Annotated in this window: 52 protein-coding genes, 1 tRNA gene and 1 other RNA gene (1 of these 54 running past the window's edge); 39 read left to right on the forward strand and 15 right to left on the reverse strand. The window is 55.9% G+C overall.

Features of this window, described 5'->3' with window-relative positions; all coding sequences use genetic code 11:
- Positions 1 to 2: 2 nt before the first annotated feature.
- Positions 3 to 79: transfer RNA gene (locus GQF03_RS09270), tRNA-Met, on the forward strand.
- Positions 80 to 104: 25 nt separating this feature from the next.
- Here the strand turns inward: GQF03_RS09270 and GQF03_RS09275 are convergent.
- Positions 105 to 3,185: an efflux RND transporter permease subunit gene (locus GQF03_RS09275; RefSeq protein WP_161338991.1), complete on the reverse strand. Its 3,081-nt coding sequence runs from the start codon at positions 3,183 to 3,185 to the stop codon at positions 105 to 107.
- A gap of 1 nt (position 3,186) precedes the next feature.
- On the reverse strand, positions 3,187 to 4,278 hold the full coding sequence (locus tag GQF03_RS09280) for an efflux RND transporter periplasmic adaptor subunit (RefSeq protein ID WP_161338992.1): 1,092 nt from the start codon (positions 4,276 to 4,278) through the stop codon (positions 3,187 to 3,189).
- A gap of 82 nt (positions 4,279 to 4,360) precedes the next feature.
- Here GQF03_RS09280 and GQF03_RS09285 point away from each other — a divergent pair, with 82 nt between their 5' ends.
- Entirely contained in the window at positions 4,361 to 5,020 is a 660-nt protein-coding gene (locus tag GQF03_RS09285) for a TetR/AcrR family transcriptional regulator C-terminal domain-containing protein (protein WP_170078511.1), read from the forward strand.
- Between the two features lie 7 nt (positions 5,021 to 5,027).
- Here the strand turns inward: GQF03_RS09285 and GQF03_RS09290 are convergent, their stop codons facing one another.
- The 5 genes from GQF03_RS09290 to GQF03_RS09310 form a co-directional block, all read right to left on the reverse strand.
- Positions 5,028 to 5,762, reverse strand: coding sequence for a DUF1194 domain-containing protein (locus GQF03_RS09290; RefSeq protein WP_161338994.1), 735 nt, complete (start codon positions 5,760 to 5,762; stop codon positions 5,028 to 5,030).
- Positions 5,763 to 5,844: 82 nt separating this feature from the next.
- The gene (locus tag GQF03_RS18760) at positions 5,845 to 6,189 is read right to left on the reverse strand and encodes a hypothetical protein (protein ID WP_206376199.1); all 345 of its coding nucleotides are present in this window, start codon (positions 6,187 to 6,189) and stop codon (positions 5,845 to 5,847) included.
- Positions 6,140 to 6,928 carry a DUF899 domain-containing protein gene (locus GQF03_RS09300; RefSeq protein ID WP_161338995.1) on the reverse strand — a complete coding sequence of 263 codons (789 nt, stop codon included), beginning with the start codon at positions 6,926 to 6,928 and terminating at the stop codon, positions 6,140 to 6,142. The genes GQF03_RS18760 and GQF03_RS09300 overlap by 50 nt, the downstream gene beginning before the upstream one ends.
- A gap of 45 nt (positions 6,929 to 6,973) precedes the next feature.
- A complete protein-coding gene (locus GQF03_RS09305; protein ID WP_161338996.1) occupies positions 6,974 to 7,504 on the reverse strand; it encodes an SRPBCC family protein in 531 nt (176 codons plus the stop codon).
- Entirely contained in the window at positions 7,501 to 7,866 is a 366-nt protein-coding gene (locus GQF03_RS09310; RefSeq protein ID WP_161338997.1) for an ArsR/SmtB family transcription factor, read from the reverse strand. The genes GQF03_RS09305 and GQF03_RS09310 overlap by 4 nt, the downstream gene beginning before the upstream one ends.
- A 290-nt stretch (positions 7,867 to 8,156) precedes the next feature.
- On the opposite strand from GQF03_RS09310, the gene GQF03_RS09315 reads away from it, so the two are divergent.
- Positions 8,157 to 9,626, forward strand: coding sequence for a catalase (locus tag GQF03_RS09315; RefSeq protein ID WP_161338998.1), 1,470 nt, complete (start codon positions 8,157 to 8,159; stop codon positions 9,624 to 9,626).
- Positions 9,627 to 9,694: 68 nt separating this feature from the next.
- Here GQF03_RS09315 and GQF03_RS09320 read toward each other — a convergent pair whose 3' ends face one another.
- Positions 9,695 to 10,837, reverse strand: a complete 1,143-nt coding sequence (locus GQF03_RS09320) for an FAD-dependent oxidoreductase (RefSeq protein WP_161338999.1) — start codon at positions 10,835 to 10,837, stop codon at positions 9,695 to 9,697.
- A 184-nt stretch (positions 10,838 to 11,021) separates the two neighbouring features.
- On the opposite strand from GQF03_RS09320, the gene GQF03_RS09325 reads away from it, so the two are divergent.
- From GQF03_RS09325 to GQF03_RS09350, 6 genes are all read left to right on the forward strand, one after another.
- Positions 11,022 to 11,420 carry an MAPEG family protein gene (locus GQF03_RS09325; protein WP_161339000.1) on the forward strand — a complete coding sequence of 133 codons (399 nt, stop codon included), beginning with the start codon at positions 11,022 to 11,024 and terminating at the stop codon, positions 11,418 to 11,420.
- A 209-nt stretch (positions 11,421 to 11,629) separates the two neighbouring features.
- Positions 11,630 to 13,552: a PAS domain-containing sensor histidine kinase gene (locus GQF03_RS09330; RefSeq protein WP_161339001.1), complete on the forward strand. Its 1,923-nt coding sequence runs from the start codon at positions 11,630 to 11,632 to the stop codon at positions 13,550 to 13,552.
- Positions 13,553 to 13,672: 120 nt separating this feature from the next.
- The gene (locus GQF03_RS09335) at positions 13,673 to 14,869 is read left to right on the forward strand and encodes a type III PLP-dependent enzyme (RefSeq protein WP_161339002.1); all 1,197 of its coding nucleotides are present in this window, start codon (positions 13,673 to 13,675) and stop codon (positions 14,867 to 14,869) included.
- Between the two features lie 31 nt (positions 14,870 to 14,900).
- Positions 14,901 to 15,938 carry a 1,9-bis(guanidino)-5-aza-nonane synthase gene (locus GQF03_RS09340; protein WP_161339417.1) on the forward strand — a complete coding sequence of 346 codons (1,038 nt, stop codon included), beginning with the start codon at positions 14,901 to 14,903 and terminating at the stop codon, positions 15,936 to 15,938.
- Positions 15,939 to 15,959: 21 nt separating this feature from the next.
- Positions 15,960 to 16,859 carry an agmatinase gene (gene speB / locus GQF03_RS09345; RefSeq protein ID WP_161339003.1) on the forward strand — a complete coding sequence of 300 codons (900 nt, stop codon included), beginning with the start codon at positions 15,960 to 15,962 and terminating at the stop codon, positions 16,857 to 16,859.
- 98 nt (positions 16,860 to 16,957) lie between these two features.
- Entirely contained in the window at positions 16,958 to 17,185 is a 228-nt protein-coding gene (locus GQF03_RS09350; RefSeq protein WP_161339004.1) for a hypothetical protein, read from the forward strand.
- 18 nt (positions 17,186 to 17,203) lie between these two features.
- On the opposite strand, the gene GQF03_RS09355 is transcribed toward GQF03_RS09350, so the two are convergent.
- Positions 17,204 to 17,863: a 2-hydroxychromene-2-carboxylate isomerase gene (locus GQF03_RS09355; protein WP_161339005.1), complete on the reverse strand. Its 660-nt coding sequence runs from the start codon at positions 17,861 to 17,863 to the stop codon at positions 17,204 to 17,206.
- A 166-nt stretch (positions 17,864 to 18,029) separates the two neighbouring features.
- Between GQF03_RS09355 and GQF03_RS09360 the strand changes: the two genes are divergently transcribed.
- The 3 genes from GQF03_RS09360 to GQF03_RS09370 all read left to right on the forward strand — a co-directional run bounded on the left by GQF03_RS09360 (position 18,030) and on the right by GQF03_RS09370 (position 21,307).
- Positions 18,030 to 18,830: an undecaprenyl-diphosphate phosphatase gene (locus GQF03_RS09360; RefSeq protein WP_161339006.1), complete on the forward strand. Its 801-nt coding sequence runs from the start codon at positions 18,030 to 18,032 to the stop codon at positions 18,828 to 18,830.
- A gap of 93 nt (positions 18,831 to 18,923) precedes the next feature.
- Entirely contained in the window at positions 18,924 to 19,775 is an 852-nt protein-coding gene (locus GQF03_RS09365) for a DUF3108 domain-containing protein (protein ID WP_161339007.1), read from the forward strand.
- 137 nt (positions 19,776 to 19,912) lie between these two features.
- Complete coding sequence (locus GQF03_RS09370; protein ID WP_161339008.1) at positions 19,913 to 21,307, forward strand: adenylate/guanylate cyclase domain-containing protein; 1,395 nt, start codon at positions 19,913 to 19,915, stop codon at positions 21,305 to 21,307.
- On the opposite strand, the gene GQF03_RS09375 is transcribed toward GQF03_RS09370, so the two are convergent.
- The 3 genes from GQF03_RS09375 to GQF03_RS09385 are packed head-to-tail and all read right to left on the reverse strand — an operon-like array spanning position 21,304 to position 24,243.
- On the reverse strand, positions 21,304 to 22,689 hold the full coding sequence (locus GQF03_RS09375) for a TRAP transporter large permease subunit (RefSeq protein WP_161339009.1): 1,386 nt from the start codon (positions 22,687 to 22,689) through the stop codon (positions 21,304 to 21,306). The two genes, GQF03_RS09370 and GQF03_RS09375, sit on opposite strands and share 4 nt — an antisense overlap.
- A 4-nt stretch (positions 22,690 to 22,693) precedes the next feature.
- Positions 22,694 to 23,182: a TRAP transporter small permease gene (locus tag GQF03_RS09380; protein ID WP_161339010.1), complete on the reverse strand. Its 489-nt coding sequence runs from the start codon at positions 23,180 to 23,182 to the stop codon at positions 22,694 to 22,696.
- A gap of 32 nt (positions 23,183 to 23,214) precedes the next feature.
- A complete protein-coding gene (locus GQF03_RS09385) occupies positions 23,215 to 24,243 on the reverse strand; it encodes a TRAP transporter substrate-binding protein (protein WP_161339011.1) in 1,029 nt (342 codons plus the stop codon).
- Between the two features lie 244 nt (positions 24,244 to 24,487).
- On the opposite strand from GQF03_RS09385, the gene GQF03_RS09390 reads away from it, so the two are divergent.
- Complete coding sequence (locus GQF03_RS09390; RefSeq protein ID WP_161339012.1) at positions 24,488 to 25,570, forward strand: Zn-dependent alcohol dehydrogenase; 1,083 nt, start codon at positions 24,488 to 24,490, stop codon at positions 25,568 to 25,570.
- A gap of 5 nt (positions 25,571 to 25,575) precedes the next feature.
- The gene (locus tag GQF03_RS09395; RefSeq protein ID WP_161339013.1) at positions 25,576 to 26,769 is read left to right on the forward strand and encodes a mandelate racemase/muconate lactonizing enzyme family protein; all 1,194 of its coding nucleotides are present in this window, start codon (positions 25,576 to 25,578) and stop codon (positions 26,767 to 26,769) included.
- A gap of 1 nt (position 26,770) precedes the next feature.
- Here GQF03_RS09395 and GQF03_RS09400 read toward each other — a convergent pair whose 3' ends face one another.
- The 3 genes from GQF03_RS09400 to GQF03_RS09410 form a co-directional block, all read right to left on the reverse strand.
- Positions 26,771 to 27,415, reverse strand: coding sequence for an MBL fold metallo-hydrolase (locus GQF03_RS09400; protein ID WP_161339014.1), 645 nt, complete (start codon positions 27,413 to 27,415; stop codon positions 26,771 to 26,773).
- 47 nt (positions 27,416 to 27,462) lie between these two features.
- Entirely contained in the window at positions 27,463 to 28,959 is a 1,497-nt protein-coding gene (locus GQF03_RS09405) for a helicase HerA-like domain-containing protein (protein ID WP_161339015.1), read from the reverse strand.
- 62 nt (positions 28,960 to 29,021) lie between these two features.
- Positions 29,022 to 29,909, reverse strand: coding sequence for a LysR substrate-binding domain-containing protein (locus GQF03_RS09410; RefSeq protein ID WP_161339016.1), 888 nt, complete (start codon positions 29,907 to 29,909; stop codon positions 29,022 to 29,024).
- A gap of 135 nt (positions 29,910 to 30,044) precedes the next feature.
- Between GQF03_RS09410 and GQF03_RS09415 the strand changes: the two genes are divergently transcribed.
- From GQF03_RS09415 to murD, 25 genes are all read left to right on the forward strand, one after another.
- Positions 30,045 to 31,832 carry an acyl-CoA dehydrogenase family protein gene (locus GQF03_RS09415; RefSeq protein WP_161339017.1) on the forward strand — a complete coding sequence of 596 codons (1,788 nt, stop codon included), beginning with the start codon at positions 30,045 to 30,047 and terminating at the stop codon, positions 31,830 to 31,832.
- Between the two features lie 61 nt (positions 31,833 to 31,893).
- Positions 31,894 to 33,675, forward strand: coding sequence for an acyl-CoA dehydrogenase family protein (locus GQF03_RS09420; protein ID WP_161339418.1), 1,782 nt, complete (start codon positions 31,894 to 31,896; stop codon positions 33,673 to 33,675).
- Between the two features lie 299 nt (positions 33,676 to 33,974).
- Positions 33,975 to 34,754: a Crp/Fnr family transcriptional regulator gene (locus GQF03_RS09425; RefSeq protein WP_161339018.1), complete on the forward strand. Its 780-nt coding sequence runs from the start codon at positions 33,975 to 33,977 to the stop codon at positions 34,752 to 34,754.
- On the forward strand, positions 34,751 to 36,100 hold the full coding sequence (gene hemN, locus GQF03_RS09430) for an oxygen-independent coproporphyrinogen III oxidase (RefSeq protein WP_161339019.1): 1,350 nt from the start codon (positions 34,751 to 34,753) through the stop codon (positions 36,098 to 36,100). The genes GQF03_RS09425 and hemN overlap by 4 nt, the downstream gene beginning before the upstream one ends.
- Positions 36,101 to 36,292: 192 nt before the next feature.
- Positions 36,293 to 37,921 (forward strand): cytochrome-c oxidase, cbb3-type subunit I, encoded by a 1,629-nt coding sequence (gene ccoN / locus GQF03_RS09435; RefSeq protein ID WP_161339020.1) that lies wholly within the window; start codon positions 36,293 to 36,295, stop codon positions 37,919 to 37,921.
- A 5-nt stretch (positions 37,922 to 37,926) separates the two neighbouring features.
- A complete protein-coding gene (gene ccoO, locus GQF03_RS09440; protein ID WP_161339021.1) occupies positions 37,927 to 38,652 on the forward strand; it encodes a cytochrome-c oxidase, cbb3-type subunit II in 726 nt (241 codons plus the stop codon).
- Positions 38,653 to 38,663: 11 nt separating this feature from the next.
- A complete protein-coding gene (locus GQF03_RS09445) occupies positions 38,664 to 38,813 on the forward strand; it encodes a cbb3-type cytochrome oxidase subunit 3 (RefSeq protein ID WP_161339022.1) in 150 nt (49 codons plus the stop codon).
- A 1-nt stretch (position 38,814) separates the two neighbouring features.
- Positions 38,815 to 39,684, forward strand: coding sequence for a cytochrome-c oxidase, cbb3-type subunit III (gene ccoP, locus GQF03_RS09450; RefSeq protein WP_161339023.1), 870 nt, complete (start codon positions 38,815 to 38,817; stop codon positions 39,682 to 39,684).
- 34 nt (positions 39,685 to 39,718) lie between these two features.
- Positions 39,719 to 41,179 (forward strand): cytochrome c oxidase accessory protein CcoG, encoded by a 1,461-nt coding sequence (gene ccoG / locus GQF03_RS09455; protein WP_161339024.1) that lies wholly within the window; start codon positions 39,719 to 39,721, stop codon positions 41,177 to 41,179.
- Positions 41,176 to 41,673, forward strand: a complete 498-nt coding sequence (locus GQF03_RS09460) for a FixH family protein (protein ID WP_161339025.1) — start codon at positions 41,176 to 41,178, stop codon at positions 41,671 to 41,673. Before ccoG ends, GQF03_RS09460 begins: the two co-directional genes overlap by 4 nt.
- Positions 41,661 to 43,982 carry a cation-translocating P-type ATPase gene (locus tag GQF03_RS09465; protein WP_206376183.1) on the forward strand — a complete coding sequence of 774 codons (2,322 nt, stop codon included), beginning with the start codon at positions 41,661 to 41,663 and terminating at the stop codon, positions 43,980 to 43,982. The genes GQF03_RS09460 and GQF03_RS09465 overlap by 13 nt, the downstream gene beginning before the upstream one ends.
- On the forward strand, positions 43,979 to 44,134 hold the full coding sequence (gene ccoS, locus GQF03_RS09470; RefSeq protein ID WP_161339026.1) for a cbb3-type cytochrome oxidase assembly protein CcoS: 156 nt from the start codon (positions 43,979 to 43,981) through the stop codon (positions 44,132 to 44,134). The genes GQF03_RS09465 and ccoS overlap by 4 nt, the downstream gene beginning before the upstream one ends.
- A 91-nt stretch (positions 44,135 to 44,225) precedes the next feature.
- A complete protein-coding gene (locus GQF03_RS18890) occupies positions 44,226 to 44,966 on the forward strand; it encodes a TerB family tellurite resistance protein (protein WP_161339027.1) in 741 nt (246 codons plus the stop codon).
- 15 nt (positions 44,967 to 44,981) lie between these two features.
- A complete protein-coding gene (locus tag GQF03_RS09480; RefSeq protein WP_161339028.1) occupies positions 44,982 to 45,863 on the forward strand; it encodes a DMT family transporter in 882 nt (293 codons plus the stop codon).
- Entirely contained in the window at positions 45,853 to 46,605 is a 753-nt protein-coding gene (locus GQF03_RS09485; RefSeq protein ID WP_161339029.1) for a peptidoglycan recognition protein family protein, read from the forward strand. Before GQF03_RS09480 ends, GQF03_RS09485 begins: the two co-directional genes overlap by 11 nt.
- Positions 46,606 to 46,632: 27 nt before the next feature.
- Positions 46,633 to 47,017: RNase P RNA component class A (gene rnpB, locus GQF03_RS09490), an RNA gene on the forward strand.
- 66 nt (positions 47,018 to 47,083) lie between these two features.
- On the forward strand, positions 47,084 to 48,940 hold the full coding sequence (locus GQF03_RS09495; protein WP_161339030.1) for a cation:proton antiporter: 1,857 nt from the start codon (positions 47,084 to 47,086) through the stop codon (positions 48,938 to 48,940).
- Positions 48,941 to 49,446: 506 nt separating this feature from the next.
- Positions 49,447 to 49,911 carry a division/cell wall cluster transcriptional repressor MraZ gene (locus GQF03_RS09500; protein WP_161339420.1) on the forward strand — a complete coding sequence of 155 codons (465 nt, stop codon included), beginning with the start codon at positions 49,447 to 49,449 and terminating at the stop codon, positions 49,909 to 49,911.
- The gene (gene rsmH, locus GQF03_RS09505) at positions 49,904 to 50,863 is read left to right on the forward strand and encodes a 16S rRNA (cytosine(1402)-N(4))-methyltransferase RsmH (RefSeq protein WP_161339031.1); all 960 of its coding nucleotides are present in this window, start codon (positions 49,904 to 49,906) and stop codon (positions 50,861 to 50,863) included. Before GQF03_RS09500 ends, rsmH begins: the two co-directional genes overlap by 8 nt.
- Positions 50,860 to 51,267, forward strand: coding sequence for a cell division protein FtsL (gene ftsL / locus GQF03_RS09510; RefSeq protein WP_161339032.1), 408 nt, complete (start codon positions 50,860 to 50,862; stop codon positions 51,265 to 51,267). The genes rsmH and ftsL overlap by 4 nt, the downstream gene beginning before the upstream one ends.
- The gene (locus tag GQF03_RS09515) at positions 51,264 to 53,060 is read left to right on the forward strand and encodes a peptidoglycan D,D-transpeptidase FtsI family protein (RefSeq protein WP_206376182.1); all 1,797 of its coding nucleotides are present in this window, start codon (positions 51,264 to 51,266) and stop codon (positions 53,058 to 53,060) included. Before ftsL ends, GQF03_RS09515 begins: the two co-directional genes overlap by 4 nt.
- Positions 53,047 to 54,504: a UDP-N-acetylmuramoyl-L-alanyl-D-glutamate--2,6-diaminopimelate ligase gene (locus tag GQF03_RS09520; protein WP_206376181.1), complete on the forward strand. Its 1,458-nt coding sequence runs from the start codon at positions 53,047 to 53,049 to the stop codon at positions 54,502 to 54,504. Before GQF03_RS09515 ends, GQF03_RS09520 begins: the two co-directional genes overlap by 14 nt.
- Positions 54,497 to 55,933: a UDP-N-acetylmuramoylalanyl-D-glutamyl-2,6-diaminopimelate--D-alanyl-D-alanine ligase gene (locus GQF03_RS09525; protein ID WP_161339033.1), complete on the forward strand. Its 1,437-nt coding sequence runs from the start codon at positions 54,497 to 54,499 to the stop codon at positions 55,931 to 55,933. The genes GQF03_RS09520 and GQF03_RS09525 overlap by 8 nt, the downstream gene beginning before the upstream one ends.
- Positions 55,933 to 57,021: a phospho-N-acetylmuramoyl-pentapeptide-transferase gene (mraY, locus tag GQF03_RS09530; protein ID WP_161339034.1), complete on the forward strand. Its 1,089-nt coding sequence runs from the start codon at positions 55,933 to 55,935 to the stop codon at positions 57,019 to 57,021. The genes GQF03_RS09525 and mraY overlap by 1 nt, the downstream gene beginning before the upstream one ends.
- Positions 57,022 to 57,025: 4 nt before the next feature.
- Positions 57,026 to 57,671: the 5' end (the start) of a UDP-N-acetylmuramoyl-L-alanine--D-glutamate ligase gene (gene murD / locus GQF03_RS09535; RefSeq protein ID WP_161339035.1), read on the forward strand. The gene runs 743 nt beyond the window's last position; only the first 646 of its 1,389 coding nucleotides appear in the window; the start codon lies at positions 57,026 to 57,028; its stop codon lies beyond the right edge, outside the window.

Below are 57,671 nucleotides of genomic sequence, written 5' to 3' on the forward strand. Positions count from 1 at the left end.
ACCGCGGGGTGGAGCAGCCCGGTAGCTCGTCAGGCTCATAACCTGAAGGTCGCAGGTTCAAATCCTGCCCCCGCAACCAATCATTTTCTCTGGCAATAGTTTCTTTATTCCGCCGGGCTTTGGAGAGCTCCGGTTTCGCTGTCCTCGGATGTTCTTGCTTTCGCGCGGTCCCGTGCAAGGAAGGTGTAGGCGGCGGGAACCACGAACAGGGTGAGGAGCGTCCCGAATGTCATGCCGCCGACGATCACCCAGCCGATTTCCTGCCGGCTCTGCGCGCCGGCCCCCATGGCGGTTGCCAGGGGAATCGCGCCGGCCACCATCGCACTGGTCGTCATCAGGATCGGCCGCAGGCGGAGAACGGCCGCTTCAACCACCGCGTCCCTTAGATTATATCCCTGGTCCTGAAGACTGTTGGCAAACTGCACGATGAGGATGCCGTGCTTGCTGATCAGCCCGATGAGGGTGACGAGACCGATCTGGCTATAGATGTTCAGTGTCCCTCCGGTAAGGTTGAGCGCGAGAAGTGCGCCGGTCATCGAGAGCGGAACAGTCAGCATGATGATCAGGGGATCGGCAAAACTCTCGAACTGGGCCGCCAGCACAAGGAAGATAAATGCGAGCGCCAGCAGGAAGACAAACAACAGGCTGCTTCCGGCATCCTTAAACTCTCTGGATTCGCCGGAAAAATCGTAACGCACCGTCGTCGGCAGAACTGTCCGCGCGGCGGTTTCGAGGAAATCAAGGCCCTCTCCCAGTGAATAGCCGGGCGCGATATTGCCAGTAATCGTAGCCGCCCGGAACTGGTTGAAACGGTTCAATTCCTTCGGCGCCACGGTCTCGCGAACCGTTACCAGATTGGAAAGCTGGATCATTGCGCCGTTCAGACCCCGAACGTAGATATCATTCAGGTCATTGGGAGTTCTCCGGTCGTCGGGCGCCACCTGAACAATGACGTCATATTGTTCCCCGTTCTGGTTAAACCGCGTCACCTGCCGTCCGCCGAGCAGGGTTTCAAGGGTTCGACCAACAGTCAGGACGCCCGCCCTTGTGTCGGCGACGCGTTCGCGGTCAAGGTCGACTTCGATTTGAGGCGTGTTGAGACGGAGGTCACTGTCGAGATTGATGAGTCCCGGGAATTTTTCGGCCTCGGCCAGAAGCAGGTCGACATATTCTTCCAATTGCTCATAGCTGTCAGAGGTCTGAATAACAAATTCAATTGGTTTGTTCCGGGCACTTTGGCCAAAGGATCCGGGATTGTTCCCGAAGGCGCGAACGCCCGTAACTTTCGATAGTTCCGGCTGCAGTTCGCCGAGTATTTCCATCTGCGTGCGCTCCCGATCCTCCCAGGGAATGAGCTGAGAGAAGGAAATGAGTTCGTTCACCGCGCGTGACCCGACGATAACGAAGGCATGCTGCACCTCCGGAATGGCCTCCAGAAGATTTTCGAAGTCGTCAATATACTGACTGGTAAATTCAATCGTCGCCCCTTCCGGGGCGCTGCCGGCGGTGAAAAGCACCCCCCTGTCCTCAATCGGGGCGAGTTCCGACTTGAGGCTGGTAAACAGGAAATAGCTCGAGCCCGCGACAAGAATGACAAGAAGGACGATAAGTGGACGGAGATTGAGCGTCGCGACGAGCATATTTCGATAGCCGCGGTTAAGCGATGAAAAGGCTTTCTCGAAGGCGTTGTAAACCTTGCCGTGTTTTTCATGGTCCCTCAGCAGGAGCGCACACATCATGGGACTGAGGGTGAGCGCGACAAGGCCGGAAACGAGCACGGCACCGGCCAGCGTCAGCGCAAATTCCGCAAACAGTTTACCTGTTCGTCCCGGCGCGAAGGCAACCGGCGCATACACAGCGGCGAGCGTTAGGGTCATGGCGAGGACAGCGCTTGAAATCTCGCGGATGCCACGGATGGCCGCCTGCAGGGGTTTTATCCCGTTCTCGATATGGCGGTGAATGTTTTCAAGAACAACGATCGCGTCGTCGACGACCAGGCCAATCGCCAGCACCATCGAAAGAAGTGTAAGCGTATTGATGGAAAAGCCCATGATATCCATCAGTGCGAAGCCACCGATTAGCGATACCGGTATAGTAACGAGGGGTATCATCGTCGCACGGAAGGTTCTCAGGAAAAGGAAGATAAAGATGACAACCAGTGCGACCGCCTCCGCGATTGTCGTATAAACGGCGTCAATGGATCGGTCGATGAAGATCGATTTATCGTAGGCGATGGTAACATTCATACCCGGCGGAAGATCGCGGGTCAGTTCTGGCATTACCTCCCGCATTGCGCGCGAGACGTCGAGTGGGTTGGCTGTCGCCTGCTTGACAATACCAAGGATAACGGCGCTTTCCCCATTGAAGCGAGTAATGCGTCGCTCATCCTGCGGACCGATTTCCACCTTTGCCACGTCGCGAAGACGGACGGAGTATCCTTCAAGATCCTGAAGGATCACGCGCTCGAACTGCTCCGGCGTCACAAGGCCGGTGCGGGATAATACGGTGAATTCCCGATCGTAGCTTTCTATGCGGCCCGACGGGACTTCGACATTCTGCTGACGCAGGGCGTTTTCTACGTCGGCCACCGTCAGGTTGAATGCGGCCAGGCGCGCCCGGTCAAGCCAAATACGCATGGCATAGCGCCGTTCACCGAAAATGCGGACTTCCGCGACACCCGGGATATTCTGGAGTCGGTCGCGAACGAACCGGTCGGCATAATCGGAAATCTCGATTGGGTCGTGACGGTCGCTGGTGAAAGCGATGTAGACGATAGCTTGCGCATCGGCCTCCACTTTCGCAATGATCGGTTCTTCAATTTCGTTGGGGAGCCTGCCGCGGACGCGTGACACCCGGTCCCGCACATCGCTGGCCGCGACATCCGGGTCGGTCCCCAGTTGAAAGCGCACCGTTATCCGGCTTTCCTCCGGTTTGCTGCTGGATGTCATGGTTTCGATGCCTTCGATCCCGGCAATCGAGCTTTCGAGAACCTGCGTCACCTGGCTTTCGATAATTTCGGCGCTTGCGCCGAGGTAATTCGTTCTGACGGAAACAATGGGTTCATCAATATTCGGATATTCCCGGACGGTCAGACGTGAATAGGAGACAATGCCGATCAGAATGATAATAAGGCTCATTACCGTCGCGAAAACGGGCCTGCGGATAAAGAATTCCAGGAAACCCATATCAGGCTCCCGTTCCGCCGTTCGCGATGGTGATCAGGCTGCCATCGCGGATTTTCTGATGGCCGGCGGTGACGACGACGGCGTCTGCGGGCAAGCCATCGACCACCTCAACCATGCCCGGCCGGCGCAGCCCCAGCGTTATTTCTGTCTGCACGGCACGCCCGTCGACCATACGATAGACAAAGCGCGATTGACCGTTCGCAAACACAGCGGCTTCCGGGATGAGGGTCGCCATGTCTCGCTTTTCCGTGACAATCTGCACGCGCGCAAAAAGGCCGGGCAACAAGGTGCCATCCTTGTTGGGTATATGGGCCTGCAACCTGATGGCTCGTCCATTGGCGTCAATAATTGGATCGATCACAAAGATTTCGCCGTCGAAATTGCGGCCCGGAAAGGCGTCGACCGTCACCTTTATCGACTGGCCGACCTGCAGATTTGGAAGCGCAAGTTCCGGAACCCGGAAGTCAACTTTTATCGGATCAATTTCTGCCACCTCGACGATACGGTCGCCGGGGCTGACGTAAACACCGGCGCTGACGGAACGGATGCCGACTTTCCCGGTGAGCGGCGACGTTATGGTTGCCTTTGCAAGCCGGCTTTTAGAGAGAGCGACATTCGCCTGTGCGACGTCAAAGGCGGCGATCGCCTCATCTTTTGCCCGCAGGGTTCCCGTCCCCTGCTTCGCAAGGGTCATCGCCCGTTCGCGGTTGGATTCGGCCAGAGTCAAATCGGAAACCGCCTTCCTCAGGTCCGCTTGCAGGATGTCGTCATCAAGTTTTACGAGGACGTCGCCTTTTTTGATCGAATCTCCCTCGACAAAAGGCAGCTTGGCGATCCGGCCGGCAATTTCAGGGGAGACAACAACCGATTCATTCGCCATCAGCGTTCCGACGGCGCTGATTGTCTCCAATACCGTGTCGACCGTCACCGATACGGCCTCGACAGTATGGATGCGCTCTTTCGGTGTCGACGAGGCATTGGCAGACTGCTCAACAGCAGAAAATACGCCATTTTTGTTGATGATATGATAAGCGCCGCCGGCAACAGCGAAAATCAGGATCACCAGAAGTCCACGATAAACCGATCGACGCATTGACAATAGTCTCACCACATTCAAAGATTGGACCGCTCAGTCCATTATAGCTTATTCGGATAAAGGTACTTGTCAATTGGTCGTGATCAGCAAGACCCCTAATTCCCGCCATTCCGAACGGAAATTGCGAGCTATTCGCAATGCTGGACGCTCTGTTTTCCTTCGCCTCGGTTTTGAACAGGCGAGCATGGATTTGATCGCTGCCGAAGCCAAGGTATCGAAACAGACCATTTACAATCACTTCCGCAACAAAGAAGATCTCTTCAAAGCGATCATCATGGATATGACGAATAGCCTGATGGCGCCGCTGGATTTGGAAGAATCGGCCAAGTTGACGCCCGAACAGTTGCTTCGCTCATTTGGAAGCGAATTTCTGACCCTTATGTTGGGTCCATCATCGCTTGCGCTGTACCGCCTGATCGTCGCGGAGAGTGGACGCTTTCCCGAACTCGGAAATGAACTATACCGTGTCGGGTCGGGGCGCTTGATAGGTGTTTTGGCGGACTATTTTACCTGGGAGACGACACGGGGGCGGCTTGCGGTTATGCAGCCGGACCGCGCCGCCGAGCTATTCGTCGGGATGCTGAGTGGCCGCGTTCAGCTTCGTGCATTGCTCGGCGTGGACGAGACGCCCTCGCGCGAAGAACTTCATGATCGTGTGGAACATGCGGTTAGCAGTTTTCTGCGGTTGTATGCGGTCCCGGCATACCGGGTCGCGCCGGAAGGAAGCGTTGCCGATTGAACCTGGATCATTTTCTGTTCGGATTCCCTCCGTCCCGGCCGTCGGCAATCTCCAGGATGAGCTTTTTTCGTACAGCGTTCGCGAAGGTATCCGTATTGTCCGCCGTGACGACGAAGGCGCCGTTGCCACCGATAATCAATTGTTCGAAGGCGGCCTCGAGATCATAGCTGTTGGGCCGGCCGGAGCAGTAACGGCAGAGAACCGCGAGCCCGTTAATCGTGATGTCGGCGGCGACGACGGCATCGCGGGCCGCCTCGATGGGAGGACCGCTCCAATTGTTGGCGCTGTCCGCGGAAATATCGATTACGCGCCGGAAACTCCAAATCTCGTTCTTTTCAATGAGGTCCTTGGCGAACAGAAGTGCGGAGCCAATGGCGTTGAACCCGAATGCCCGTCTTGGCGGCACCAGAAGGTCATTGGCAAATTTCTCGGCGGCTTCTGCACTGTCGATGATTTGCCAGCTGACCACCACGTCCTGTGATGCCGCATCTCCCCACTCGACATAGGTAACCGCGATGCGTCCGTAAATCGAGCTCGTAATTGCCGAAATAACATCGGGATTGGTAATCGCCTTGGCATATCCCTGACGTTGAAACATGATTTCCGCATCGTCAATCGATCCTGTCGCGTCGGCAAGAAGGACGAGTTCCAGCCCGACCTCGACTTTCTCCTGAGACAAGGCGGCCGGTATCCAGAGGGCCGGAAGCAATATCAGGAGCAGGCGCAATTTTCCAAAACGCATTCCCAAGCCTATTCAAGAAGAATATTATCAAGACATGATTTGCGAATTCCGCTTGAGGGTCAAGGGGACATATTTATGATCCCTATTGGGAGCGTCGGCGGAGCGGCTGTTTTCTGGCGATTGTCTTCAGCCAGGGCGTCAGATGAACGGCGCTCATCAGCAGATACATGATTGTCATTCCGTCCAGCGGCGATGAGAGCTCTCCCGCGGCGCAGATGACTACAGACGGATCCACGTCCTGAAGGCAAGTGAGCAGCGCCATGCCGGCGAAAGTTGGCGCGGCAGCAAGGCTAAGAAAATGGGCCGCGCCGTTGAGTGCAGGCTGCTTTTTCGCCGTCCTCTTCCGACGATGAACCGGAAGAGAGGACACCGGACTGTCAGCTGGCTGGATATTCATCATGCCGCCGCCACCAATAGCCGGTCTCATTGCGTCCCTTGGGCGCGCGATCGAGCCATTGATAGGCCCCCCAAAGGGCATCCACGCCGCGGGAATAGGTGGAATAGCAATGATAGACGACTCCGTCCTCAAGTGCGAAAGCACTCATGCCTGGCCGTTCGCGCGCATAAGTGGCGACATCGGTGCCGGATGCGATGGCGCCGAGCGCGGCACCGTCCGGTGTCACGCGCGAGTCTATTGCCGGTTTCCGCATGTCGCTGGGCAAAGCCGGCTCTTGCCGGTAGTTATATTCGATGCCGTCCTCAAATTGCTGTCCTTCGCTGAACCAGACATTGAAATCAGCATTAAAATCGCTGGCATGCGACGAGGCCCACGAAAAGCGCCAGCCCATGCGTTCCTTATAGGCCTGTAATTTCGCAAGCGGCGCACGGGAAACCACCGAGAACATCACGTCATGATTTTCAAGGTGAGGAGTCATTCCGTTGAAGCCATCCGCGATCGCCGAGCAGCTGGGGCATCCTGCGGTATAGTCCGGACCGAACATAAAGTGATAGATCAGGAGCTGGGATCGTCCCTGGAATAGCTCTTTCAGGGAGACGGCTCCGGTCTCGGTATCGAACCGGTAGTCCTTGTCTATCCGGACCCAGGGCAGTTTCTGGCGCTGCATCGCCAGTTCATCATTTCTCCGAGTGAGCTCCTTTTCCGCGGTCAGCAGGTCAAGCCGCGCGGAAAGCCATTCTTCGCGTGTTCCGGTTCTGTGTGCGGTCATTCGTCTTCTCCTTTCATAATTGTGCCCTATCGTTCCCAAAGGTTCTCAGGTCGGCAGGCGATCGTCATATTCCTGTTTTAGCTTGTTAAAATTGTCCCAGAAGGGGGTTGGATCTTTCCCGGACGCAACTGCGGCCAGCACATCGAGATGCGCATGCCAGCCTGCACTGACACTGAGTAATGTCGAGCGATCCAAGGCGCGATGATGGGTGACGGTCAGCAGCACCTTGTCACCACGCGGTTCCAGCTCGAAAGTGACGCCGCCGGTGCTTCCCCAGGTGAAGGATAGCTTGCGGGGCGGATCGAGCTCGGTAATCTTGCTTTCCATTCGGTGCTCCTCGGCGGCGGCGGGCGGGCGCTGACCGGTGGGGCTGGTCAACTCACTGTTGCGCCAGACCAGCTCGAAAGGCGCGCCGACCTTCATTTCCATATCGCCTGCCGCCAGCCATTGGCGGCGTTTGTCACTGTCCGTGAGATAGGCCCAGATCCGCTCGACGGGGCCGGGCAGCATACGCTGGATTTGCAGGGTTGCGGATTCGACCAGTACACCATATTCCGAGGTATCGTGTTTCGTCATTTGTCATTTCCCTTCTTGGAATTCGCAGCGCGTTCATCTTCGTCACGGAGCAGCCGGTCTAGGATATCCAGACGATTGGTCCAGAAATTCTCGTAATGACCGAGCCAGTCATGGGCAGTAGCAAGAGGGCTGGGTTCGAGGTGGCACACATGGGTGCGCCAGCGCACTTCGCGGCGGATCAGGCCGGCATTTTCGAGCACCTTGATATGTTTCGACGCGGCGGCAAGCGACATATCGAAGGGTTCGGCAAGCTGACTGACCGTCCGCTCCCCTTCGGCAAGCACCTGAAGCATGCTCCGACGCGTGGCATCGCCAAGGGCGTGAAAGATGGAATTCAGCTGGGGTGTTTCTAATTCAACCATATTGTTGAATGTAGTGAAGTGTTTTTATGAGTCAACCATTAAGTTAAATGATTTTTCATTTTTCTATGTGTCGGAAAGGGGGGGCAGGACGTCGGGCGAAAAATGCATGCCCTTGTTGAAACGCCGGCGTCATGCGCTAGCTTGACAGTCAACAGGGGGGCGGTTTCCTTGATCATTATACTCTTCCAGCCGGCAATTTTTATGACCGTCCCATTGACATTTTTTAGAATTATTCTAATTATAATTTCGAAACTAATTCCGCCACCCACGTAACTCCTAGGAGGTAAGACATGTCAAAAAAGAAAACCATGACGACGACGGGCGGTGGGCCGGTCGGCGATAACCAGAATTCCTTGACGGCGGGCGCGCGGGGGCCGGTGTTGATGCAGGATTACCAACTTCTGGAAAAGCTGGCCCATCAGAACCGCGAACGGATCCCCGAACGGGTGGTTCATGCCAAGGGCTGGGGCGCTCATGGCACTTTCACGGTGACCCATGATATTTCGAGATATTCCCGCGCGAAGATCTTCTCGGAGGTTGGCAAGAAAATCCCGATGCTGGCGCGATTTTCGACGGTCGCCGGAGAGAAGGGCGCGGCGGATGCCGAACGCGATGTCCGCGGGTTTGCGCTGAAATTCTACACGGAGGAGGGGAACTGGGATCTGGTCGGTAATAACACGCCGGTCTTCTTCGTTCGTGATCCGCTCAAGTTCCCGGATTTCATCCATACGCAGAAGCGCCATCCGCGCACCAATATGCGCTCCGCCACGGCGATGTGGGATTTCTGGTCCCTGTCGCCGGAAAGCCTGCACCAGGTCACGATCCTGATGTCGGACCGGGGATTGCCCGTCGCGCCGATGTATATGAACGGCTATGGATCCCATACCTACAGCTTCTGGAATAAGGACGGGGAGCGTTTCTGGGTCAAGTTCCATTTCAAGACCAAGCAGGGCCACAAGCATTACACCAACGAGGAAGCGACGAAAATCGTCGGCGAGTCCCGCGAGAGCTATCAGGAGGAGCTGTTCGGCACCATCGAACGCGGCGAGTTCCCGAAATGGTCGGTGAATGTGCAGATCATGCCCGAAGCCGACGCCGAGAAGACGCCCTATAACCCGTTCGACCTGACGAAGGTCTGGCCGCATGGTGATTATCCACTGATCGAGGTTGGCGAGATGGAACTTAACCGCAACGCGGACAATTACTTCGCCGAGATCGAGCAGGCGGCTTTCAGCCCGTCCAACCTGGTGCCGGGGATCGGGGTTAGTCCCGACAAGATGCTGCAGGCGCGCGTCTTTTCTTACGCGGATGCGCATCGGCACCGGCTCGGCACCCATTACGAAGCGTTGCCGATCAATGCGCCGAAGGTCCCGGTGAACACATATCATATGGACGGAGCGATGCGGTTCTTTAAGAACGATACCGGCAACCCGGACGCCTATTACGAGCCAAACTCCATGGACGGACCGGCTGAGGACCAGAGCGTCCTTGAACCGCCGCTCAGGATCTCGGGCGATGCGGACCGGTATAACCACCGCGACGGTAATGACGATTATGGTCAGCCGCGGGCGCTCTTCAACCTGTTTGACGACGGCGAGAAGGACCGGCTGTTCTCAAATATCGCCGCGGCGATGCAGGGTGTGCCGGACGGGATCGTCCAGCGGCAGCTTGGCCATTTCTATAAGGTCGACCCGGCCTATGCCGAAGGGGTGGCGTCGAAACTCGGCATAACCGTATCGGATGAGGCGAAGGCCGCCTGATCCATTCAATGTGATCGCCCCCTGAATTTGTGTTCAGGGGGCTTTTTACTGACGTTAGGGATCGGCGCTCAGGACAGGAAATGCCGCTCCGTCGCAAGTTTCTTCCAGGCCAGCACATTGGGCGGGCCAAGCGTCCGTATTTTCAGATCCCGCAGGCTGCGCCCCATCCAGCTCTGCATGCTTCGCAGATGCGCCAGCGGCGCGTCGGCATATCGGATAACTCGCGCGACCTTTCCCTCGAGCCGTTCTTGGTAGGTGATGAGCGCCTGGTCGATTTGCTGCATGGCCAGCGTGTCGGCGAGACAGCGGCTGTCCGTCAGCGCCATAGCGGCCCCTTGCTGTATAAGAGGGGAGCAACCATTGGCCGCGTCGCCAACGAACGCAATGCGGCGATCAAAAAAACACGGCTCGATCACCGATTGCAAGCGCCCCGGAATTATCTCCGCATCATCCAGCCGCGCAAGTATTTCAGGGGCCGGTCCGCCATATCCGGCAAATATCTTTCTCAGGTTATCTTTAGGGTCCGGCCCCAGCCCCGGCCCTTCCTGGTCGTCATAGACATGGGCGTAGCAATAAAGGGCGTCTTCACTGGTTGGATAGACCATGAGGAGGTCGGTCTGGCCAATCATATGCAGCGGCTGCAATCCGTGATCGGGATAGGGAAGGATAAACCGCCAGCAGGCGACGTTATGATCGATTACGGTCGTCTGGCCTTCGAAATTTTTTTGCCGTACAAGCGAATTCATCCCGTCGGCCGCTATGAGAAGATCGTATGTTCCATCGAGGAGTTCATTCGTACAGGTTATCTTGACCGCGTCATCACCATGCTCGACAGTCTTTAACTCCGTGTTGTACCGCACTTTCTTCTTCAAACCTTCGAGCAGCGCGGCATTCAGATCCTGCCGTTCAAGCACGATAAACTGGTCGCTTTCAAATGGCGGTTCTGAAAGGCTGGCAGTTTTTATTGTCTTGCCGCCCGCCTTGCTGAAGGTGATGTTTTTCGCTTCAAAGTACCGGCCTTCGAGGTGGCCAAAAACGTCTAAATCCTTGAGCTCCCGCACCGCGTTAAACGGAAGGATAATACCGGACGGAAAGGCATATTCTGCAGGATTTTTCTCTATAATTTCGAAATCAAGCCCAAACCTTGTTAGCCACTGGGCAAGAGAAAGGCCCGCTATGCCGGCGCCTACAATCATTATTTTCGACGTCAATCCAGTTCTTTCCTTGTCTCAATCATACGCTTACCCGATAGTACTTGATCCTATCTTCAATCTAAAGTTAAATCAAAACAGCTTGTTGGGGAAGCAAGCGACCATATCATCCTCCGACTCCGGATTGATCTGCGCCGCGAACCCGGCGGGCGTGACGTTCATTCTCACCAGAGGAGTAGGGAAAATGACACCGGATTTGATGTGGCTTACGTTGACGGCTCTTATGACGGCTCTCTTTTGGATCCCCTATATTCTGAACAGAGTTGCGGTGCGCGGACTCATGGGCGCAATGGCCAATCCTTCAAGTGATGACGCGCCACATGCCGACTGGGCAGAAAGAGCGATAAAGGCACATCGCAATGCGGTCGAGAACCTGGTCGTATTTGCGCCACTTGTCATCATAGCGGCGGTAACGGGCATGAGTACGCCCGGGATTGCAACGGCGGCTATGATTTTCTTCTTTGCTCGGCTTGCCCATTTTCTGATTTTCGTGTTTGGCATCCCGGTTCTGCGCACCCTTTCTTTCGCGGTCGGGTGGTTTGCCACGATTTATGTCGCGCTTGTATTGCTGGGCGTGATGTAGCCACCAAATTAACGGCGGTTTTCGTCAATTTGGCCCCCGCCCGGTGCATTGCCGGAATCGATGCTCCCTTGTGTCGGACAGTCGTGAATTAACGGATGTTCAATACTTTCCCGGTAACCTTACCGAAACGAAAATGGTTCGAACCGGGAAATTATTTTGAACAGGACCTGCAAAAGTCTGTGCGTCAGCGTTTGCAAGGGCGCAGTCACATGCTGAGCGAAGTGGCAATTCTTGTCTGCCTGACGGCAATGTTCGCCGTTTTCTGGAGACGAAAGAACCGGCTTGCTCATGTCAAAATCGGGCGGGATCTTATTAACATAGGCCTTGCCATCGTCGTCATTGCCTCGCTCACCGATACGTTGTTCGTAGGCGAGGCATCAATTTTCAATATCGGTTTCAGCACAGAAGAAGCCCTGCAGGTATGGCGGATTGCCGGCTATCTCCCGGGACTGGTTTTGATCGCCTTCGGCATTGCCAGGATGCTCCCGGCGATCGAACAGTTAAACAGTGAAATTCAGGCGCGGAAATTTTCCGAAGAAAAGCAGCGTGAACAGAACAAGCGGCTTCAACTGGCCATCGAGCGCGCCGAAACGGCGGAAACCACACTGCTCGATGCAATAGAATCGATGCCCGAGGCGGTCGCCATTTTCGATAAAAATGACCGCCTATTCGTTTGCAACCAGCCCTATCGAGACCGGTTCGAGGAAATCGCCCATATGGTAAAGCCTGGAACCCACTTTAACGACCTCGTTCGAATATTAGTGGAAATGGGCCGGGTGCCGGAGGCCGCCGGCCGCGAGGAAAAATGGATCAGGGCGCGTATCCGGGAGCATCAGAATCCGGGCGAGCCGATTGAGCAGCAATTCGCCGACGGCCTCGTATACCGGCTGTCGGAAACGAAGACGAAAAATGGCGGCACCGTTTCGATCCGCACAGACATAACCGAAATTCGAAATCGTGAGAAAGCACTGGAAGAAAACCGTGCGAAGCTCGAGGAGGCGCAAGCCATTGCCCATATTGGCAACTGGGTGCACAACGCGGTTACCAATACACATGAATGGTCCGATGAAGTCTTTCGCATACTCGGGTATGAACCGGGGGAAGTCGATCAGCGGTACAGCAATTTTATTTCACGGGTGCATGCGAACGATCTTGAGCGGCTACGCGCCGTCTTCCTTCTGGCAAGTGAACGGCGGGAACCCTTTGAGGCGGAGTTCAGGCTCGTGCACGATGATGAGAGGACCATATATGTCCGCGTGATCGGACGCCTCATCATAGACGAGGATGGCCAATTGCTCGGCGCCAGTGGCACCCTTCAGGACATTACCGCGCAGCATATGTTTGAGCGTGAACTCACCCAGGCGAAGCTGGAGGCGGAAGAGGGAACCCGATCGAAGTCCCTTTTCCTTGCCAATATGAGCCATGAGCTGCGCACGCCGCTGAATGCGGTAATCGGCTTTTCCGAAGTGCTGGCGAAGGAAATATTCGGTCCGCTCGCCAATGACCGCTACCGGGAATATGCCGACAACATTCAGTCCTCCGGTCGGCATCTGCTGTCACTGATCGATGATATTCTCGAATATTCGCGTTTGGAATCGGGATCGATCGAGCTTCAGGAAACAGAATTCAACCTTCTGGATATCACGAAATCGACAAAGACGATGCTGGAGGCCAAAGCCAAAGAGAAATCCATTGACTTCATTCTGTCGGACAAACTGGATATCCGGCTTCGGGCTGATGAGAGAAAGCTTAAGCAGGTCCTGATCAACCTTGTCAACAATGCGATAAAGTTCACGCCTGAACGAGGAAAAATCGAAATTGACATTTCGGAAGATTCGGCAGATTTCGCCAGCATTTTTGTAATCGACAGCGGATTTGGCATCAGCAAGGAAGAGATTGAGAACGTCATGCGTCCCTTCGGGCGGGCACATCATTCCGTCGCCAAATCCATTGAGGGGACCGGTCTTGGATTGCCGCTTGCAAAATCCATCGTCGAATTGCACGGCGGTGAGCTGAAAATCACCAGCAACAAGACAAAACCGGGAACGACAATCGAGATAATTTTGCCCAAATGGCGGGTTGGTGAACTACCGCAAGACCCCCCGCATTTGAACCTCGTCGCTCGGCCTTGAAATCCCGGGAAAAATTCATCATCTAGATGTGAATCTTTCTGTAGCGTAGCGAATAATTTTCTGCTACTGACGCTGTCTGAAAAATTTGGTTTCAACAACTAAACAGGTGGAACATTAGAATTGCAACTGCTCCAGGATTATGAGGGCTATGTCGCGGATCGCGAGCAAGCCCTAGCCGGTTTGCGGCGATATGAAAACGAAGCGACAGCTCTTGAAATCGAGCAGTCGAATGATGCTGTCCACTTTCTGTATATCGACAAGATTTCGGAAGCGGCCAGTGCCTTTCTAACTGGTTTCCCAGGTACATGTCTTTATGCGGCGAAAGCCAACCCGCATCCGGCGCTTCTGCGCCTGTTGTGGGCGGCCGGCGTTCGCCATTTTGAAGTCGCCTCCATCCGGGAAATTGAAAGCCTGCGCGGAGAATTGCCCTTTGCGCAGCTCTATTTCATGCATCCGGTCAAAAGCCGGCAGGCGATCGCCCGTGCTTACGCGCTTGGTGTCCGTCATTTTGCCTTCGACAGTCTGGACGAACTTCGCAAGATCAAGCAGGAAACCGGCCATGCCGAAGATATTGCATTGATTCTGCGCCTGAGCGTTTCGCAGGTCGGGGCCGCCTATCCGCTGGATAACAAATTTGGTGCGACCCTGATGGAGGCGCCGCTCCTCCTCACGCATGCCCGCCAGATCGCGGACAAGGTCGGCGTGACCTTCCATGTCGGTTCGCAGTGCCTGGAGGTTGAGGCCTATGCCAATGCCATCTACAATATTGCGAATATGCTGGATGGTTGCGGTGTCGAGATCGATATCATAGACGTCGGCGGCGGTTTTCCGATTTCTTATCCCGATATGGAACCGGCGCCGCTTCAGGATTATTTCGATGTAATCGAAAAAGCGCTCAAGGAATGCGGCTTTGGCGATCTCGAGATCTTCTGCGAACCGGGCCGGGCCATGGTGGCCGCTGGCGGTGCGGTCGCGGTGCGGGTTGAATTGCGCCGCGGGCAGTCGCTCTATCTGAATGACGGTACTTACGGATCGCTTTTTGACGCCGGACAGCTGGGCTGGGCATTCCCGGTCGAGCTTTATCGCGCGGGTCGGCTTGAAGTTCCGTCGGAAACATCGCTCTTTCAGCTTTACGGGCCGACTTGCGACAGCATCGACAAGATGAAGGAACATCTTGCGCTGCCCGATGATGTCTGTGAAGGCGACTGGATTATTTTCCGCCATTTGGGGGCCTATGGCTATGCCATGCAGACCAAATTCAACGGATTCTACTCCGAAACGATGGTGGCCATCGAAGCGGCCTCTGAAATCGTATAACGCCACCCGCTGGAAGGAGCGTTAATTGACAATGGTAAAATCCTCGACGAGCAACGACAAGGCGGCCCTTCTTTCGAAGACCGTCGAACATATCGATATCAAAAGCTTTGATGCACGTCCCATCATCGACGCCATGGGCAAAATGTCTTTTACCTCGCGCGATCTTGCGCGGGCGACGGAGATATTCAACATGGCCGTCGAAGATCCGGAATGTGCGGTGATATTGACTCTGGCGGGCTCGACTTCCGCCGGCGGATGCATGCATGTCTATCGGGACCTGGTGGAATTGGGCATGGTGGACGCGATTGTGTCCACCGGCGCCTCCATCGTCGACATGGATTTTTTCGAAGCGCTGGGTTTCCGCCATTACCAGGCCGATAGTTCCGTCGATGACAATGATCTGCGGGCGCTCTATATCGACCGAATTTATGATACCTACATTGATGAGGAAGAGCTGCAGAATTGCGATGAAACGATCAAGAAGATCGCCGACAGCCTCGATCCGCGCCCCTATTCCTCGCGCGAATTCATTCGCGAGATGGGCCGCTGGCTGAAAAGCAATGCGGTCAAGAAAAACTCCCTGATCGAAACCTGTTTTGATCATGATGTGCCGATTTTCGTGCCGGCATTTTCCGATTGTTCGGCTGGTTTCGGCCTGGTGAAACATCAGGTTGAGAACCCCGATGCGCATCTCAGCATCGACAGCGTGAAGGATTTCCGGGAGTTGACCGATATTAAGATCGCGGCGGGGACGACGGGGCTTTTGATGATCGGCGGCGGCGTGCCAAAGAACTTCGTCCAGGACACTGTCGTCTGCGCGGAAATATTGGGTAAAGAGGTGGACGTGCATAAATACGCCGTGCAGATATCCGTGGCGGACGTCCGCGACGGCGCCTGTTCCTCCTCGACGCTGAAAGAGGCGGCAAGCTGGGGCAAGGTCAGCACGAGCCTTGAGCAGATGGTGTTCGCCGAAGCGTCATCCGTCGTCCCGCTGCTCGCGTCGGACGCCTATCACCGGGGCGGATGGAAAAGCCGTCCGCCGCGTAAATTCTCGCAGCTTTTCAATTAGCCGTCAGTCAGACGTAAAGATATGACAGCACCGTTTGACATTCTCCCGTCGGAAGAGGGATTCCTTGGCTTGCCCGCATTAGAGGCCGTCGATTACGCGGCGGCGAAGGCGGTAATAATCCCGTTCGGACTTGAAGGTTCGGTCAGTTACGGCGGCGGTACCGCGAGGGGGCCCGCCGCGATGATAGAAGCCAGCCATCAGGTCGAGCTTTTCGATGAAGACCTCTGGCGGGAGCCGCTCCGTGAATTCGGCGTCGTGACCATGCGGGAAACCCCTGTTGACGGCAGTGATATCAAGGCGGCAATAGACAAGCTTGCAAATCTTACCGGTGCGGTGCTGGCGGACGATAAGTTCCCGCTCGTCTTCGGCGGGGAGCACTCCATCACTCCCGGTGCAATACGACCCTTTCTTGAGCAGTTTGATGATTTGATCATTCTGCATTTCGATGCGCACGCCGATTTACGGGATGGGTATGACGGTGAGCATTATTCACATGCAGCCGCGATCCGTCGCGTACTTGATCATCCGACCGTTCCGGTCGTGTCCGTCGGGATTCGCAATATATCGGCGGAGGAAATCCCCTTTCTGGAGGCCAATCGGCATCGCATCACTATTCACTGGGGCAAGGACCGTGAGAAATGGCGCGTTGAAGATATCGTGGCGCCACTTAAGGGACGGCGGATTTATCTGACGTTTGATCTTGACGGTTTTGACGGGTCGGTAATGCCGGCGACCGGCACGCCGGAGCCGGGGGGATTATTCTGGAACGACGCGATTAATATTATCCGGGCCGCGTCGAAAATGGGAAAAATTGTCGGTGCGGATATCAATGAATTGGCCCCCATCGACGGGTTTCATGCACCGAATTTTCTCGCGGCGAAGCTTGCCTACAAGATACTTTCCTACAGTTTTGCGACTTGACTGCCCGAAAAAGAGCAAAATTTTACCTCTTTTTTGAATAAAATCAGCCGCAATTGCCCTGCATATTGCCAGAATGGACCAGGCAAGAGGGCAGGGATATGAGTAAAGCGCGTACTTCGACGACTAAACGGACCTTTATTTCGAAACTGTTGTCTGTCGCGAAAAGCTATCGCCAACAGATAGCTGTAATTGCAGTCGCCGCGACCCTGGGCCTCGTGATCATACTGAATGTGGCGATGGCGCCGGAAACGGAATTGAACGGGTCCGGCTATCATATGACCTACTTCAAGGACAAGATGCCTCAAAATGCGACAGTGATCCGGTAGCCACGGTGTCGTCCGCCATCATTCCGGCGGACGGGCTGCAAGGCCATCCTGTTTCATGCGCCAGAGACAGACGTCCACGCGATCCTGACCGAAAAACGCTTCATTCTTGTAGGCGAGAGTAGGGACGCCCCAATGGCCGGCTTTTTCGAGTGCAGCCTGGTTCTCGCCGACTTTTGCTGCATATCCGTCGAAATCGGCTTCGATCATGGCATCAAGCTGAGCCAGATCAAACCCAGCTCTTGCCGCGGCTTTCTCCAAGTGATCCCCTTCATGCCAGCCACGCACCTCTCCATTCCAGATTAGTTCCGAAATCTTGTCGAGGAAGGCAAGGCCGTTGCCGGTTTCTGCGGCCGCAACCCCGAGATGGGTCAGGCGGTGAATATACGGCTGTTCCAATGGTATTTCCTTCGTTTGCCGGTTCATCACCACAGGATCCGGTCGCGGCCAGGAAATTGGAATGCCGTTCATGTCTCCGATCCGTTGGATATCGGTCATCAGATAGTCAATCCATAGAGGATGTATATCCTTGAAAAAATTAGGATTTCGGACGGCAATTGGATATACCGGCCGGACATTCACATTAACGTCATACTCGTTGGATATTTCTAGAATGCGGCGGATTGCCAAATAGGAATAGGGGCTTCGGAAGGACCAGAATAGATCGACGTTATGGGTCAAGGTTTTCTCCTTAATTTTTTGTAACTTTTTTTTTAACAATAGGCCTTTATAGTGGCCCGGACCAAGTGTTTTTACGCCCCAGTATTGTTTGTTAGATATATGGCAGCGGTGACGGTGTAAAAGCAGTCAATCGGCGACCGTATTCCTGAGGCCTTGAAGGGTAAGCATGCCTTTTTTTCATATTTTCGTCCTAGCGGCTATTCAGGGTATTACAGAGTTTTTGCCGATTTCCTCAAGCGGACATCTGTTGATCCTGCCGACGCTGACCGGATGGGAGGATCAGGGCCAAAGCATCGACATCGCCGTTCACGTCGGAACCCTGATTGCGGTCGTGGCATATTTCCGCGAAGATATTCGTGTGATCGTCAGGGCTTTCTTGCGACCCAAAGGCCCCGCCGCCGCCGAAGGGCGCCGGATTGGCTGGCAAATCCTGATAGCAAGCATACCAATCATTATTGTCGGCGGCGTTATGTACTATTTCCTGCACGACGAGCTGAGATCGATCCTTCTTGTTGCCGCGACAACTATTCTGTTTGGACTGATGCTGGGATGGGCTGACAGAAAATATCCCGTGACCAAGGCCCTCGGCTCGATGACAGCAATGGATTCCCTTATCATCGGGCTGTTTCAGGTAATTTCGCTCCTTCCCGGGACAAGCCGGTCGGGGATTACCATGACGGCGGCGCGCATGCGCGGCCTCAGTCGGAGCGATGGGGCGCATTTGTCCATGTTGCTATCCATTCCCACCATCCTCGGCGCCGGAACGCTCGCGACCTATCATCTGATTGTGGCGGGGAATGTTACTATCGGTTTCGATGCGGTTATCGCGGCGGTCGTCGCCTGCGTCATTGCATTCATGGTGATCAGCCTGCTGATGCGCTGGATCGAAAGGACAGGCTATGCGCCGTTCGTCATTTACCGGCTGGCGCTTGGTATTTTCCTGCTGATCGTGTACTTCATGACCTAACAGGACGCTCCCTTCGTCCTTCATCGCCACGCCAAAGCTTGATTAATCCTGCATGAGACCCCATTTCACGTGAATGGCGGATAGGGATGGTCAATGAACGTTAGTTTATTTAATCGCCGAAAATTAGCTTCGTGCGCCCTGCAGGCGGGTTTCGCGCTTGGCGCCCTTCTCCTATCGCTTCCGTCGATCGCCGCGGAAAATGAAACCGAGCTGCATTATTCGGTATATGTGGGCGGGCTGTATCTCGGCGGTATTGATGCCCGGGTAAGCCAAAGCGATAACCAGTATAAAATTGTCAGTACGGCGGCGACAAACGAGGCTTTTAACTGGGCCATCAATTGGATTGCGGAGGGCGAGACCGAAGGATTGATCGGTCTGGATAAATTCTTCCCGCGCCAGCATCAGCACAAAAGCACCTGGAACAGCAATGTCCGCGTCGTCACGCTGGATTACGCGAAAAGCGGCACGGTTTCCGTGCAGAAAACCGGCTCGCGACCGGAACCGCCGGATAAATATACTCCTGTCGATCCCGCCAGCCTTACCAACAGCATTGATCCAATGACCGCTATTCTGGCCGTAACAAAGCGGCTGGAAAAGGGGGAGGACTGCAATGTGAAACTGCCGATTTTTGATGGCCATCGGCGGTATGACGCGATCCTGACCGAAAAGCCGCCGCGAGTTTTCAAGCCGTCACGATATTCGGTTTTTGAAGGTGCGGCGATCGGTTGCAAGATCGATATTGTCCGCAAGGGCGGCTTTCTCGCAGACCCGACTTACGAAAGAAAGCCGGGTCAGGAACTCGTCGTTTGGGCCGGGTCGCCCGTTGACGGCGGAAAAATTGTGCCCGTGCGTATGCAAGTAGAAACGCCGTTCGGGGCAATGGAACTGCATCTTGACAGTTACCGGGATGGTTCGTACCAGCTCGTCAAGAGCGATGCCAAGTAAAGCTGCCGAAACCGGCGGAGGGTGAGGGCTGGATTTCGCTCGGCAGATAAATTAAACAGGCATATATCGCTGTTGCGACGGCCCCCGGAATGTTGGGAAGGGAAACGTCGCTTGCGTGCCGGCACGGGGAGGGCACTATGACTGAGGCGAGTTTGGGCGATCGGTTGCGACGGCTGCGACACCGGGACGACCTTCCGGATCCCGAGAACAACAGGTTTCTCTATGAAGCGCTCGACGGGAACAAGCGCGAGGGGCTTATGTTGGCGGTACGCGCAAGAACAGTCTCCCTTGCGGTCATCGCCGCCTTTCTGATTTATCTCAACCCTCACTGGTCGGTGCTGTATTACGAAATACTGATTGCCGGTTTTCTGCTGATCGGTTGGGCGCAGGTGAGGTTCGGCCGCGTCGAGCGGTCGCGGATTGAGTTATTTCTGATCCTGCTTGACCTTGCGCTGATGACAATCATTCTGGTGGTCCCCAATCCCTGGGATTCGCGTCCATGGTCGGTGGCCATGCAGTTCAAATATGGCAATTTCCCGTACTTTTTTATTCTGCTGGCCGCGGCAACTCTGGCTTATTCCTGGCGGACGCTACTGCCAATTACCGCCTTTACGGCCGTTCTCTGGATGGGTGGCTATTTCTGGGCCATTAACCAGCCGAACAATATTGCCGAATTGTCTGAAAAAGTGCGCACAGCCCTCGAGGGATATCCGAATATCGCGCATTTTGCCGATCCCGGTTCCATTCCCTTCGAACCACGCATTCAGGAAGTGCTGATTTTCGCCCTTGTTGCGGGAATACTTGGCCTGAATAGCTGGCGCTCGAACAGACTGCTTGTCCGTCAGGCTGGTGTGGCGAGAGAGCGAGCAAATCTGTCGCGGCATTTTCCGCCCAATATCGTCGACAATCTGGCAGAGCGCGACCAACCTCTCGGCGACGTACGTGCGCAGCCGGTGGCCGTGCTGTTTGCCGATATTGTTGGCTTTACGAAGATGGCGGAATCGGAAACGCCGGAAAGAATTGTCGAGGTCCTGCGCGAGTTTCATGGCCGGATGGAGGCATGCGTGTTCGAGAATAATGGCACGCTGGATAAATTTCTTGGGGATGGATTGATGGCGACGTTTGGCACGCCGGAAACGACGCCGGAAGACGCGGAGAATGCGCTACGCTGCGCCGCCGCCATGCATCAACGCATGAAGGAATGGAACGAACGGCGGAAACAGGGCGGACTAACGCCCATACGCCTGTCTATCGGCATTCATTACGGCACGGTCGTTCTCGGTGACATCGGATCGGAGCGGCGCCTGGAATATGCGGTTCTTGGCGATGTCGTCAATGTTGCAAGCCGCCTTGAGGCGCTGACGCGGCAGCTGAATGCGCATGTCGTCGTTAGCGGCGCTCTGATTGATGCCGCGGGCGGATCGGAAATTGCCCGCGACATGGGGTTCTTGGAAAATGGCGTGCAGACTATTCGCGGTCGGGATGAAACGGTGAAAACCTGGATTCGGCCGTTGACGCCAGGCGCGACCTAACCGGACAGAAGACGCGGCACGAACAGCGCAATCGCCGGAAAAGTGAGGATCAGGGCGATGCGGACAAGCTCGATCCCGAAGAAGGGCATGACGCCTTTAAAGGTCTCCTTCATCTTAACGTCCCCGGCCAGCGCACTGATGATGAATACGTTGAGACCGACGGGCGGCGTGATCAGGCCGAGTTCGATAACGATCAGGGAAAGGATACCGAACCAGATTTTCAGCTCGTTAAGATCCATCGAGAACGCAGCTGTTGCAGCCGTCACATAATCGCCGCCATTTATCTCGACGAGAACCGGCCAGAGGAACGGCACGACGACCAGGATCATGGAGAGTGAATCCATGAAGCAGCCGAGGATAATCAGGGCGATCAGCATCACGATAACGACGGAAATAGGATCGAGGCTGCTGCTTCCCGCCCAACTCGCCAGGGCTTCGGGAAGACCCGCGCGCGAGAAAAATCCCTTCAGAACCTCGGCGCCGAATAGGATGAAATAGATCATACCGCTGGTGACAGCCGTGGCAAGCAGGGATTCCTTGATCCTGGCGACGGTCAGGCCCTCACCGAAGCGGCGGAGATACAGGCCATATACGAAAATCAAAAAGACGCCGATCCCCGCGGCGGGCGTGGGTGTAAAGAGACCGAGACCAAGACCCAGGATGATCGATCCGAATATGAGAAGAACGGGAATGAGCCGACGGATCGCGATGCGCCGCTCCGCCTTCGGCATGGGCACGGCTTCGGGCGCGAGTGAGGGCTTGATGCGGACAATGACGGCAATTGCGAAAATGAAGAATAGTACGGCAATCAAACCTGGAATAATGGCGGCCTGAAACATCTCGAGGATCGAGGCTTCGACAATGATCGCGTAGATGACGAGGGCGACGGAGGGCGGGATCAGAATGCCGAGGGTGCCGCCGGCCGCCAGGACGCCGGTCGCGAACCCCGGTGCGTAATTCATACGGCGAAGTTCGGGCAGGGCCACGCGGCCCATTGTGGAGGCCGTCGCCAGCGACGATCCGCAGACGGCGCCGAAGCCGGCGCAGGCGCCGATCGCCGACATAGCCACGCCACCACGATATTTCCCGACGAAAGCGTTGACACCCTGAAAAAGATCCCGGCTCAAATTGGCGTTGGAGGCGAGATATCCCATAAGGATAAAGAGGGGAACCACCGAAAGATCGTAATTGGCGACGGAGTTCCACAGAAGGCTTTTGAACTGATGGAGATATGGTTCGAACCGGAGGTAGGGTAAGGCCAGGCTGAGCGCGAAATTACCGCCGATCCCGACAAGCACCATCGCAAGCCCGACGGGAATGCGAAACGCCAGAAGTGCGAACAGGACCACAAGGCCTAATATGCCGATGATTTCGCCGCTCACAGCACTACGGCTTTCGTCGCAATTGCATCAGCGCGACCACGGCCCAAAGGAACAGGGACAGGATGCCCGGGACATAAAATGGCCAGTTCGGCCAACCAAGAATAGGAGAGGAGGCAAAGTCCTCATAGGCTGAGATCATGCCAAGTGTCATCCAGTAGGCCAGGAAGAGTGCGACGCAAACTGTCAGCAGCAGTATAATACGCTCCAGAAAGATCTGCGTTCTCAGGGAAAATCGCTCGGCAAACAGATCGACCGCGACATGCCCTTTCTGGCGCTGACAATAGGGGAAAAACATCAGCGCCACGGCGCTTATGGCAAGCCGGACGAAATCTTCATATCCGGCTAGGCCCGCGACATTCTCACCAAAAAGCCGGGCAATTTTGTCCGCGCCGAAAGCGGCGGTATTGATGGTGGTTACCAGAACGATCAGGAAGGTAAGGATGCCCGCCAACAAGGCCCAGCCGGAGACGATCCAGTCCAGTTTTCTAGGCATCCTTACCCTTTCAATTCCGTTCGGGGATTCAATTACTTGGAATTGTCCGCGACCGCCTTTCGGGCGGCATCAACCAGCTTCTGTCCGTCAATACCGCGATCGCTTACTTCCTTGATCCACCGCGCAACGACTTTTTCACCGGCGGCATCGAAGTTTGCCTTGGCGGTCGCATCAAGATGCACGATTTCGCCGCCCGACTTCTCCTGCATTCCTTCACCCGGTTTTTCAACCTCATTCCAGACGACGCCCATTTCTTCTGAGAAGGCAGGGCCGATATTGTCGTCGATCACCTTTTTCAGATCATCCGGAAGATTGTTGTAAGTATCCTTGTTCATGGCGAACAGGAAGGTGGCGGTGCCGAAGCGTTCGTTGCCCCCGCCGACGAGCGAATATTTGGTCAGCTCCGCGAGCTTGAAGGGCGGAAAGATTTCAAATGGCACCAGCCCGCCTTCGACAACCCCCTTCGAGAGGGACTGCGACAGATCCGGCAACGGCATGCCGACGGGATCGGCGCCCCATTCCTCGATCATCCAGCCGCCGCTTCGTGACGGGGTGCGGATCTTCATGCCTTTGACATCATCTAGGGACGTCACTTTTTTACTGGCCGTATGAAGCGCGTTACCCGCATGCACATGGACAAGAAGCGGTTTTACGTCAGTGAAGTCCTCGGCCAGCATCGGGAACACTTCCCGAATTGCGGCATTCGTCGCCTTGGCATCGCCCTGATGGACGGTCGGCAGCTCAAAAACTTCCGTGCGCGGGAAGACGCCCGGCGTATAACCCGGAACCGTCCAGACGATGTCAACGACACCGTCCCGCACCTGTTGATAGAGTTCCGGCGGCTTGCCGCCAAGCGCCATGGACGGGAAAATCTTGACTTCGATCCGGCCGTTTGACGCCTCCGCGATGCGCTGCGCCCATGGCTCCAGCATCTTGGTATGCGCGGGCGCTTTGGGGCTCAAAAAATGATGCAGTGTTAAAGTGACCTCAGCGGCCTGTGCGGATACCGCACCGGCAATGGCAACGGCAGTTGCCAAAGTTAAACCAATAAGTTTTTTCATGCGTAACCTCCCAGTTTCGCCAAATTTGTTCTTAGACAAAATTAAGGCGATGAGTTTGACATTACCGATAAAAAATAGGGCGTAAAATAAGTTTATGCTTCGCGCTATTCGTAAAATGCATGAAATACAATTTTGTAACCGTCAACAATCCGGCGGAAAAAAATCGAACGGGAAAGGCTTTGATTGACTTTTCCATCCAGGATCATGAAGACTTGCGGCTAATGCAGGATGAGGGGAGTGACGCATGAAAGCCGCCGTTTGTCGGGAATTTAAACAGCCACTAAGAATTGAGGACCTCAAACTCGCCCCGCCCGAGGAGGGTGAGGTCAGGGTCAAGCTCAAGGCCTGCGCTATCTGTCATTCGGACATTACCTATATGGACGGCGGCTGGGGCGGCGATTTGCCCATGGTGTTCGGACATGAGGCGGCGGGCCTTGTCATCGAGACCGGAGCGGGCGTGCGCGAGATCGATGTTGGTGATCATGTCCTCGTCACGTTAATCCGGTCTTGCGGTCATTGCCCGGATTGTGAAAACGGCGAACCCTTCATCTGCGCCACCCCGTTTCCGATTGACGGGAATAGCCGACTCACGTCGGCGGCCGGCGAAAAGGTTGTTCAGGGGCTGCGTACGGGGGCATTCGCGGAAGAGGTTGTTGTCGATCAGTCGCAGTTGGTGATTATTCCTGAACACCTCCCCATGGAGGCCGCCTCGCTCCTTTCCTGCGGTGTGATTACCGGTCTTGGCGCCGTGGTCAATACAGCGCATGTCCCATACGGGGCGTCGGTCGTCGTAATCGGTTGCGGCGGGGTTGGTCTGAATGCCGTGCAGGGGGCGGCGCTGGTCAATGCTGATCCGATTATTGCTCTTGATCTGGTGGACGAGAAGCTGACTGCGGCCCTTGAGTTTGGCGCGACACATACGGTTAATCCGCTTGCCAATGACGCGGCGGATCAAATCCGGTCACTGACCCGTGGGCGCGGCGCCGATTATGTTTTCGTCGCGGCGGGCAGCCCCAAGGCGTTTGAACAGGGTCTCGACCTTCTTGCGCCTTCGGGGACGCTGGTCATTGTCGGGATGCCGCCGACAGGACAGAAAATAGCCGTGGAGGCCGGTAACATCGCCGGGTCGGGTCAGAAAATTCTCGGCAGCAAAATGGGATCGACGCGGCTGCGTATCGATATCCCGAAACTGGTCGCACTGTATGAGGCAGGTAACTTGAAACTGGATGAATTGATCACCGGGCGCTATCCGCTGGAACAGATCAATCAGGCCATTGATGAGGTGCGGGCGGACAAGGCCCTCCGGAACGTAATCATATTTGAGTAGATGACATGAAACTAACCGATCTTGAAACCTTCGTTGTCGGCACGCCTCCCCCTCATTGGGGCGGGCAGTTCTGGGTTTTTGTCAAGCTGACAACGGACAGCGGCGTGAGCGGAATAGGGGAGGCCTATGCCGCACCGTTCCATCCCGATGTAACGGTCAAGATGATCGAGGATGTATTTGAGCGCCGCCTCCTCGGGATGGATCCGTTCCATATCGAACGTATCTGGCGTCGGGTCTATTCCAGTGGATATACCCAGCGGCCGGACTCGGCCATGATGGCGGTTTTGAGCGCGCTGGAGATGGCTTGCTGGGATATTAACGGGAAAGAAACCAATAAACCGGTTTATGAGTTATTAGGGGGTAAAGTGCGCGAAAAGCTCCGGACCTACACCTATCTCTACCCGAAGGAAGGGGATGCCACGGATGTCTACAGCGATCCTGACCTTGCCGCGGAGCGGGCGGCGGAAAATGTCGCGCTCGGCTTCACTGGCGTAAAGTTCGACCCTGCAGGGCCTTATTCCGCGTTTGATCCGCGTCAACCATCGCTCGGGCGGATGGACCTGTCGGAAAAGCTGGTCGCGCGGGTGCGGGAGGCCGTGGGCGATAAAGCGGACTTGCTGTTCGGCACCCATGGGCAATTGACCACATCGGGCGCCATTCGGCTCGCCGGCCGGCTGGAGAAATATGATCCTCTCTGGTTTGAGGAACCAACCCCGCCGGAAAATACCAATGAAATGGCGAAGCTTTCCCGGCAGACAACCATTCCCATCGCGACAGGGGAGAGGCTCTGCACAAAATATGAATTTCACCGCGTGCTGGAGAGTGGGGCCGCCTCAATCCTGCAAATGGCGCTCGGGCGTGTCGGTGGGTTGTTGGAGGGGAAGAAAATCGCAAGCATGGCCGAGGTCTACTACGCCCAGATCGCCCCGCATATGTATTGCGGTCCTGTCTCGGCGATGGCCGATATCCAGCTCAGCACCTGTACGCCGAATTTCCTGATTCAGGAAAGCATTAACACCATGGGAGACTTCCACGCGGAGATCCTGAAAGAACCGATCCAATGGGAGGAGGGCTATATCATCCCGCCGACGAAACCGGGCCTCGGTATCGAACTGGACGAGGAAATTATCGCCCGCCATCCCTTCACAGGGGACAAGCTTCATCTGGAGATGGTGGACGATCCGGTGGTTTTCGAGTAACTCAGCCGAAATTCATATCGGCAACGAAGGGGTTCGTCGCCCGCTCCTGCCCAAAGGTGGAGAGATTTCCGTGCCCCGGAATAAAAGTAATGTCATCGCCGAGCGGCCAGAGCTTTTCGCGAATGGAGTGGATCAGATCATCGTGATTTCCGCGCGGGAAATCGGTGCGACCGATTGATCCCTGGAACAATACATCCCCGACGATGGCGACCCGTTCCTTCAGATTGACGAAAACGACATGGCCGGGTGTATGACCGGGACAGTGAACGACGGTGAACTCCTCGTTTCCGACGGTGACGATATCGCCATCCTCAAGCCAGCGGTCCGGCGTGAAGGCGAAGGATTCCGCGAAACCATAACGCGCGCATTGCGCCGGAAGCTGATCGATCCAGAATTTATCGTCCTTATGCGGCCCCTCAATCGGGACACCGAGCTTTTCATGGAGTTCCTGCGTGCCGCCGGCATGGTCAAGATGCCCATGGGTGATCAGGATTTTCTCGATTGTCACTCCGTGTTTTTCGGCGGCCTGCAGGACATGATCGAGATCACCGCCGGGGTCGGTCACGGCGCCCTTCATGGTTTCCTCACACCAGATCAGGCTGCAGTTCTGGGCGAACGGGGTAACGGGAATGATAACGGCTTTCATACAATACCGGAGCAGAACAACTCCGTCCTTTGGCTGTTGTTTTTACTTTATCTTTTCAGGGCGCCGAGAATCCCTCGGACGAGAGCCTTGGCAATGCTGCGCCCGAGCGATGAACTGACCGCCCGAGTGATCGATTTGATGGCGGCTTCGCCGACACTCTGGCGGTTCGATTTTCGAGCCGGAGCTGTCTTTTTGGTCTCGGTGGCCTCCGCTTCGGCTTTTGCGGCGGCCTTCGCGGCCTTTTCCGCCCGCTCCTGCAGGATTTCATAGGCCGATTCATTATCGACCGTTTCGTCATATTTATTGGCGAGGGTGCTGTCATTCAAGACGCGCCTGCGTTCGGTCTGACTGACCGGCCCGAGTTTGGAGGACGGCGGGCGGATCAAGGTCCGCTCCACAATCGACGGCTGCCCCTTTTTCTCGAGTGTGGAGACAAGCGCCTCGCCGACACCGAGGGCGGTAATCACATTCTCCACCTCGAAGGCGGGATTGGGGCGGTAAGTCTGCGAGGCGAGACGGATTGCCTTTTGCTGCTTGGGTGTGAAGGCCCGAAGCGCATGCTGTATCCGGTTGCCCAGCTGACCCAGAACGGAATCTGGTATATCATCTGGGCTTTGGGTGACGAAAAAGACACCAACGCCTTTTGACCGGATCAGGCGGACAACCTGCTCCACCTTTTCAAGCAGGGCTTTCGGCGCGTCATCGAAGAGAAGATGCGCTTCATCAAAGAAGAAAACAAGCTTTGGTCGGTCGGCGTCGCCTGCCTCCGGCAGTTCCTCAAACAGCTCGGACAGCATCCAGAGCAGGAAAGTACCGTAAAGCCGCGGCGAATTCATCAGTTTGTCCGCCGCAAGGATGTTGACTATGCCGCGTCCTTCATGATCGGTCCGCATGAAATCCCGGAGATCGAGCGCAGGCTCGCCGAAGAATTTATCCGCTCCCTGATCTTCCAGGCGCAGAAGAGAACGCTGGATCGCGCCGATCGACTGAGGGGAGACATTGCCGTAAACAGCTGAAATTTCTTTCCTCTGCTCATTCACCACACCGAGCAGCGCGCGAAGGTCTTTCAAATCCAGCAGCAGCAGGCCCTGTTCATCCGCAACCCGGAAGACGATGTTCATCACCCCTTCCTGCGTATCATTGAGCTCCAGCATGCGGGAAAGCAAAAGCGGGCCGATTTCGGAAATGGTAGTCCGCACAGGATGGCCTTGCTCCGCGAACAGGTCCCAGAAAACAGCAGGATAGGCGGCGCCTTCATATTCTTCCGAAAAGCCGATCTTGTCCGCCCGCTTGGTCAGGAAGTCCTGCATATCCGATGTCTGGCAGAGGCCGGAGAGATCGCCTTTCGCATCGGCGAGGAATACCGGAACACCCGCACGCGAAAATCCTTCCGTCAGGACCTGCAGGGTCACGGTCTTGCCGGTGCCGGTCGCGCCCGCGATTAGCCCATGACGGTTACCCCACTTCAGCGGCAAATACTGCCCGGGGCCAACTCCATCATCGCTTTTTCCAATGAAAATACCGTCGCTTTGCAGGCAGGTCATGATAGTGAGGTCCCTAAATTCCGATCAGAGGCGGCGTAAATAATTTTGTCTGATATTGAATTTTATACAGGTTGTCCCGCCGCCTCAAGCATCCATTCCCGAACGGCGGCAAGTTTCGGCCGAGTTGCCTTGCGGGCGGAGGAGACCAACTGGAAAGGCTGGCTGGAACGGCGCACCACATCGAAGAGTTTCACCAGACGGCCGGCGCCGATGGCATCCTGAACCAGGGCGTCGATGCCGATGGCGACGCCGAGGCCGTTTTCGGCGGCGTGAAGGGCCATATTGGCGCTTTCAAAATGAAGGCCCTTGTTGGTGTCTATATCGTGAATGCCCGCTTCGGCAAGCCAGCGGGGCCAGTCGGTGGGGCGGGGGCTTTCATGGAGAAATACCGCCTCTTTAAGATCCTCCGGCCTGCTGAACTTTCTTGCCATTTCCGGGCTGCAAACCGGATAGGTATCGACCTCGAGAAGTTTGTCGATCCGCATGCCTGTCAGGCTCGTTCCTTCCGCCAGAACCTGGATGGAAAGATCAAAGTCATCCCGTTCGAAATCCGCGGGATTAAGGGAGGTTATCAACTGGACGTCGATGTCCGGATGGCGTTCATAGAGGTCGGCCCAGCGCGGGATAAGCCAGCGGAGCGCGAACGTCGGATAGGCGCAGACGGAAACTGCATTGCGCCGCGTCTCGCTTCGAAGCCGCGCAGAGGCGGCGGCAATCTTTTCGAGTGGTAACGTGATCTCCGCAAGATACTGTCTGCCAACTGCCGTGAGCTCGACCCGCTTGTGATGGCGATGGAAAAGCGTTTTTCCAAGGTAATGTTCCAGGGTCTGGATTTGCCGGCTGACCGCGCCCGGGGTTACGCCAAGTTCCTCCGCTGCTTGATTGAAGCTCAAATAACGGCAGGCGGCTTCGAAGGCCTTGAGGCTGGCTGTAGATGGGATATGCAGCATTTAAGACAAAAGCCCATGGTTGAGTTTTTTTCAATTATATTATACTGAATTATCGATTGTCCATAGCTGTCGTCTCGATCATTATACGGGTCAAGGAAAAAACCATGACGGTAAATAGTAGAAGGCGGGACCGAGATGACATTTTTGCATAAAAAACAGGAATTTAAACCCCAGGAACTCTCCGATTATATCGCGCCTGATTGCCACGGACTCAATTTCTTTGAAGTTGATAATAACCTGCGCGATCTGTTGCATGTCTATTTGCCGGATGATCTGCGTCAGCATATGGAGCCGCATTACAACCGTCTTGGCGAAATTTCAGGCACCCAGCTGGACGATTGGTCGCGGGATGCCGACAAGCACGGACCGATCCTGCATTCGCGGGACGCCCGTGGGCGAAATGAGGACTGGATCGAGTTTCATCCCTCCTATCGCAAGATGGAGGATGTCGCTTTCCGGGACTTCGGTTTTCATCGCATGTCACATCGGGAGGGAGTCCTGGGATGGCAGGGGATTGTTCCGCCGATCGGCAAATATGTTTTCCAGTATCTTTTCGGCCAGTCCGAATTCGGCCAGCTCTGCCCGATCTCCGCGACAGATACGTCGGCCATGCTGATCGAGCGCTATGCCGATGACGCGACGAAGGAGAAGCTGCTCGAGAGAATGTACAGTCAGGACATGGACAAGATCCTGAAGGGCGCCCAGTTCATGACCGAAAAGACGGGTGGGTCGGATGTTTCGCAGATCGCACTCGAGGCCCGTTTCGAAGATGGCGAGTGGAAACTCTACGGCGAGAAATGGTTCTGCTCCTGCGCGGATGGCGACATCGCGTTGCTGCTTGCCCGTCCGGAAGGTGCGCCGGAGGGGAACAGCGGACTTGCGCTTTTCGCCATGCCGCGACGCCGCGGAGACGGCAGCCGCAATCCTTACCGGATCGTCCGCCTGAAGGACAAACTCGGCACGAAATCTATGGCCTCGGGTGAGATTATTTTCGAAGGCGCATCGGCCTATCCGCTTGGTGAGGTGGGCGCGCATCCGAACAAGGGCCTCAAGATGATGATGGACCAGGTCAACTTCTCCCGTCTGTCTCACGGGGTGCGCGCGGCGGCGATGATGCGCCGCTGCCTGAATGAGGCGTTGACGGTCGCCAATTATCGCAAGGCCTTTGGGGAGACAATTATTGACAAGCCGCTTCTGCGGCGGCAGCTGATGAAGCTGATGGTTCCGACGGAGCAGGCGCTGTCCATGTTCATGTATGTCGCCGTTAATCTTGAGCAGGGTGAAAAAGGCGACGCAGCGGCGGCGAAGCGGACCCGTATCCTCACACCGCTTCTGAAGTACCGGACTGCCCGCGACAATATCCGCGTTGCGACCGGCGCCATGGAAGTGCGCGGTGGCAACGGCTATATCGAGGACTGGGTCAATGCCCGTCTTGTCCGCGATGCCCATCTGGGCGTACTGTGGGAAGGAACATCGAACATCAACTCCCTCGACGTGACGACACGCGCAATTGCAAGAGTCGGCGCCCATGAGGACCTTGCCGAGGACCTGACAACACAGATAGAGGCGAACAAGGCGCTGCCCGGTCAATATGCGGGCCAGTTGAAGGGCCTTATCGATCAGGCAACCAAATTTGCCGAGGATGTTGCGCGACAGGGCAAGGAAACCCATGCCCGCAAGGCGGCAAGCGCGCTCTATCACGTGACAACCGCCACGCTGCTTGCCAATGAAGGGGCAGAGCTCGGCGCGATGGGCCGCGATGCGCGGCGTCTGCTGCTCTCGAAGATGGTGGTCGATCACAAATTGGGCTCCGCCAATCCCCTTTCGATTGACGGTGGTGATTTTGAGGTTGCCGCGACGGATGCTCTTTTAAGTGATAGAATGCTCAGCCTGGAAGAAGTGGGGAACATCCTGACTCTTTAAGACGCACCGGAACAAAGCTGAGGGATACGCGGAACCGCCTGCGGGAGAAGAAATCGTGAATATGGAAGTTCAAATCAAAAGTCGTGAAGACAGGGAACTAGAAGACTGGGTGGCGGCGGATTGCCATGGTCTCAATTTCTTCGATATCGACAGCAGCCTTCAGGATCTCTTGAAGATTTATCTGCCCGACGATCTGAGAGAGCATATGATACCGGTCTTTCGGAACCTGGGCGACGTGGCGGGTAACCGCCTCGATGAACTTGCGCGGATATGCGAAACGCATTTACCGGTTCTGCATGCCCGGGACGCCCGCGGGCGCAACCGCGACTGGATTGAGTATCATCCGGCATTTCGTGAAATGGAGAAGATTGCCTATGGCGATTTCGGAATTCATTGCATGTCGCGCAAGGAAGGGGTACATGGCTGGCCGACCAAGGTCCCTCCGATGGCGAAATATGTCTTCCAGTATCTCTTCACCCAGTCGGAATTCGGATTGATGTGCCCGGTTTCCCTGACCGACACGTCCTCTATGCTGCTTGAACGTTACGGCCCGGAAATTGCCAAAGAGAAGTTCCTGACGCGCATGCGCAGCCAGGACATGGAGGAGCTATATCGCGGCGCTCAGTTCATGACGGAAAAGATCGGCGGATCGGAAGTCGCGAACCTTGCCGTAACCGCGCGCCAGGAAAACGGTGAATGGCGGCTCTATGGCGATAAATGGTTCTGCTCGAGCACGGATGCGGAAGTCTGCCTTGTCCTCGCCCGGCCCGAAGGGGCGCCGAAGGGCAATTCCGGCCTTGCCATCTTCGCCGTGCCCCGCGATCTCGAGAATGGGGAGCGGAACAATTACCGGATCGTCCGCCTCAAAGACAAGATGGGCACAAAATCGATGGCGTCGGGCGAAATCATTTTCAATGGCGCGCTTGGTTACGCCTTCGGTGATGTTGGCGCCAAGCCAAACCCGGGTCTCAAACAGATGATGGATCAGGTGAGTATGTCCCGTCTGTCACACGGGGTGCGCGCCGCAGGAATGATGCGCCGATGTCTGAATGAGGCACTTGTCGCCGCAAAGACGCGGGATGTGTTCGGCGAGGCGATCATCAACAAACCGCTTCTGCGCCGCCAGCTTTTGAAACTGATGGTGCCGACGGAGCAGGTCCTCTCGATGGTCATGCATGTCGCGTCGGTTCTGCACAAGGCGGAAGGCGGAGATCAGGACGCGAAGCGGTTGAACCGTATCCTCACTCCGCTGGTGAAATTCCGGGCCTGCCGGGACAATGTCACGGTCGCAACCGGCGCACTCGAGATACGCGGCGGCAACGGCTTTATCGAGGATTGGGTGAATTCCCGCCTTGTCCGCGATGCCCATACGGGACTTTTGTGGGAGGGCACGTCGAATATCAATGCGCTGGATATTACGACCCGGGCGGTCGCCAAGACGGGCGCACACGAAGATCTGGCAGAAGACCTGAAGAAAAAACTGGAGCAGGCGGACGGTCTTCCCGGGCAATTCGTCGGCGAACTCTCGGGTCTTGTCGACAGGGCCAAAAAATTTGCCGAGGAAATCGCGGCGAGCGGCAATGAGACGAAGGCGCGTCAGGCGTCGAATGCGCTCTACCACGCGACGACGGCGACTTTGCTGGCGACGGAAGGCGCTGCCCTTGGCAAGGCAGGAGGGGATGCGCGTAGAATGCTGCTTTCCCGGCTTGTTGTGGACACGAAGCTTCGGCCCACCGACCCGCTGAGTAACGGCGACGGACAATTTGAAATCGAGGCGGGAAATTACCTGCTTGGCGATAGCCCTGTCACTCTCGACGCCGCCGCCGACCTGCTGCGAAAATAGAATCGATTGGCACATTTAAAATAATAAGAACGAATGCTAAATCGACAGCCTTCCCCGACTGTGGCAATATGTCGCTGTCGGGGGATTTTTTTTGAAAAGCAAGGAAATCCGCGGCAATCAGTCTCCCCGTTTTTCATTTTTACTAATTTTAGGTGTTAAATTAACACCTGCGTCATCTGACCGCATGGGAGGACGCCAAAAAAGTCTAAATGATAAATGAGGGTACGGCGTTGATGGTCATTCGATCATCGAACTGGAACAGGAGGGTGCGCGATATGATTAAGTCGATGGAAATGCGTATGTCGTCAGCGGAAGATTGTTGTGCGGGCGTTATCCCTTTTGAACAGCCCCTCAAGACGAACCCTGCCGCCGAGCGTCGCAGGTCTCCCGATACGGCCTGCTCATCGTGTAGTGCGCATAAGCAGGCGGTTTGCTCCGGTTTTTCGGATGAGGAGATGGAAGATTTTGGACGCAACGTCCGAACACGCATTGTAAAAACGGGTCAATCCGTTTACCGCGAATTCGAAGAAGCAAAATACTTCTACACCATCGTTTCCGGCGAAATCCGGCTGGCCAATCTTCTGGACGACGGCCGCCGCCAGGTCACGGCATTTAAAACCGTCGGCGATGTAATTGGTGAGCATAAGGCCGGTTATTACCAGTCGGATGCGGAAGCCGTTTGCGATACCGTCGTCTGCCAGATTCCAATTAAAGTTATGGACAAGTATCTTGCGGAAAATCAGGCCATACGCAGTGTGCTGACATCGAAGATGCAGGAGGAGCTTCATGAACTTCGCCTTCATGCCATTCTGCTTGGCCGCAAAACGCCGGTGGAAAAAATCGCCACCTTCTTTCTGGGACGGGCCGAAAATTTGATCTCCGAAGGCGAGGACGAGGTTGAGATAACCCTGACGATGGGCCGGAGTGATATTGCGGATTTTCTCGGCCTTACCATTGAAACAGTCAGCCGCACGATCACCAAATTGAAGAACCTTGGAATTATCGACGTACCGTCAACCCATTCCATCGTCATCAAGGATGTGCATCAACTTGAATCACTGGCGGAAGGTGAAAAATGACGCAGGGTGTGCGGGATCGTCTAAATCAGTCCGTTCCGCGGTATACAAGCTATCCCACCGCTCCGCATTTCAGCCCGGCGGTGACGCCCCAGGTTTATAAAGACTGGCTGCGGGCGCTGGATCCGCGAAAGCCGCTGTCGCTTTATCTGCATGTGCCGTTCTGTCAGAAAATGTGCTGGTATTGCGGCTGCCATACAAAGATTGTGGCCCGCTATGATCCGGTGGCCCGCTATGCCAGGGCGCTGCAGGCGGAAATTGCTCTGCTGGCCGATACGCTTCCCGGCCATTTCAGCGTGTCCCATGTCCATTGGGGCGGCGGAACCCCGACGATGCTCTCGGCCGTGGATTTCTCTTCTATCATGTCGCTCATCGGTGACCGTTTCACGATTGCCGAGGACGCCGAACTTGCCATTGAAATCGATCCCAGAACCGTTGATCGGTCGAAAATCGAGGCGTTGGCGTCCGCCGGCATCAATCGCGCCAGCCTCGGGGTTCAGGATTTCAATCCGGAAGTCCAGCAGGCGATCAATCGGGTCCAGTCTTTCGAATTGACGAGGGATGTCACCGAAAATCTTCGTGCCGCCGGTATCGATAGAATTAATTTCGACCTTATGTACGGTCTTCCGAAACAACGCGTTGATGACGTGTTGAAGACGATTGAGCTGTCTCATAAACTTCGCCCCGACCGGATTGCGCTTTTCGGCTATGCGCATGTCCCCTGGATGAAAAGCCATATGAAAATGATCCGCGATGACGACTTGCCCGGGAGTGAGGATCGGTTCCGGCAATCGAACGCGGCGGCGGAACGGCTGCTTAGTCTCGGATATCGGCAGATCGGCCTTGATCATTTCGCGCGGGCCGACGATGCCATGTCGGTGGCGCTCGACGAGGGCAGGCTCAGCCGGAATTTCCAGGGATATACTGTTGATGGGGCCGATGCGTTGCTGGGCATCGGTGCGTCGTCCATTGGCCGACTGCCGCAAGGATATGTGCAGAATATCGTGCCGATGCAGGGGTATGAAAAAGAGGTGCTGGGCGGACATTTTCCGGCGGCGCGGGGCATTGCGATCGATGATGACGATCGGCTGCGGGGTCTGGTGATCGAGCGGCTGATGTGTGATCTTGAAGTCGATCTCGACGCGGCGGCGCGGCAATTCGGTGCCGATGCGTCCTATTTTGCCAACGAGCTTGCCGAGCTCGAGACCTTTGAGGCCGACGGTTTGGTGTCGCTTCAGGATAACCATATCGTTATTCTGCCCGCTGGTCGCCTCCTCGTCCGCACGGTATGCGCACTATTCGACCGATATCTCAGTCAGGGCTTGGCGCAGCATTCAAAAGCTGTTTAAATAACTTCGCTACATAGAAAGTAATCGCGTCAGGGCAGTTAGTTTACGCTGTGTTGATTTCGATCAATGCCCGGAAGCTTTCTCACCCTAATCTGCGATTTGAGGGGGAGTTTTGATGGTTTCTGCGCTTAAAGTTTGTTCCAAGCGAGGCAAATACTCCCGGAAATCTAATGCAATGGACGGAACTCGGGTATGAATCTGTTATGGCTCGCATTTACAATTGTCGGCGTATTGCTTGGGGTGATGCTCTCCGCGAAGGCCGCCGATCCGACGATGATGCTCCATGGGATGGTTTTCTCGCTGGCGAGTGTGCTTAGCGCTTTCGCGCTGATCGCGAGGCATTATCGGAACGCAAGCGGACCGTTGTTGGCGGATGCCAACGGCAGCGTCAATTACAACACGGAAATCGTCAAGGCCGGGGTGATTGCCTCGACCTTCTGGGGTGTCGTCGGTTTTGCCGTTGGCCTTGTCATCGCGTTGCAGCTTGCCTTTCCGGTGTTGAACTTTGATTTGCCCTGGACAAATTTCGGGCGTCTCCGGCCGCTGCATACGTCGGCAGTGATTTTCGCTTTTGGCGGCAATATTCTGATCATGACGTCTTTCCATGTGGTGCAGCGGACTTGCCGCGCGCGGCTTGCCGGTGATATTGCGCCCTGGTTTGTTTTCTGGGGGTACCAGCTCTTTATCGTGCTGGCGGCGACGGGCTATGTTCTTGGCGTTACCCAATCGAAGGAATATGCGGAACCTGAATGGTATGTAGATATCTGGCTGACCGTGGTGTGGGTGGTGTATCTCCTGGTGTTCCTCGGGACAATCTGGAAGCGGCAGGAAAAGCATATATATGTCGCGAACTGGTTCTATCTCGCCTTCATCGTGACGATTGCGATGTTGCATATCGTGAATAATTTGTCAGTTCCGGTCAGTCTGGCAGGCGTGAAAAGCTATTCCCTTTTTGCCGGCGTGCAGAGCGCCCTTACCCAGTGGTGGTACGGTCATAACGCGGTTGGTTTCTTCCTGACGGCGGGTTTCCTCGGGATCATGTATTATTTCATTCCGAAGCGGGTCAACCGGCCAGTCTATTCCTATCGTCTGTCGATCATCCATTTCTGGTCGCTGATTTTCCTCTATATCTGGGCCGGGCCGCATCATCTGCATTACACCGCGCTGCCGGACTGGGCGCAAACCCTCGGCATGACCTTCTCAATCATGCTCTGGATGCCGTCCTGGGGCGGAATGATCAACGGTTTGATGACCCTCTCGGGGGCGTGGGACAAGCTTCGGACTGACCCGGTTGTCCGCTTCCTTGTTACCTCAGTCGCCTTCTACGGCATGAGTACCTTCGAAGGGCCGCTGATGTCGATCAAGGCGGTGAACGCGCTCAGCCATTACACGGACTGGACGATCGGCCATGTGCATTCCGGCGCGCTTGGCTGGGTGGCCTATATCAGTTTCGGCGCGCTTTATTTTCTGACGCCGGTGATGTGGAAGCGCAAGTCGCTCTATTCGGACGCATTGGTCAATCTGCATTTCTGGATCTCCACGGTCGGTATCCTGCTGTATATCACCGCGATGTGGGTTTCCGGGATCCTGCAGGGCCTGATGTGGCGCGCCTATGACGCTTTCGGCTTCCTGGAATATTCCTTCAGCGAAACGGTCGAGGCGATGCATCCTTTCTACGTGATCCGGGCCCTTGGCGGCGCCCTCTTCCTGATTGGCGCATTGATCATGGTTTATAATCTGTGGCGGACGGCCCGGGGCGATGTTCGGGCGAAGGAAGTGGGTTCACTGGTTCCGAATATGGAATTTGCGGGGGCGAGGTAAGGAACATGTTCAGTCACAAGAAAATTGAGAAAAACTCGATCCTGATGCTGGTTCTCGTCCTGATCGTGGTTTCCATCGGCGGCCTTATCGAAATTGCTCCGTTGTTTTATCTTGAGAGCACGATCGAGAAGGTGAAGGGCATGCGCCCCTACAGTCCGCTCGAACTGGCAGGCCGGGATATCTATATCCGGGAAGGCTGCTACAACTGCCATAGCCAGATGGTGCGGCCGCTTCGCGACGAAGCGGAACGCTATGGCCATTATTCGCTGGCGGCGGAGAGCATGTATGACCATCCGTTCCAATGGGGTTCGAAGCGGACGGGACCCGACCTTGCCCGGGTGGGAGGGCGCTATTCGGATGAATGGCATGTAACCCATATGAATAATCCGCGCGACGTGGTGCCTGAATCCGTGATGCCAGGCTACCCTTTCCTTGGCAAGACGCCTCTGCAGATCCCGCATGTCGCCGGTAATCTGGAGACGAATAGAATTGTCGGGGTGCCCTATACGGACGAGATGATCGCCAATGCCGAGCGTGACCTGGCGACACAGGTCAATCCGGATGCGGATGATGTCGACGCCTTCCTGGAGCGCTATCCCAAAGCCCAGGTAAGGGATTTTGACGGCAATCCGGCCATGCTTTCCGAGCTCGATGCGCTGATTGCCTATCTTCAGATGATGGGAACCCTTGTCGATTTCACGTCCTATGACGTGGACGCCAACAAACGGTAGGAGGGGAGTTCATGGACTATCACAGCGTTTCCACCTTCGCCCAGAGTTACGGGTTACTTTACCTCTTTGGTCTGTTCATCCTTGTGCTGATCTATGCGCTATGGCCCAAGAACAAGGAGAAGTTTGACAAGGCAGCCCAAATCCCGCTTGAGGAAGATTAAGATGTCCGACAAGGTTGAAAAAGACGAAATTTCCGGCACCGACACCACCGGTCATGAATGGGACGGCATCAAGGAACTTGATACTCCCATGCCGCGATGGTGGCTCTGGACGATGTATGGCACGATCATCTGGGCGATTGGTTACTGGATCGTTATGCCCGCCTGGCCGCTGGTCAGCAGCTACACAGCGGGATTCCTGGGCTATTCGTCCCGCGGATCGCTGGAAACAGAACTCGCCGAGGCGACGGCGGCCCACGCGGATGATCGTGCTGCGCTAGTGACGATGGACCTTGGTGAAGTGAAAAACAATGCCCAGCTTTACCAGTTCGCCCTTCGCGGCGGGAAATCGGCATTTGCGGTGAATTGCTCGCAATGCCATGGGTCCGGGGCTCAAGGCGCGCCAGGCTTTCCCAATCTGAACGACGACGACTGGCTCTGGGGCGGAAGTGTCGACAAGATCTATGAGACCGTGAAATACGGTATTCGGTCGGATCACGGGGATACCCGGATAGGCGACATGCCGGCGTTTCTGACCGACGAGTTGCTCACCAAGGAGCAGATCAACGATGTCGCCGAATATGTTCTGTCACTTTCTGAAGAGAGAGACGACACCGCGGCCGTAGATCAGGGCAAGGAAGTTTTCATGGAGAACTGCGCGTCCTGCCACGGCGAAAACGCAAAAGGCAAGCAGGAATTCGGTGCGCCGAACCTGACCGATGCGATCTGGTTCTACGGCAAGGATAAGGATATCATCCTTCGAACCATTTCCAGAGGACGCGGCAATGTGATGCCGGCGTGGGTCGACCGGTTGGATGACGCGACAATCCGTCAGCTGGCCTTGTATGTACACTCTCTCGGGGGCGGGGAGTAAATCCGTTTAACCTTTCCATTTTGGAGTAAGGGTTGTGGTTGATAGCTCCGTTGAGAATATTGACGTACGTCCGGTCAACAAGAAAGAGAACCGGGCGCTCTTTGCCAAGCGCGAGAAGATCCAGCCGAAGAAGGCGCGCGGAAATTTCCGCCGCCTCAAATGGATCATCATGGGCGTCACCCTGGCGATCTATTATATCACGCCCTGGATTCGCTGGGATAGGGGCGAGAGCGGACCGGATCAGGCTGTCCTCGTCGACCTTGCGCGGGAGCGGTTCTATTTCTTCTTCATCGAGATCTGGCCGCAGGAGGTGTATTATATCACCGGACTGCTGATCCTCGCGGCGATCTCGCTGTTTCTGGTGACGTCACTGTTCGGCCGCGCCTGGTGCGGATATTCCTGCCCGCAAACCGTCTGGACAGACTTGTTCATCTTCGTTGAGCGGGCGGTCGAAGGCGACAGAAATGCCAGGCTGCGGCTCGATAAGGCTCCCATGTCCTTCTCCAAGTTCGGCAAGAGGTTGTTGAAACATACGATCTGGATGCTCATCGGCGTGCTGACGGGCGGCGCGTGGGTATTTTATTTCGCGGACGCTCCGACATTGCTTCGCGATTTGGTTACTTTCGATGCACCCCTGATCGCCTATAGCAGTGTCGCCGTCCTGACGGCCACGACATATGTATTTGGCGGCCTGATGCGCGAGCAGGTCTGCACCTACATGTGCCCCTGGCCCCGAATTCAGGGCGCGATGGTGGATGAGGATTCGCTTACCGTCACTTATCACGCCGCACGCGGGGAGCCGCGCGGACCCCACAAGAAAGGCGAACCCTGGGCGGGCCGCGGTCATTGCATCGACTGCAATCAATGCGTGGCGGTCTGCCCGATGGGTATTGATATTCGCGATGGTTTGCAGCTTGAATGCATCAGCTGTGCCCTCTGTATCGACGCCTGCAACGACGTGATGGACAAGATCGATCTTCCGCGTGGTCTCATCGGGTATGACACTCATGCTGGACAGTTCGACAGCAATCCCGACCGCAAGCTCAAAATCCGATTCATCCGTCCGCGTACCGTCGCCTACGGACTGATCCTTGCGCTGGTCGGATCGATCATGCTGTTCGCGTTGCTGAACCGTTCCGTCCTCGATGTCAATGTGATCCGCGACCGCAATCCGCTTTTCGTAACTCTTTCTGACGGATCGATACGGAACGGCTATACTGTCAAAATCCTCAACAAGATCCACGAAACCCGGCAGTTCAGAATAGACGTGGAGGGGTTGAAAGGCATAAAGGCCTGGCTGGAAACCGCCGCACCGGAGGATAAAACGATGACGGTGACCGTGCCGGCCGATGCGCTGTCAAGCTACAAGCTTTTTGTCTCTGCGCCCAGTGACAACCTCCTCGGCAAAAGTTCGGATATCGAAGTCATTGTCACGGATTTGCAGAATGGCGAACGCGAGGTACAGGAAACGAGCTTTAAGGGACCGGATAAATGAGCGTGCAAACGGAAGGAAAGCAGCTGACGGGGCGTCATGTGGCGCTGATGCTGGCCGCGTTTTTTGGCCTGATGTTTGCCGTTAATGGCGCTTTTGTCTATTTCGCTCTCGGCAGTTTTTCCGGCTTGAGTGAAACGGATGCCTATAAACGCGGCCTCGCCTATAATGAAGAGATCGACCACAAGGCGCGTCAAAATGCCCGGGGATGGCAGCCCGCTTTCAGCTTCGAGCAGACAGGCGCCACCAAGGGCAGGCTGGTTCTTGACATTCGTGATGCGAATGGCGTTGCGCTCCATGATCTCGATGTCGAGGCGATCATTCGCCGCCCGGTCATTGACGGAACTGACCAGACCGTCGCATTGCGCTATGATGGATCGAAATTCACAGCGGAAATCACGCTTACAGCCCCCGGACAGTGGGATATTTCCCTGCTGGCGACCGGTGGCGGTTATGACGAGCCCTATCGCCTGGATAAAAGAATATGGGTGAAGTAGCCCGGGCCAATCCTAATCAACTGACTGCTGGGCGAATTCATGATCCGGCAGGCGATTGCTGCGCTGGCGGGGCTATGGCGCTAGGCGACATCATTTCACCTGCGGCTGACTATGATAATTTTGTGAGTGCCGACCCGACGGCTTTCGTCGAGACGGATCAGGACGGCAATGCCATGGTGCATTTGCTGGTCGAGAACATGCATTGTGCCAACTGCATCAAGACGATTGAGCAGACCCTTCGATCCAATCCGGCAGTGATGGATGCCCGCGTCAATTTTTCCACACGCCGGCTGTTTTTGCGATGGCATCCGGAGGGCATAGATGTCACCGATCTGGTAAAGCCCGTCATCGATCTTGGCTATCCGCTTACGCCCTACAATCCCGCGATGATGAAATCCGCCTCATCCGAAGAAAACGCGCGGCTTTTACGGGCGCTGGCGGTTGCTGGTTTTGCGGCCGCCAATGTAATGCTGCTTTCCGTCTCCGTTTGGGCCGGGCTGTTCTCGGAGGATATGGGGCCGGCAACACGTGACTTCCTTCACTGGGTTTCGGCCATGATTGCGCTTCCCGCCGTTGCCTATGCGGGCCAGCCGTTTTTTAATTCCGCGGCTGCGGCGCTGCGCGGCGGCCGCCTCAATATGGATGTTCCGATATCACTTGCCGTTATCCTTGCGGCGGGGATGAGTCTTGCGGAAACCGTTCAGAGCGGAGAACATGTCTATTTCGATGCATCCGTCACGCTTCTATTTTTCCTTTTGATCGGCCGCTATCTTGATAGCGCCGCGCGCAATAAGGCGCGTTCGGCCGCAGAACGGTTGCTTCTTCTGAAGGCGGTCGCCGCGACGGTCGTCCTTCCCGACGGCAGTTGCAAAACGGTCCCAGTCGAAGCGGTGACGCCGGGATCCTGCGTCCGGATCATGGTGGGCGACAGATTGCCCGTCGATGGAGTGGTGGCGACGGGACAGTCGGAGCTCGATGTAAGTCTTATCACGGGCGAAAGCCTTCCGACTGCCGTCAGGCCGGGCGACAATGTGTTCGCCGGCACCCTTAACCTCAGCGCACCTCTGGAAATAGGGGCGACCAAGACAGGGGATAATACTCTGCTTGGCGATATCGTCCGGTTGATGGAGGCGGCGGAACAGGGCCGGGCGAAATACGTCCGCCTCGCGGACCGGATCGCCGGTTTCTATGCGCCGGCAGTTCATCTACTCGCAGCGGCGACTTTCATTGGCTGGTGGATTTTTGCCGGAAGCTGGCAGAATGCCTTGATGCAGGCGGTGGCTGTCCTGATCATTACCTGCCCTTGCGCCCTCGGCCTTGCGGTGCCGGTGGTGCAGGTCGTGGCGAGCGGACGGCTGCTTACGAAGGGGATTCTGGTAAAGGCGGCGGACGGGCTCGAGCGGCTCGCGGAAATCGACACGATTGTTTTCGATAAGACAGGGACGCTTACCGAGGGTCGTCTCGATCTCATCAATCGGGAGGAAATTGCCCCCGGTGATCTGGATCTGGCGACCCGTCTTTCCCGTCATAGCCGCCATCCGTTGGCGAGGGCTGTGGCCCGCGCCGGTTCCGGGCCGGGGCCGCATCTGGATGTGGAGGAAATTCCTGGCGAAGGGCTGAAAACCATCTTCAAAGGTCGGGAGATCCGGCTTGGCAATCGCGCCTTCTGCGGGGTTGCGGAAACCGCCGCGTCGGAATTCGCACCGGGTCCCGAACTTTGGCTCAGCAAAGGGGACGGCGACGCTATCCTGTTTCGTTTCAGGGATCGGCTTCGTTCCGGCGCGAAAGAGACAATCGAAAAGCTGAAAGCCCGCGGGTTTGCTGTCGAGCTTCTCTCGGGCGACCGGCCCGCTGTTGTCGAGGAACTGGCGCAGGCTCTGGGGATAGACACTTGGCGCGCACAGAAAACCCCCGGAGAGAAAGTCGCCCGGCTGAAAGCGCTTTCGGAAGAGGGGTGCAAGGTTCTGATGGTGGGGGACGGGCTCAACGATGCGCCCGCACTTGCGGCGGCGCATGTATCGCTCTCACCGGCAACCGCCGCCGATATCAGCCAGACTGCCGCTGATTTCGTTTTCCAGGGCCGTGATCTTTCTGCGGTCGGTGAAGTTATTCAGGTCGCCCGCGCGTCAAAACGGCTGATCCTGCAAAATTTCGCTCTCGCCTTTCTCTATAATTTAATTGCTGTCCCGCTCGCCGTCGGCGGAATTGTCACTCCCCTTGTTGCGGCCGTTGCCATGTCGTCCTCCTCGCTTGTGGTGTGCCTCAATTCTCTTCGTCTGCGGATGGACGGGAAAAACCCGACCCGATGAACGTTCTGATTTATCTCATCCCGGTGGCACTGTTTTTAGGCGGGCTGGGTCTTGCTGCTTTTCTCTGGAGCCTCAAGAGTGGCCAATATGAGGATCTGGACGGCGCCGCCAACCGCATTCTGATTGACGAAGAGGACGATGAAATTTCCTGATGCCCACTTAATCGTCTGACAAGGCTGGCAGTTTCGAATCTCTCCTGATACTGTATCTTCAAATCGAATCATCCGGGTGACGTAAGTAAACATGGCGATCTGGGGAAAAATTCTGGGCGGGGCCGCCGGGCTCCTCGTCGGCGGGCCTCTTGGCGCTCTGGTCGGGGGGTTGGCGGGCCATGCCGTCGATAAATTCCGGGAAAGCACGACGGATGCCGAGGGGGACGTCGGGCGACATCAGGTCAAACAGGTCGCGTTCACCATTGCCGTCATTGCGCTTGGCGCGAAAATGGCCAAAGCGGACGGTGTCGTCACCCGTGAGGAAATAAAGGTCTTCAAACGGGTTTTCCGTATCCCGCCGAATGAGGAAAAAAATGTTGGGCGCGTTTTCAACCTCGCGCGTCAGGACACGGCCGGATATGAAGAATATGCGGCGCAAATTTCCCGAATGTTCCGCGATACGCCGCAGTTGATGGAAGATCTCCTCCATGGCCTGTTTGCAATCGCCATGGCCGATGGGGTCCTGCATCCCGACGAAGATATATATCTTCAGAATGTCGCGGCAATTTTTGGATTTAACGAGGCCGCCTACGCCCGAATTCGGAGTTACCATGCCAAGGACGGGGAAGGCGACCCCTATCAGATTTTAGGTGTTGCGCCCGATATTTCCGATACGGAGCTTAAAAAAGCCTACCGCCAGCTTATTCGCGAAAACCATCCCGACAAGGTAATTGCAGACGGGCTTCCCCAGGAATTTGTCGATGTCGCCAATGCCAAGCTCGCCAAGATCAATGCGGCCTATGATCAGATCGCCAAGATACGCGGGCTCTAGAATCGGAAACCAAATTTGAAAAACAAAGATCTTGCCCTGTTGCTGCTGGTCAATCTGCTATGGGCATCCAATTTCCTGGCCGCGAAAATCGGGATGGAGGTGTTTTCGCCGCTTTTATTTACGGCGCTCCGGTTTACCCTCGTGATCATTGTTTTGCTTCCGTTCGTGTCCTTGCCGCGTGGCTATTGGCGCAAAATGATTTTGGTCGGCATCGTCATGGGGGTACTGCATTTCTCCCTCATGTTCTGGGGCCTCTCGCTGTCGCCCGACATCTCGTCCGTTGCGATCATCAACCAGACCTTTGTTCCCTTCTCGGCGCTTCTGGCAATGGTATTTCTGAAAGAGAAAGTTGGCTGGCGCCGCTGGAGCGCTATTTTCATGGCGTTCGCGGGCGTTATGGTTATCGGGTTTGATCCGGTTATATTTGCAAACTGGCTGTCGCCGACACTTGTGATCATCGCGTCCTTCCTGGTTTCTCTTAATATGGTGATTGTGCGGACGATGCCGGGGGTCGGGGCTATTAACTTGACCTTCTGGACGGCCGCCATCGGAACGCTCCCGCTCTATTTTTTCTCATATCTGTTCGAGGGTAACCAGTTCGCCGCGATTGAGGCCGCCGGTTGGGAGGAATGGGCGGCAGTTGCCTTCTCCGCTATCGGTGCGACGGTTGTTGGTCATGGTCTTGGAAATTATCTTATCAAGCATTATCCTGTCAGCACAGTTGCTCCCTATTATCTCTTGGTGCCGGTCTTTGCGATTATTCTCGGCGTGGTCTTCTGGGGAGATGTCATAACACTCGAACTCATGATCGGCGGGGCAATGGTGATGAGCGGTGTCACCATTATTACGTTACGATCCGCGAAGAAGAAACCGGCGAAGGTATTGGATGGCGCTTGAAACGATTAAATGGCTTCCATCGCCGAATTTCGATGATCGGGACAAGACTGTACCGATTGATATGCTTGTCTTCCATTATACGGGAATGAAGACAGGTGCCGCCGCCATCGAGCGGCTTTGTGATCCTGCCGCGAAAGTAAGCTCCCATTATGTCGTTGAGGAAGACGGCCGGATTTTCTCGCTGATCAGGGAAGACAAGCGGGCCTGGCACGCGGGTCTGTCGTTCTGGAGAGGCGCGCGGGACATCAATGCGCGCTCGATCGGTATTGAAATAGTCAATCCCGGCCATGAATTCGGATACCGTCCGTTTCCAAAGGTCCAGATCGAATCTGTCAAAAGCCTTGCCGCGAACGTTATCGCCCGCCACGCAATTCCGGCGAGGAATATCGTGGGCCATTCCGATGTCGCGCCGGCGCGTAAGGAAGATCCGGGCGAGTTATTCAATTGGCGGGATCTCGCCGAAAGTGGCATCGGATTATGGCCCGGAGACATAGCGCAGATGCCCGTCAGTTACGATACGCTGGCGAAGGGTGAGGAAGGCATGGCAGTTCGTGCGTTGCAGGACGCGTTGCAGGAAATAGGCTATGAAATCCTGCCGGATGGGCGTTTTGGCAAGGCATTGACGCAAGTCGTTCGCGCCTTTCAGCGGCATTGGCGACCCGAGAGGGTCGATGGCATCGCTGATCCGGAAACGCAGGCGCGCATTTACGCCGTGCTTTCAGAAGTTCGTCGCTTGACTTGAGTCCGTCTCCCGCTTAGTTAGAGGCGGACAGATGGCCGGATGATCGCCGCTTGCCCCGCGGGGTGAGGGGAGGAAAGTCCGGGCTCCACGGAAATGCGATGCCGGTTAGCGGCCGGCGGGGGTGACCCCAGGGAAAGTGCCACAGAAAGCAAACCGCCCGGAGTTCCGGGTAAGGGTGAAAGGGTGCGGTAAGAGCGCACCGCGCTGCTGGCAACAGCGGCGGCATGGTAAACCCCATCGGGAGCAAAACCAAATAGGGATGGTCCGCGCAAGGGCAACCTGTGCGCAAGCCGGTTTTCCGGGCTACCATCCGGGTTGGTTGCTTGAGGTGTCTGGCAACAGGCATCCTAGATGAATGATCATCCCCTGATTTTTTCAGGGACAGAACCCGGCTTACAGGCCATCTGTCTTATTTTCCGCAGTGAATTGCGGTACAATGTCAATCTGATTGCAATCTCTTCTCTCGGTAGGAAAAAATATGGCATTAGTGAGGGCGACGGGGCTCGGGTTGGCGGTATATTTTCTGCCGTTCTTAATGTCACCCGCCTTTGCCGCGGCGACCGGCATGCCGTCTCTCGTTTACGATATCGGCATCAGTATTTTTATCGCCAGCATCCTCGCAATTCTGTTCGTTCGCATCAAAATTCCAAGTATTGCCGCCTTTCTTGTCTGCGGTATCCTGATCGGGCCGATCGGTGTGAAGCTGATCACCCAACCGGATAATATCGATACGATTTCCGAACTCGGGTTTATTCTTCTGCTATTCATGATCGGGATGGAGATAGATCTTCGCCGCATGCTGCGCAGCGGCAAGATGATCATCGCTTCGGGTCTGCTGCAATATCCGCTCACCGTGCTGTTCGGTATTCTTGTCGGTAAAGGGCTGGCTTTCATGGGGCTATCGACCATCGGCAGCAATTATGACGCGCTCTATTTCGGTCTGTTCCTGGCCGGATCTTCGACCCTTCTCGTGATCAAGCTTTTCCAGGAGAAATATGAACTGGATACGGAGCCGGGTCGGATCGCGCTCGGCCTTCTTGTGTTCCAGGACTTCTGGGCCATCATCGTGATAATTCTACAGCCGTCTTTCGCGGCGCCGGAGATGATGCCAGTACTCTACACGATGCTGGGGATTTCGCTGCTCGCCGTCGTATCCTATTCCCTTGCGAAAAGTCTAGTTCCGCTTGTCTTCCGCTGGCTTTCGAAGGAGCCGCAGATGATGCTGGTGGGTGCGCTCGGCTGGTGTTTCGCCATCGTCTTTATCGGCCGGGGATTTGAATATGTCGGGGATTTCGTCTTCGGCGAAGGCAAGCATATGTCAGTTGCAACAGGAATGAGCGCCCTCATCGCCGGCCTTACCGTGGCGACGCTCCCTTACAGTCGGGAAATCGTCGCCAAGGTTGGCATTGTCAGGGATTTCTTCATTACCCTCTTCTTTGTCGGGCTTGGAATGAGCGTGCCGCCGATCGACGGAATCGGTGTTATCCTGATCGCGCTCGCCCTTGCCTTTTTCGCCCTGTTGAGCCGCCAGCTCATTTTCTTTCCGCTTTTATATTTCACCGGCGGCGACCAGCGGCACGCCGAGGTGGCCTCCATCCGCCTCGCACAGATATCCGAGTTCGGGCTGGTTATTTCATATCTTGGCACGCAGTACGGCCATATCTCGGATGAATTCGCGAGCGCGATCATCTTCGCCTTTATCATCACCGCACTTCTGACGCCGACGCTCTATAAATATGCATATGACATCCATCGTTGGATGGCGCCATACCTCCAGGCTATCGGTTTTCGCGAGCCCGATGCAGGCGCGCTCGATACGGAAAAGGACTATGATCTCGTACTGCTCGGATTTCACCGGGTGGCGTCATCCCTCCTTCATGATATCGCGAAACACAAGCCGGAACTCTTGCCACGTATTCTGGTGATCGATTTCAATGTTCAGCTGCATCCCGCTATTCGCAAGCTTGGCGCGGCGGTCCGTTATGGCGATCTGTCAAATGATGAAATTCTCCTTCATGCCGGTGTGGGCCGCGCGAAGGTTGTGGTGGCCACTATTCCGGACGATATTCTGCGCGGCACTAGCAACAAGGAACTGGTCGAGGTGGTGCGCCGGATCAACAAGGATGCGGTGGTGATCGCGAACGCGGAGGAACTTGCCTCCGCCCAGGAAGTCTATGCCTGCGGCGCGGATTATGTCTATATGGGCAGGCTCAACACGGCGCGCGCGCTTGAAGATATTATTACACGGACGATGGAGGGGGCCCTTGAGGACTTCCGGCGTGATGAGGAGGAGCTGTATGGCCGTCATCACGAGAGAACGGAAATCCTCAGATAGAGAGGCTTCTTCGCCCGTCAGAATGGCGGATTTCGGGGCCTGTATTAGAAAATTGCGAATCTCTAGCCGCTGATTCACGAAATCGGGCAATTTTCCGCCTTAAAATTTGATTTTCTCTCTCTGCGGGCAAATGGGTGAGGGCGTGCCTGCCACCAGCGAGGATCGGCGCCTTGGCGGATATTCATTGATTCAAAGCAGAGCCGTTCATGGAACAAAAATAGAACATAGAAAAAATTTCTCATTTCTTTCAATAAATGGGTTGATCTTTGGTGTGCGCAGGAACAGCCGAAGTAACGGTGAAATTTTTAATAAAAATTGAAAGAATTTACTGCCGGAAGTCCCAGTATTTGGGGCCGTTTCCCGTTGACTTCCATAATATCCCATGATATCCCAGATTTATCCATTTTACGCCAGAAATGCTTGTATGTGCCGGTTCGGGCCGGAAGTTCATAAGAAAGTTGGTTGGTTTAGAGGGGATTTAAGCGAATTAGGGGGATTTCGGCTGCATGGCCCTGTTTCTGTCCACATATGTCAACAAGATCGACAAGAAAGGGCGCGTATCCGTACCAGCGCGCTTTCGTGCGGTTTTGGCAGGCAAGGGGTTTGACAGCGTCGTGCTGTTGCCCACCATCAATGGCGATGCCATTGACGCCTGCGGTATGGACGTAATGGAACGTCTCCTTGAAAAAATTGGTGGCTTTGATCCCCTGTCGGAGGACCGGGAGAGCTTTGCCGATGCGCTGATGAGCGACGCTATTGAGCTGCCCATTGATGGCGACGGCCGCATCATGATCCCCCTGGACATGTTGAAGAATGCCGGGATAGACGGGCAATGCGCCTTTGTCGGCCGGGGTGACAGCTTTCAGATCTGGCAGCCCGAAGCTTTCGAGGTGCGCAAAAAGCAGGCGCGCGCCCGGGCGGCAGGCAAGCGCGCCGCAAGCTCGCAGAACGGGGGAGGAGACAATGACTAGGCATAAGGCCCCCCATATCTCGGTTTTGCTGCGCGAGGTGATGGAAATTCTGGCGCCCAAAGATGGCGGCATCTATGTCGACGGCACCTTCGGTGCAGGTGGATACGCGCGTGCCATCCTCGAGGCGGCGAATTGCACGGTATACGGCATCGACCGCGACCCGCTCGCAATTTCGTTGGGTCGGGAAATGGCGGGCGAATTTGCCGGCCGTCTGGTCATGGTCGAGGGATGTTACGCCGATATGGAGGCGTTGCTCAGCGACATGGGGGTGGACGCCGTGGACGGCATCGCCCTCGATATCGGTGTGTCCTCCATGCAAATCGATGAAGCCGAGCGGGGCTTTTCCTTCATGAGGGAAGGGCCGCTCGATATGCGGATGTCCGGAACGGGCCGGACGGCGGCGGACGTCGTTAATGAAGAATCTGAAGCGGAACTTGCCAGGATTATTTTTGTGTATGGCGAGGAGCAAAGATCACGTGCGATTGCACGTGCAGTAGCCGAAAGGCGCGAGTTGGCGCCTTTCAAGAGTACAGTTGAGTTAGCGGAAGTGGTGGCTTCGGTTGTGCGCCCAACAGGAAAGGGCATACATCCGGCGACGCGTACCTTCCAAGCGTTGCGTATAGTAGTAAATGATGAACTTGGGCAGCTGGTCAAGGGCTTGGCCGCATCCGAACGATTGCTTACTCCCGGCGGTCGTTTAGCGGTTGTGTCTTTCCACAGTCTTGAAGACCGACGCGTGAAAAACTTCCTGTCAGCAAGGTCTGAAGGGCGTGCCAGGCCGTCTCGTCATGTTCCTGTCTCGGACGAGGGGCCAGCTCCCACTTTCAAGCTTATCAAACGGGGTGCCTTTAAGGCCCGTCCCGACGAATTGGCCGTTAACCCGCGGTCGCGTTCCGCCCGCCTCAGAGGGGCGATCAGAACCGAGGCGCCGGCCTGGACGGAGGCCGCATGAAACTCAATCTGACGGTTCTGTCCCTGGTTCTCTTTGCAGCGGTCTCCTACGGTCTCTATCAGCTTTCCTATGAGGTTCAGGAGCTGGAAAAGGACCTGAGTTCCCTGAACGAGAATATTGCAGAGAATAAGGAAACCATACGAATTCTGAAAGCGGAATGGACGTACCAGAACCGTCCGGACGTCTTGCAGGCGCTTGCCGGTAAATATCTTCCGCTCCTTCTCATTGCCCCCTATCAGGTGGCGTCCGTCGGCGATGTCCCTTATCCGCCGATCGATCCTAAGCAGTTTTCGGTGCCTGTTCCCCAACAGAAACCGCGCCAAAACGCAAGGCCGACTGCCCCGTCGATGCCGACGGGCCCGGTCCAGCTCGCCACCTTCACGCGCGCGGGGAGTCTGCAATGAGCGATCTGGCTTGGATCACTAAGTCACCTCGCCCTCGAATAACGCTGTCGTCTCCCCTTGGCCAGAAATTATCTGGCGATCGTCATATGGCGCTACGGCTTGAGGGAAGTGCCAAAGAAACACTGGAGCAGGGCCGCAACCGTTTGGTAATGGCGGGCGTAATTTTTGCCTTTTGCTTTGTAATTCTGGCCGGAAGACTAATCGGCCTCGCCATTAGCGGCATCGGGACAGAGGAATCGGCCATTTCGGATGCGGACATGGCACCACCCGTTGCCGTCGGCGAGAGTAAGCGCGCCGAAATTCGCGATCGAAACGGCGTTCTTTTGGCGACGACGCTAACCACTGCCTCCCTTTTCGCAGAGCCGAAGAATGTGATCGATCCCAAGGAGGTTGCCACAAAACTGACAACTGTCCTCGATGATATGAGTGAGGCGACGATCCTCAGTAAACTGGCGTCTGCTCGGAATTTCGTCTGGCTGAAGCGTAATCTGACACCGCATCAGCAGTATCAGGTAAACGCACTCGGCATCCCCGGACTCCATTTCCGGTCGGAGGAGAAGCGGTTTTATCCCATGGGGGCACTGGTCTCCCATGTGCTTGGGTTCACAGACGTCGATAATCGGGGCATTGCCGGTGTCGAGAAATATTTCGACGCCCAGCTTGGCGGGTCCGATGAAAGCCCGTCGCAGGACCTGATGCTCTCCATCGACGTGCGGATACAGCATGCGCTTCGGGATGAACTGTCTCGCCATATGTCCATATTCCGCGCCATCGGCGCCGCAGGGATGGTCATGGATGTGCAGACCGGCGAGATTCTCGGCATGGTCTCGCTGCCTGATTTTGATCCCAACCGGCCGGCCGATTTTTCCGGCGACAGCAAATTCAACCGTATCACTCTCGGCGTCTATGAGATGGGGTCGACGTTCAAGACCTTCACGACAGCGATGGCGCTGGATTCGGGCACGGTGGACCTGCAGGGCGGCTACGATGCGACAGAGCCCATCCGGAAGGCCGGTTTCAAAATTCGAGATGACCATCCGAAGAAGCGGTGGCTTTCGGTGCCGGAAATATTCATGTATTCCTCGAACATCGGCGCCGCGAAAATGGCCGACGATGTTGGCCCCAAGAAGCACAAGGCGTTTTTGGCGAAACTGGGGCTGCTGGACAAGCCCTCCCTCGAAATTCCTGAAGTCGGTGCCCCAATTTTGCCGCCAAGGTGGAATAGCCTGGAGACCATGACGATTTCATTCGGCCATGGACTTTCCGTGAGCCCGCTGCAGCTCGGCACCGGGATCGCGGCCATAGTCAATGGCGGACATTATATCAATCCGACAGTGGTCCGGCGTGGCGACGGCGACGTCGTGCCTGCGCGCGAGGTTATATCGGCGCAAACCTCGGATATCATGCGGCGGTTGATGCGGCTCGTCGTCGAAAAGGGGACGGGCAGCAAGGCGACGGCTGAGGGCTATCTCGTTGGCGGAAAAACCGGAACAGCAGAAAAAGCCGTCGACGGACGCTACAAGCGGGATGCGCTTATCGCCTCTTTTGTCAGCGCGTTTCCAATGGATAATCCGCGCTATGTCGTTCTCGCCATGCTTGATGAGCCGAAAGGAAATGCACAAACCCACGGATTTCGGAGCGCCGGCTGGACAGCCGCGCCCATCGTTGGCCGCCTGATCTCGCGCATCGGTCCGATCCTGTCGATCAATCCCGTTGATGAGGATAGTGAAGCCGTGCAAAAGGCCATGTTCATTCCCATCAATTCGAAGGAGAAGAAGCTTGCGTCTTTCTGAATTGATGAAGGGCAGGGACGTGCCGAATGTGCATGACAAGCATGTCAAGGGTTTGACGGCAGACAGCCGTCTTGTCGAGCCGGGATTTTTGTTTGCTGCGCTTGCGGGTACGAAGGCCGATGGCCGGGAATATATTGAAGAAGCGGCAAAAAAAGGCGCGGTTGCCATTCTCACCGATAGCTCCTATCAACCCGAGGATTGTGATCTTCCCTGTTTTCGCGAAGACAATCCGCGGCTGACGCTTGCGCGCCTCGCATCCCGGTTTTACGGGGCGGAGCCTGAGACCATTGCCGCGGTAACGGGAACGAACGGCAAAACCTCCGTTGCTTATTTCACGCGGGCTATCTGGCAGGCGATGGGATTTCCGGCGGCGAGTATAGGCACGCTCGGTGTTGTGATGCCGGAGCAGATCCTTCCCCTCGGTTATACGACCCCCGATCCCGTTTTACTGCATAAAACACTTACCTATCTAGTCGGGCATGGCATCCAGCACGCGGTGATTGAGGCCTCGAGCCATGGGCTTGACCAATATCGCCTGGATGGGGCCCGCATAAAGTCGGCGGCCTTCACCAATTTGACGCGGGATCATCTTGACTATCACGCATCATCGGAAAGTTATCTGAGTGCAAAGCTCGGGCTAATATCCCGTGTTCTTGACAAAGCGGGAACGGCGGTTCTAAACGCTGATTCGGAAGTCTATCCGGCGTTTCTTCGGGCGGCCAAGGACCGCGGTGTTAAAATAATCTCCTACGGACGGGAAGGCGAGGATCTGAAACTGGTCGGGCTCGCCCCGGAAATAGCGGGCCAGGTTATAACTGTCGATATTTTCGGGATGCGGCAGGAAATCAACCTGCCACTCGCCGGCGAGTTTCAGGTGATGAATGCTCTTTGTGCCCTGGGCCTCGTCATCGGTGCGGGTGGCGATCCGGCGGTTGCGAGCCGGGCACTCGGGAAGGTAACCAATGTGCCGGGCCGATTGGAACTGGTTGCGCGTCTTCCTAACAACGCGGCGATTTATGTCGACTATGCCCATTCGCCGGACGCGCTTGAGACGGTGCTTGAGGCGGTCAGAAGCCATGCCAAGGGCAAAATCCATGTCGTTTTCGGTTGTGGTGGCGATCGGGATAAAGGCAAACGCGCGGAAATGGGCCGCATTGCCGGTCTGTATGCCGACCGCGCCATCGTTACGGACGACAACCCGCGGAGCGAGGATCCGGCTGAAATCCGCGCTGAAATTATCGTTGCCTGCCCGGATGCCCTCAACATCGGTGATCGCTATGCGGCGATAGAAGCCGCAATCAAGGCGCTGGGGCGAGAGGATATACTCGTCGTGGCCGGCAAAGGCCATGAGGAAGGTCAGGTCATCGGCAATCGGACGATCCCGTTCAACGACAAGAAAGCTGTCCAGCAGATTGTCTCATCCTTAGGAGGCGGTAATGGCTGAAATACCGCTTTGGAATGGAACGGATGTGATTGCTGCCGTTTCCGGAAAGGCAGAGACAGTGGACTGGACGGCGGCGGGCGTCTCTATCGATAGCCGCTCGCTGGCGCCGGGAGACTTGTTTATCGCCATCGTCGGGCCGGTTCATGACGGCCATAAGTTTGCATCGGCGGCCCTCGAAAGAGGGGCGGCGGCATTGCTGCTGAGCAGAATTCCGGACGATTTGCCCAAAGATGCCAATGTCATCCTGGTCGAGGATACGCAAAAGGCGCTGGAAGATCTGGGCCGGTTCGCACGGCAGCGGTCCAAGGCGCAGATCGTCGCCGTGACTGGCAGCGTTGGCAAGACCGGCTCCAAGGAATCGCTGTTGCATATCTTGTCGCGGCAGGGAAAAACCCATGCCAGTATCGGCAGCTTCAACAATCATTGGGGTGTCCCGCTTTCTCTCTCCCGCATGCCGCAGGACGCGAAATACGGCGTCTTCGAGCTTGGCATGAACCACCCTGGAGAGCTTGGCCCTCTCTCCCGGATGGTGCGCCCTCATGTTGCGTTGATCACCACAATCGAGGCTGTGCATCTCGAATTCTTTTCGGATGTGGAGGCGATTGCCCGGGCCAAGGCGGAGATTTTCGAAGGGCTTACGTCCAGCGGCTCGGTCATTCTGAATGGCGATAACAGTTATGGCGGATTGCTGAAAAGTATCGCTGTGAACAGGGGAATCACCCATATCCTGACCTTCGGCGAAAAATCGGAGGCCGATATTCGTCTGACGGATTTCACTCTTTACCCCGATCACAGCGAAGTCGCCGTAAAGATCGCCTCGCACGAAGTCTTCTTTCGTTTGGGTGTGTCCGGCCGTCACTGGATCAGCAATATCCTCGGCGTTCTTGGTGCCGTCAGCGAACTAGGCGGCGATATCGAAAAGGCGGCAGCGGCGCTCGCCGACCTTCAGTCGCCAAAGGGACGGGGCGCGCGCCATATGGTGCCCTGCCCTGGCGGCAGTTATATGGTCGTTGATGAAAGCTACAACGCGAGTCCCGCGTCCATGCGGGCATCGCTCGAGGTTCTGCATAATCTTTATCCCGACGGTCGGGGACGGCGGATCGCTGTTCTGGGCGACATGCTGGAACTCGGTGAAAAATCGGCAGATATCCATCGCAGCCTGAAGGCCGATGTCTGCGCCGCGGAAGTCGATCTTCTTTTTACCTGTGGCCCGAATATGGCGCAATTGTCGACATCGATGCCAAGCAGCGTCACGACGCATCATGAGGCAACGTCAGATTTGTTGATTGAACCGCTGTTAGGCGCGGTTGGACCGGGGGACATCGTATTGATCAAAGGCTCACTCGGCAGCAAAATGCGGATCCCGCTCGATGCCCTGCTGGATCGCCATCCCGCCGTCATCGCCGCGAACGAAAAGAGGGGGAACTGATGCTTTACAACCTTTTATTTCCCCTGGCCGAGGATTTTGCCCTCTTCAACCTGTTCCGGTACCTGACCTTCCGGACGGGCGGCGCGGTCATTACCGCTCTCTTGATTGCCTTTATCTGCGGACCAAGCGTCATCCGCTGGCTCAAGAGCAAACAGCACCGCGGGCAGCCGATCCGCGACGACGGCCCGCAAACGCATATCGTTGCCAAACAGGGCACGCCGACGATGGGTGGCTTCCTGATCCTGCTTGCACTGGCGGTAAGCACCTTGCTTTGGGCGGATCTGACGAACAGCTATGTCTGGATCGTTCTCATTGTGACCCTTGGTTTCGGGGCAATCGGCTTTGCGGATGACTATCTCAAAGTCAGTCGGCACAACACCCGCGGTTTACCGGGAAAATTGAAATTGCTGCTCGAATTCCTGATTGCCGGCGCTGCGGGATATATCATCATGAAGAGCTCGCCTGTGGATATTTCCGGCGTGCTTACCATACCGTTCTTCAAGAATGCGATCATCAACCTGGGATGGTTCTATGTTCCCTTCGCCATCCTGGTGACCGTTGGCGCGGGCAACGCCGTCAACCTGACGGACGGTCTTGACGGTCTGGCTATCGTACCGGTCATGATTGCGGCCGCGTCCTTTGCGCTCATTGCCTATCTCGTGGGTAACGCGGTGTTCTCGAATTATCTGCAAATCCAGTATGTTCCCGGATCGGGCGAGCTTACTGTATTCTGTGGCGCGTTGATTGGCGCGAGCCTGGGATTTCTCTGGTTCAATGCGCCGCCCGCCATGGTGTTCATGGGGGATACGGGTTCGCTGGCAATGGGGGGCGCGCTCGGTTCCGTCAGCCTCGTCGCCCGTCATGAAATCGTGCTGGCCATTATCGGCGGCCTGTTCGTCCTGGAAACCGTGTCGGTGATCGTTCAGGTCGCGTCCTTCAAGATGACGGGAAAGCGGGTATTCCGCATGGCGCCGCTGCATCATCATTTCGAACAAAAAGGCTGGGCGGAACCGACGATCGTGATCCGCTTCTGGATTATCGCCGTCATCCTTGCGCTGGTCGGCCTTGCATCGCTGAAATTGAGGTAAGGGGATGATGCAGAGCCACGCATATCAGCATAAGAATATCGCGGTTTTCGGACTTGGCAAAAGCGGAATGGCGACGGCGCGCCAGCTGCATCTGGGTGCGGCGCACGTAGTTGTCTGGGATGACAGCGAGGCAAGACGTAAAGCGGCGGAGGATGCAGGATTGACCGTGCAGGACCTGATCGGCAGCAATTGGCCCGAGGCCGAAGCCCTCATTCTCAGCCCGGGTGTGCCGCTGACCCATCCGTTGCCGCATCCGGTGGTGGATCTAGCAAAGAAGGCGGGCGCGGCCGTTATTGGCGATGTAGAGGTGTTCCTCAACGAAAAAGAAGCAGGCCTTCTGATCGGGGTGACGGGCACAAACGGAAAGTCGACAACCTCCGCCCTGATCCACCATCTCTTGAAATCGGCGGGAAAGCCCACGGCGCTTGGTGGGAATATCGGTACACCGGTTATGGATCTCCCTGAATTGCCGGAGGACGGAACCTATGTGCTCGAGCTTTCTTCCTATCAGCTCGACCTGACGCCGTCCTGGCGCGCGGATGTCGCAATACTCCTCAACATCACGCCGGACCATCTTGACCGGCACGGTGACATGCAGGGGTATGCTGCTGTAAAGAAGCGCATTTTCCAGCATCAGATCGAAAGCGGTG

Source organism: Sneathiella chungangensis (assembly GCF_009882935.1).
GTDB classification, from domain to species: domain Bacteria; phylum Pseudomonadota; class Alphaproteobacteria; order Sneathiellales; family Sneathiellaceae; genus Sneathiella; species Sneathiella chungangensis.

Excerpts from the sequence above, each read along its gene's own strand:
- GQF03_RS09275 (WP_161338991.1), bottom strand. The coding sequence starts at position 3,185 with ATGGGTTTCCTGGAATTCTTTATCCGCAGGCCCGTTTTCGCGACGGTA.
- GQF03_RS09280 (WP_161338992.1), bottom strand. The coding sequence starts at position 4,278 with ATGCGTCGATCGGTTTATCGTGGACTTCTGGTGATCCTGATTTTCGCT.
- GQF03_RS09290 (WP_161338994.1), bottom strand. The coding sequence starts at position 5,762 with ATGCGTTTTGGAAAATTGCGCCTGCTCCTGATATTGCTTCCGGCCCTC.
- GQF03_RS18760 (WP_206376199.1), bottom strand. The coding sequence starts at position 6,189 with ATGAGACCGGCTATTGGTGGCGGCGGCATGATGAATATCCAGCCAGCT.
- GQF03_RS09300 (WP_161338995.1), bottom strand. The coding sequence starts at position 6,928 with ATGACCGCACACAGAACCGGAACACGCGAAGAATGGCTTTCCGCGCGG.
- GQF03_RS09305 (WP_161338996.1), bottom strand. The coding sequence starts at position 7,504 with ATGACGAAACACGATACCTCGGAATATGGTGTACTGGTCGAATCCGCA.
- GQF03_RS09310 (WP_161338997.1), bottom strand. The coding sequence starts at position 7,866 with ATGGTTGAATTAGAAACACCCCAGCTGAATTCCATCTTTCACGCCCTT.
- GQF03_RS09315 (WP_161338998.1), top strand. The coding sequence starts at position 8,157 with ATGTCAAAAAAGAAAACCATGACGACGACGGGCGGTGGGCCGGTCGGC.
- GQF03_RS09325 (WP_161339000.1), top strand. The coding sequence starts at position 11,022 with ATGACACCGGATTTGATGTGGCTTACGTTGACGGCTCTTATGACGGCT.
- GQF03_RS09330 (WP_161339001.1), top strand. The coding sequence starts at position 11,630 with ATGCTGAGCGAAGTGGCAATTCTTGTCTGCCTGACGGCAATGTTCGCC.
- GQF03_RS09340 (WP_161339417.1), top strand. The coding sequence starts at position 14,901 with ATGGTAAAATCCTCGACGAGCAACGACAAGGCGGCCCTTCTTTCGAAG.
- speB (WP_161339003.1), top strand. The coding sequence starts at position 15,960 with ATGACAGCACCGTTTGACATTCTCCCGTCGGAAGAGGGATTCCTTGGC.
- GQF03_RS09350 (WP_161339004.1), top strand. The coding sequence starts at position 16,958 with ATGAGTAAAGCGCGTACTTCGACGACTAAACGGACCTTTATTTCGAAA.
- GQF03_RS09360 (WP_161339006.1), top strand. The coding sequence starts at position 18,030 with ATGCCTTTTTTTCATATTTTCGTCCTAGCGGCTATTCAGGGTATTACA.
- GQF03_RS09365 (WP_161339007.1), top strand. The coding sequence starts at position 18,924 with ATGAACGTTAGTTTATTTAATCGCCGAAAATTAGCTTCGTGCGCCCTG.
- GQF03_RS09370 (WP_161339008.1), top strand. The coding sequence starts at position 19,913 with ATGACTGAGGCGAGTTTGGGCGATCGGTTGCGACGGCTGCGACACCGG.
- GQF03_RS09380 (WP_161339010.1), bottom strand. The coding sequence starts at position 23,182 with ATGCCTAGAAAACTGGACTGGATCGTCTCCGGCTGGGCCTTGTTGGCG.
- GQF03_RS09385 (WP_161339011.1), bottom strand. The coding sequence starts at position 24,243 with ATGAAAAAACTTATTGGTTTAACTTTGGCAACTGCCGTTGCCATTGCC.
- GQF03_RS09390 (WP_161339012.1), top strand. The coding sequence starts at position 24,488 with ATGAAAGCCGCCGTTTGTCGGGAATTTAAACAGCCACTAAGAATTGAG.
- GQF03_RS09395 (WP_161339013.1), top strand. The coding sequence starts at position 25,576 with ATGAAACTAACCGATCTTGAAACCTTCGTTGTCGGCACGCCTCCCCCT.
- GQF03_RS09400 (WP_161339014.1), bottom strand. The coding sequence starts at position 27,415 with ATGAAAGCCGTTATCATTCCCGTTACCCCGTTCGCCCAGAACTGCAGC.
- GQF03_RS09405 (WP_161339015.1), bottom strand. The coding sequence starts at position 28,959 with ATGACCTGCCTGCAAAGCGACGGTATTTTCATTGGAAAAAGCGATGAT.
- GQF03_RS09410 (WP_161339016.1), bottom strand. The coding sequence starts at position 29,909 with ATGCTGCATATCCCATCTACAGCCAGCCTCAAGGCCTTCGAAGCCGCC.
- GQF03_RS09415 (WP_161339017.1), top strand. The coding sequence starts at position 30,045 with ATGACATTTTTGCATAAAAAACAGGAATTTAAACCCCAGGAACTCTCC.
- GQF03_RS09420 (WP_161339418.1), top strand. The coding sequence starts at position 31,894 with ATGGAAGTTCAAATCAAAAGTCGTGAAGACAGGGAACTAGAAGACTGG.
- GQF03_RS09425 (WP_161339018.1), top strand. The coding sequence starts at position 33,975 with ATGTCGTCAGCGGAAGATTGTTGTGCGGGCGTTATCCCTTTTGAACAG.
- hemN (WP_161339019.1), top strand. The coding sequence starts at position 34,751 with ATGACGCAGGGTGTGCGGGATCGTCTAAATCAGTCCGTTCCGCGGTAT.
- ccoN (WP_161339020.1), top strand. The coding sequence starts at position 36,293 with ATGAATCTGTTATGGCTCGCATTTACAATTGTCGGCGTATTGCTTGGG.
- ccoO (WP_161339021.1), top strand. The coding sequence starts at position 37,927 with ATGTTCAGTCACAAGAAAATTGAGAAAAACTCGATCCTGATGCTGGTT.
- GQF03_RS09445 (WP_161339022.1), top strand. The coding sequence starts at position 38,664 with ATGGACTATCACAGCGTTTCCACCTTCGCCCAGAGTTACGGGTTACTT.
- ccoP (WP_161339023.1), top strand. The coding sequence starts at position 38,815 with ATGTCCGACAAGGTTGAAAAAGACGAAATTTCCGGCACCGACACCACC.
- GQF03_RS09460 (WP_161339025.1), top strand. The coding sequence starts at position 41,176 with ATGAGCGTGCAAACGGAAGGAAAGCAGCTGACGGGGCGTCATGTGGCG.
- GQF03_RS09465 (WP_206376183.1), top strand. The coding sequence starts at position 41,661 with ATGGGTGAAGTAGCCCGGGCCAATCCTAATCAACTGACTGCTGGGCGA.
- ccoS (WP_161339026.1), top strand. The coding sequence starts at position 43,979 with ATGAACGTTCTGATTTATCTCATCCCGGTGGCACTGTTTTTAGGCGGG.
- GQF03_RS18890 (WP_161339027.1), top strand. The coding sequence starts at position 44,226 with ATGGCGATCTGGGGAAAAATTCTGGGCGGGGCCGCCGGGCTCCTCGTC.
- GQF03_RS09485 (WP_161339029.1), top strand. The coding sequence starts at position 45,853 with ATGGCGCTTGAAACGATTAAATGGCTTCCATCGCCGAATTTCGATGAT.
- GQF03_RS09495 (WP_161339030.1), top strand. The coding sequence starts at position 47,084 with ATGGCATTAGTGAGGGCGACGGGGCTCGGGTTGGCGGTATATTTTCTG.
- GQF03_RS09500 (WP_161339420.1), top strand. The coding sequence starts at position 49,447 with ATGGCCCTGTTTCTGTCCACATATGTCAACAAGATCGACAAGAAAGGG.
- rsmH (WP_161339031.1), top strand. The coding sequence starts at position 49,904 with ATGACTAGGCATAAGGCCCCCCATATCTCGGTTTTGCTGCGCGAGGTG.
- ftsL (WP_161339032.1), top strand. The coding sequence starts at position 50,860 with ATGAAACTCAATCTGACGGTTCTGTCCCTGGTTCTCTTTGCAGCGGTC.
- GQF03_RS09515 (WP_206376182.1), top strand. The coding sequence starts at position 51,264 with ATGAGCGATCTGGCTTGGATCACTAAGTCACCTCGCCCTCGAATAACG.
- GQF03_RS09525 (WP_161339033.1), top strand. The coding sequence starts at position 54,497 with ATGGCTGAAATACCGCTTTGGAATGGAACGGATGTGATTGCTGCCGTT.
- mraY (WP_161339034.1), top strand. The coding sequence starts at position 55,933 with ATGCTTTACAACCTTTTATTTCCCCTGGCCGAGGATTTTGCCCTCTTC.